General features: G+C 41.0%; 52 protein-coding genes and 1 tRNA gene (2 of these 53 running past the window's edge). 34 read left to right on the forward strand and 19 right to left on the reverse strand.

What is annotated here, in order from left to right:
- A protein-coding gene (locus FTV41_RS04290) for a tRNA-(ms[2]io[6]A)-hydroxylase (protein ID WP_004971715.1) crosses the window boundary here: on the forward strand, positions 1-9 show its 3' end. Its footprint begins 645 nt before the window's first position; the window shows 9 of its 654 coding nt (coding positions 646-654); the start codon falls outside the window, past its left edge; it ends in the stop codon at positions 7-9.
- A gap of 281 nt (positions 10-290) precedes the next feature.
- Here FTV41_RS04290 and FTV41_RS04295 read toward each other — a convergent pair.
- Positions 291-366 (reverse strand) — tRNA-Asn (locus FTV41_RS04295).
- Positions 367-616: 250 nt separating this feature from the next.
- On the opposite strand from FTV41_RS04295, the gene FTV41_RS04300 reads away from it, so the two are divergent.
- Positions 617-1075, forward strand: a complete 459-nt coding sequence (locus FTV41_RS04300; protein WP_004971712.1) for a hypothetical protein — start codon at positions 617-619, stop codon at positions 1073-1075.
- Positions 1076-1199: 124 nt separating this feature from the next.
- Complete coding sequence (locus FTV41_RS04305; RefSeq protein ID WP_179996181.1) at positions 1200-2027, forward strand: DMT family transporter; 828 nt, start codon at positions 1200-1202, stop codon at positions 2025-2027.
- A gap of 196 nt (positions 2028-2223) precedes the next feature.
- Here the strand turns inward: FTV41_RS04305 and FTV41_RS04310 are convergent, their stop codons facing one another.
- The gene (locus tag FTV41_RS04310) at positions 2224-3459 is read right to left on the reverse strand and encodes a pyridoxal phosphate-dependent aminotransferase (protein WP_004971708.1); all 1236 of its coding nucleotides are present in this window, start codon (positions 3457-3459) and stop codon (positions 2224-2226) included.
- A 218-nt stretch (positions 3460-3677) separates the two neighbouring features.
- On the opposite strand from FTV41_RS04310, the gene FTV41_RS04315 reads away from it, so the two are divergent.
- Positions 3678-3857 carry a hypothetical protein gene (locus FTV41_RS04315; protein ID WP_004971707.1) on the forward strand — a complete coding sequence of 60 codons (180 nt, stop codon included), beginning with the start codon at positions 3678-3680 and terminating at the stop codon, positions 3855-3857.
- 57 nt (positions 3858-3914) lie between these two features.
- Here the strand turns inward: FTV41_RS04315 and FTV41_RS04320 are convergent, their stop codons facing one another.
- Positions 3915-4703 carry a hypothetical protein gene (locus FTV41_RS04320; protein WP_004971705.1) on the reverse strand — a complete coding sequence of 263 codons (789 nt, stop codon included), beginning with the start codon at positions 4701-4703 and terminating at the stop codon, positions 3915-3917.
- A gap of 252 nt (positions 4704-4955) precedes the next feature.
- Here FTV41_RS04320 and uvrB point away from each other — a divergent pair, with 252 nt between their 5' ends.
- The 5 genes from uvrB (at position 4956) to FTV41_RS04345 (ending at position 11157) form a co-directional block, all read left to right on the forward strand.
- A complete protein-coding gene (gene uvrB, locus FTV41_RS04325; protein WP_104851763.1) occupies positions 4956-6983 on the forward strand; it encodes an excinuclease ABC subunit UvrB in 2028 nt (675 codons plus the stop codon).
- Between the two features lie 170 nt (positions 6984-7153).
- Positions 7154-7753 carry a lipocalin family protein gene (locus FTV41_RS04330; protein ID WP_179996182.1) on the forward strand — a complete coding sequence of 200 codons (600 nt, stop codon included), beginning with the start codon at positions 7154-7156 and terminating at the stop codon, positions 7751-7753.
- 177 nt (positions 7754-7930) lie between these two features.
- Entirely contained in the window at positions 7931-8854 is a 924-nt protein-coding gene (gene rarD, locus FTV41_RS04335; protein ID WP_154320882.1) for an EamA family transporter RarD, read from the forward strand.
- A 265-nt stretch (positions 8855-9119) separates the two neighbouring features.
- Positions 9120-10577 carry a glyceraldehyde-3-phosphate dehydrogenase gene (locus FTV41_RS04340; protein WP_004971695.1) on the forward strand — a complete coding sequence of 486 codons (1458 nt, stop codon included), beginning with the start codon at positions 9120-9122 and terminating at the stop codon, positions 10575-10577.
- A 217-nt stretch (positions 10578-10794) separates the two neighbouring features.
- Complete coding sequence (locus FTV41_RS04345) at positions 10795-11157, forward strand: helix-turn-helix domain-containing protein (protein WP_004971692.1); 363 nt, start codon at positions 10795-10797, stop codon at positions 11155-11157.
- A gap of 64 nt (positions 11158-11221) precedes the next feature.
- Here the strand turns inward: FTV41_RS04345 and FTV41_RS04350 are convergent, their stop codons facing one another.
- Positions 11222-12412, reverse strand: a complete 1191-nt coding sequence (locus FTV41_RS04350; RefSeq protein ID WP_179996183.1) for an MFS transporter — start codon at positions 12410-12412, stop codon at positions 11222-11224.
- A gap of 217 nt (positions 12413-12629) precedes the next feature.
- Here FTV41_RS04350 and cgtA point away from each other — a divergent pair, with 217 nt between their 5' ends.
- Both cgtA and proB read left to right on the forward strand, forming a co-directional pair.
- Complete coding sequence (gene cgtA, locus FTV41_RS04355) at positions 12630-13844, forward strand: Obg family GTPase CgtA (protein WP_168418173.1); 1215 nt, start codon at positions 12630-12632, stop codon at positions 13842-13844.
- A gap of 27 nt (positions 13845-13871) precedes the next feature.
- Entirely contained in the window at positions 13872-15005 is a 1134-nt protein-coding gene (gene proB / locus FTV41_RS04360; protein ID WP_179996184.1) for a glutamate 5-kinase, read from the forward strand.
- 101 nt (positions 15006-15106) lie between these two features.
- On the opposite strand, the gene FTV41_RS04365 is transcribed toward proB, so the two are convergent.
- Complete coding sequence (locus FTV41_RS04365) at positions 15107-15811, reverse strand: SIMPL domain-containing protein (protein ID WP_004971683.1); 705 nt, start codon at positions 15809-15811, stop codon at positions 15107-15109.
- Between the two features lie 494 nt (positions 15812-16305).
- Between FTV41_RS04365 and FTV41_RS04370 the strand changes: the two genes are divergently transcribed.
- From FTV41_RS04370 to FTV41_RS04405, 8 genes are all read left to right on the forward strand, one after another.
- Positions 16306-17679 carry a diaminobutyrate--2-oxoglutarate transaminase gene (locus FTV41_RS04370; RefSeq protein ID WP_168418176.1) on the forward strand — a complete coding sequence of 458 codons (1374 nt, stop codon included), beginning with the start codon at positions 16306-16308 and terminating at the stop codon, positions 17677-17679.
- A gap of 4 nt (positions 17680-17683) precedes the next feature.
- Entirely contained in the window at positions 17684-19216 is a 1533-nt protein-coding gene (locus FTV41_RS04375; RefSeq protein ID WP_179996185.1) for an aspartate aminotransferase family protein, read from the forward strand.
- Between the two features lie 475 nt (positions 19217-19691).
- Complete coding sequence (locus tag FTV41_RS04380) at positions 19692-20714, forward strand: substrate-binding domain-containing protein (protein ID WP_179996186.1); 1023 nt, start codon at positions 19692-19694, stop codon at positions 20712-20714.
- Between the two features lie 100 nt (positions 20715-20814).
- A complete protein-coding gene (pstC, locus tag FTV41_RS04385) occupies positions 20815-22194 on the forward strand; it encodes a phosphate ABC transporter permease subunit PstC (RefSeq protein WP_004971674.1) in 1380 nt (459 codons plus the stop codon).
- Positions 22194-23582 (forward strand): phosphate ABC transporter permease PstA, encoded by a 1389-nt coding sequence (gene pstA, locus FTV41_RS04390; protein ID WP_167845916.1) that lies wholly within the window; start codon positions 22194-22196, stop codon positions 23580-23582. The genes pstC and pstA overlap by 1 nt, the downstream gene beginning before the upstream one ends.
- 15 nt (positions 23583-23597) lie before the next feature.
- Positions 23598-24524 (forward strand): phosphate ABC transporter ATP-binding protein PstB, encoded by a 927-nt coding sequence (pstB, locus tag FTV41_RS04395; protein WP_218945146.1) that lies wholly within the window; start codon positions 23598-23600, stop codon positions 24522-24524.
- A 216-nt stretch (positions 24525-24740) separates the two neighbouring features.
- Positions 24741-25703 (forward strand): protease SohB, encoded by a 963-nt coding sequence (gene sohB / locus FTV41_RS04400; protein WP_179996187.1) that lies wholly within the window; start codon positions 24741-24743, stop codon positions 25701-25703.
- A 172-nt stretch (positions 25704-25875) separates the two neighbouring features.
- The gene (locus tag FTV41_RS04405; protein ID WP_179996188.1) at positions 25876-26502 is read left to right on the forward strand and encodes a cytochrome b/b6 domain-containing protein; all 627 of its coding nucleotides are present in this window, start codon (positions 25876-25878) and stop codon (positions 26500-26502) included.
- 30 nt (positions 26503-26532) lie between these two features.
- On the opposite strand, the gene FTV41_RS04410 is transcribed toward FTV41_RS04405, so the two are convergent.
- From FTV41_RS04410 to FTV41_RS04430, 5 genes are all read right to left on the reverse strand, one after another.
- Entirely contained in the window at positions 26533-27153 is a 621-nt protein-coding gene (locus FTV41_RS04410) for a DUF2238 domain-containing protein (RefSeq protein ID WP_004971662.1), read from the reverse strand.
- A gap of 91 nt (positions 27154-27244) precedes the next feature.
- Positions 27245-28633 (reverse strand): adenylosuccinate lyase, encoded by a 1389-nt coding sequence (purB, locus tag FTV41_RS04415; protein WP_019837658.1) that lies wholly within the window; start codon positions 28631-28633, stop codon positions 27245-27247.
- 55 nt (positions 28634-28688) lie between these two features.
- Positions 28689-29420, reverse strand: coding sequence for a high frequency lysogenization protein HflD (gene hflD / locus FTV41_RS04420; RefSeq protein WP_004971659.1), 732 nt, complete (start codon positions 29418-29420; stop codon positions 28689-28691).
- 12 nt (positions 29421-29432) lie between these two features.
- Positions 29433-30566, reverse strand: coding sequence for a tRNA 2-thiouridine(34) synthase MnmA (mnmA, locus tag FTV41_RS04425; RefSeq protein ID WP_096901081.1), 1134 nt, complete (start codon positions 30564-30566; stop codon positions 29433-29435).
- Between the two features lie 4 nt (positions 30567-30570).
- Complete coding sequence (locus tag FTV41_RS04430; RefSeq protein WP_004971655.1) at positions 30571-31056, reverse strand: NUDIX hydrolase; 486 nt, start codon at positions 31054-31056, stop codon at positions 30571-30573.
- A 133-nt stretch (positions 31057-31189) separates the two neighbouring features.
- On the opposite strand from FTV41_RS04430, the gene FTV41_RS04435 reads away from it, so the two are divergent.
- On the forward strand, positions 31190-31396 hold the full coding sequence (locus FTV41_RS04435) for a DNA-binding protein (RefSeq protein ID WP_104851773.1): 207 nt from the start codon (positions 31190-31192) through the stop codon (positions 31394-31396).
- Between the two features lie 42 nt (positions 31397-31438).
- Here the strand turns inward: FTV41_RS04435 and FTV41_RS04440 are convergent, their stop codons facing one another.
- The 4 genes from FTV41_RS04440 to FTV41_RS04455 form a co-directional block, all read right to left on the reverse strand.
- The gene (locus tag FTV41_RS04440; protein ID WP_004971648.1) at positions 31439-31969 is read right to left on the reverse strand and encodes a gamma carbonic anhydrase family protein; all 531 of its coding nucleotides are present in this window, start codon (positions 31967-31969) and stop codon (positions 31439-31441) included.
- A 106-nt stretch (positions 31970-32075) separates the two neighbouring features.
- Positions 32076-33224, reverse strand: a complete 1149-nt coding sequence (gene dacC, locus FTV41_RS04445) for a D-alanyl-D-alanine carboxypeptidase PBP5/6 (protein WP_179996189.1) — start codon at positions 33222-33224, stop codon at positions 32076-32078.
- A 117-nt stretch (positions 33225-33341) separates the two neighbouring features.
- Positions 33342-33734: an MCR_0457 family protein gene (locus FTV41_RS04450; RefSeq protein WP_179996190.1), complete on the reverse strand. Its 393-nt coding sequence runs from the start codon at positions 33732-33734 to the stop codon at positions 33342-33344.
- Between the two features lie 317 nt (positions 33735-34051).
- Positions 34052-34423, reverse strand: a complete 372-nt coding sequence (locus FTV41_RS04455; protein WP_026438310.1) for an MCR_0457 family protein — start codon at positions 34421-34423, stop codon at positions 34052-34054.
- Between the two features lie 211 nt (positions 34424-34634).
- Here FTV41_RS04455 and surE point away from each other — a divergent pair, with 211 nt between their 5' ends.
- From surE to FTV41_RS04470, 3 genes are all read left to right on the forward strand, one after another.
- Positions 34635-35411, forward strand: coding sequence for a 5'/3'-nucleotidase SurE (gene surE, locus FTV41_RS04460; RefSeq protein WP_096901077.1), 777 nt, complete (start codon positions 34635-34637; stop codon positions 35409-35411).
- Between the two features lie 106 nt (positions 35412-35517).
- Complete coding sequence (locus FTV41_RS04465) at positions 35518-36345, forward strand: peptidoglycan DD-metalloendopeptidase family protein (protein ID WP_096901076.1); 828 nt, start codon at positions 35518-35520, stop codon at positions 36343-36345.
- A 95-nt stretch (positions 36346-36440) separates the two neighbouring features.
- A complete protein-coding gene (locus FTV41_RS04470; RefSeq protein ID WP_131261144.1) occupies positions 36441-37370 on the forward strand; it encodes a LysR family transcriptional regulator in 930 nt (309 codons plus the stop codon).
- 82 nt (positions 37371-37452) lie between these two features.
- Here FTV41_RS04470 and FTV41_RS04475 read toward each other — a convergent pair whose 3' ends face one another.
- Entirely contained in the window at positions 37453-38664 is a 1212-nt protein-coding gene (locus FTV41_RS04475) for an aspartate aminotransferase family protein (RefSeq protein ID WP_131261143.1), read from the reverse strand.
- Positions 38665-38825: 161 nt separating this feature from the next.
- Between FTV41_RS04475 and grxD the strand changes: the two genes are divergently transcribed.
- Positions 38826-39167 carry a Grx4 family monothiol glutaredoxin gene (gene grxD, locus FTV41_RS04480; RefSeq protein ID WP_019837647.1) on the forward strand — a complete coding sequence of 114 codons (342 nt, stop codon included), beginning with the start codon at positions 38826-38828 and terminating at the stop codon, positions 39165-39167.
- Between the two features lie 123 nt (positions 39168-39290).
- On the opposite strand, the gene FTV41_RS04485 is transcribed toward grxD, so the two are convergent.
- Positions 39291-41984, reverse strand: a complete 2694-nt coding sequence (locus tag FTV41_RS04485; RefSeq protein ID WP_179989877.1) for a Lon protease family protein — start codon at positions 41982-41984, stop codon at positions 39291-39293.
- A gap of 194 nt (positions 41985-42178) precedes the next feature.
- Here FTV41_RS04485 and FTV41_RS04490 point away from each other — a divergent pair, with 194 nt between their 5' ends.
- The 4 genes from FTV41_RS04490 to rpmE all read left to right on the forward strand — a co-directional run bounded on the left by FTV41_RS04490 (position 42179) and on the right by rpmE (position 46397).
- Positions 42179-44377, forward strand: coding sequence for an MFS transporter (locus FTV41_RS04490; RefSeq protein ID WP_096901072.1), 2199 nt, complete (start codon positions 42179-42181; stop codon positions 44375-44377).
- A gap of 1 nt (position 44378) precedes the next feature.
- Entirely contained in the window at positions 44379-44780 is a 402-nt protein-coding gene (gloA, locus tag FTV41_RS04495; protein ID WP_004971627.1) for a lactoylglutathione lyase, read from the forward strand.
- Between the two features lie 190 nt (positions 44781-44970).
- Positions 44971-45969: a bile acid:sodium symporter family protein gene (locus FTV41_RS04500; RefSeq protein WP_171062555.1), complete on the forward strand. Its 999-nt coding sequence runs from the start codon at positions 44971-44973 to the stop codon at positions 45967-45969.
- A gap of 203 nt (positions 45970-46172) precedes the next feature.
- The gene (gene rpmE / locus FTV41_RS04505; RefSeq protein ID WP_004971624.1) at positions 46173-46397 is read left to right on the forward strand and encodes a 50S ribosomal protein L31; all 225 of its coding nucleotides are present in this window, start codon (positions 46173-46175) and stop codon (positions 46395-46397) included.
- A gap of 86 nt (positions 46398-46483) precedes the next feature.
- Here the strand turns inward: rpmE and FTV41_RS04510 are convergent, their stop codons facing one another.
- The 3 genes from FTV41_RS04510 to epmB are packed head-to-tail and all read right to left on the reverse strand — an operon-like array spanning position 46484 to position 51365.
- A complete protein-coding gene (locus tag FTV41_RS04510; protein ID WP_004971622.1) occupies positions 46484-48607 on the reverse strand; it encodes an EAL domain-containing protein in 2124 nt (707 codons plus the stop codon).
- Complete coding sequence (locus FTV41_RS04515) at positions 48589-50334, reverse strand: GTPase (protein ID WP_179996191.1); 1746 nt, start codon at positions 50332-50334, stop codon at positions 48589-48591. The genes FTV41_RS04510 and FTV41_RS04515 overlap by 19 nt, the downstream gene beginning before the upstream one ends.
- 14 nt (positions 50335-50348) lie before the next feature.
- On the reverse strand, positions 50349-51365 hold the full coding sequence (gene epmB, locus FTV41_RS04520) for an EF-P beta-lysylation protein EpmB (RefSeq protein WP_179996192.1): 1017 nt from the start codon (positions 51363-51365) through the stop codon (positions 50349-50351).
- A 310-nt stretch (positions 51366-51675) separates the two neighbouring features.
- Here epmB and efp point away from each other — a divergent pair, with 310 nt between their 5' ends.
- The 6 genes from efp to FTV41_RS04550 all read left to right on the forward strand — a co-directional run.
- Positions 51676-52245 carry an elongation factor P gene (gene efp / locus FTV41_RS04525; protein ID WP_004971615.1) on the forward strand — a complete coding sequence of 190 codons (570 nt, stop codon included), beginning with the start codon at positions 51676-51678 and terminating at the stop codon, positions 52243-52245.
- Positions 52246-52511: 266 nt separating this feature from the next.
- Positions 52512-54611: a carbon starvation CstA family protein gene (locus FTV41_RS04530; protein WP_004971612.1), complete on the forward strand. Its 2100-nt coding sequence runs from the start codon at positions 52512-52514 to the stop codon at positions 54609-54611.
- Between the two features lie 10 nt (positions 54612-54621).
- Positions 54622-54927: a YbdD/YjiX family protein gene (locus FTV41_RS04535; protein ID WP_004971610.1), complete on the forward strand. Its 306-nt coding sequence runs from the start codon at positions 54622-54624 to the stop codon at positions 54925-54927.
- Positions 54928-55084: 157 nt separating this feature from the next.
- On the forward strand, positions 55085-56044 hold the full coding sequence (locus FTV41_RS04540; protein WP_096901148.1) for a MoxR family ATPase: 960 nt from the start codon (positions 55085-55087) through the stop codon (positions 56042-56044).
- Positions 56045-56051: 7 nt separating this feature from the next.
- Complete coding sequence (locus tag FTV41_RS04545; RefSeq protein ID WP_179996193.1) at positions 56052-56960, forward strand: DUF58 domain-containing protein; 909 nt, start codon at positions 56052-56054, stop codon at positions 56958-56960.
- 5 nt (positions 56961-56965) lie between these two features.
- Positions 56966-57671, forward strand: the 5' portion of a protein-coding gene (locus tag FTV41_RS04550; protein WP_179996194.1) for a DUF3488 and transglutaminase-like domain-containing protein. 1322 nt of this gene lie beyond the right edge of the window; the window shows 706 of its 2028 coding nt (coding positions 1-706); the start codon lies at positions 56966-56968; the stop codon falls past the right edge of the window.

Below are 57671 nucleotides of genomic sequence, written 5' to 3' on the forward strand. Positions count from 1 at the left end.
GCCGCTTAAAACTTGTAGATGATCTAAGATAGAAAACGGAACTTCGGTTCCGTTTTTTTATCAATCAAGTTATTGCTTAGGTATTTTGATTGTGGATTGTTGCCTAAGTCACTTAGAAATGATCAAGGCTAAGATTAGGAATTACATTAAGCTGAATTGCCCAAAACAGTTACATTCATCTTTTTGAACGATTAAGGCATGAATCGCTGCTTGGTTATTTACAGACCACATCATCCATAAATTTTAGGCAATAAAAAACCCAAGTCGTTATGCTTGGGCTTTTTAGAATTTGGCTCTCCCACCTGGGCTCGAACCAGGGACCTGCGGATTAACAGTCCGTCGCTCTACCGACTGAGCTATGGGAGAATCTGAATGCGATTATAAGCAGATTTAAGCAAGGGTCAAGCATAAATTGTCATGTTTCTTTCATTTTGACTTTATATGCTTTTTATTTGAACAAAAAACAAAATTTTATTAAAAAATCACCCACAAGACTTGCGTTACACAAAATCGGTTGTTAGTCTGAGTGACAGAACAAAGCGTTTAAGTAGCATCTTAAACAGTGTGGATTTAACCCAACTTGCCAGCACTAAAATGGCTAAATCGGAGTAAGCGAATGAATACGCTCAGCATTTCTGACATTTTTTCTCAATTTTCTTATTATCAAGAACATTATCTTTCTATCTTGTCTACGCCTGAACAATACTACACTGCTGTAGAAGGCGCGTTTATTCATGTCTGGCCTTTGGCACCTCAAGATTTGTATTTGGGCGATTTATTGCAGTTGTGGTTTAGTGAAAAATGGCTCATTCAATCGACCTGCCAATTGCTTTCAGACCATCCAGACAACGGCACAAAAAAACCATTGCAGCGTGATCATGATTTATATTTGTACCAACTGGCGGGCAGCGCGCTTTCGGGGAGTAACCGTTCACGCGTGTGGTCTGTGTCTGAACAAAAACAATTGCGTGTAGAATTAGACTTTGCTTTTCGCTATTTATGTGAATATAAAGGAACATCTCAACCTACAGTGTCTAAATCAGAACTGATTACTGCGTTGAAAAACAGTGTTTAATCTATGATGATTGATCATTGCCAGCCAAATAGATTTGCATTGAATCGAGTTAAATGACTCGCACCAAAATAGTGTTATAAACTGCGATAAAAATTTGCGAACAGCTTGAAAAGGATATTCAGCCGTGTGGATTAAAATATGCATTGCCATGCTCGCATTTGCTGCAAATTCCTTGCTGTGTCGTTTGGCATTGGCTGAACAGCAAATTGACCCTATTAGTTTTAGTTTGCTCAGGGTTGGCAGTGGAGCAGTGTGCTTAGGACTGTTCTATGCTGTTTTGCAGGTTCAACAACCAATTCAATTCCAATGGAAATCTGCACTCAGCCTTGCTGTATATCTGCTCGGTTTTTCGTTAGCATATTTGCATATAGACGCAGGCATAGGCGCATTGATTCTATTTGGCGCAGTGCAAATCACCATGATCAGTTATGCGATTTTGCATGGTGAGCGCATGACTTTGCCGCGCTGGGTCGGGTTAGGTTGTGCTATATTGGGGATGGGTTTGTTGCTATTGCCTGAAGCCAGTACGCCAACGTTCAAATATGCATTGATAATGTTACTGGCAGGTATTGCATGGGGTTTTTACAGTATTGCTGCAAAGACGATGCAGCATGCTTTAACCAATACTCTATCTAATTTCATTCTGGCGACTCCGCTTGTTGCTGTATTTTTTCTTTGGTATTTACCCGAAAGTTTTATCACTTGGCAGGGGGTGGTTTTGGCGGTCTTGTCGGGTGCATTGGCTTCGGCTGGAGCGTATGTGTTGTGGTACAGCATTGTGAAAAAAATTGATCACATTACCGCAAGTACTGTGCAACTTTCTGTGCCGTGTTTGGCGATTTTAGGCGGTGTGATTTTTTTAGGTGAACAACTCACCCTGTTGATGGTCGTGGCAACCTTGATTGTGTTATGTGGTATTTTGATGGTGATTTTAACTAAACCACGTGTATAAAACCGTTTAGATTGCAGCGGGTTTGGTCTTTTATTGAATTTCTTATATCTATCAAGAAATGATTGTGAGGCTTTTTTAAAGCGTTGTTTGTGATCTCTCTCCTCAGAAAGAAGGGGAAATAGTGAGTGAAAAAACGCAATTAAAAACAAAAACCCACGATTCAATCGTGGGTTTTGTTCATCTAAACAGGTTTAGATTATTTTGCAGCTTTTTCAGCTTCGATTGAAGCAATCGCTTCATCTACACCTTCAATTGATTCAGCAGCTTTTTTGATACGTGCAAGCGCATCTACAAGTACTTCGTCTGCAGTTGCATAAGAAATACGCATGAAACCACCTAAACCGAACGCATCACCAGGAACAACGGCAACACCAGTTTCTTCCAATAACCAAGCAGAGAATTCTGTGCAAGATTTTAAGCCTTTCGCACGAATTAATGGTTTGATGTTTGCATACGCATAGAACGCGCCATCTGCAGGTAAGCAAGAAATACCTTTGATGTCATTCAAGCCATTTACAACTAAGTCATGACGGCGTTTGAATGCTTCAACCATTGGCTCAAGTACGTCTTGTGGGCCGTTCAATGCAGCTTCTGCAGCAACTTGTGAAATAGAAGTTGGGTTAGAAGTCGATTGAGATTGAATTTTCTTCATCGCACCAATTAGTTTAGCAGGGCCCGCTGCATAGCCAATACGCCAGCCAGTCATTGCATAAGCTTTAGACACACCGTTTAACACGATTGTGCGGTCATAAAGGTCTGGTGCAACTGTCGCGATGTTATAGAACTCATCATCCCAACGGATTGGTTCGTACATATCGTCAGATGCAATGAATACTTCAGGGTATTTGCGTAGTACAGCAGCCAAAGCTTCTAATTCAGCTTTAGTGTAGATCATACCTGTAGGGTTAGATGGGCTGTTTAACACCACTAAACGTGTTTTGTCAGTGATCGCAGCTTCTAATTGTTCAGGCGTGATTTTGAAACGTTGTTCTTCACCACATTCCACAATAACTGGCACGCCTTCAGCAATAATCACCATATCTGGATAGCTTACCCAGAACGGTGCAGGGATAATCACTTCATCACCCTTGTTTAACAAAGCCAACGCCAAGTTAAAGAATGATTGCTTACCACCACAAGACACCAAAATTTGGTTCGCTTGGTAGTCAAGATTATTGTCACGTTTTAATTTTGCGATAATGGCTTTTTTAAGACCAGGCGTACCGTCAACAGCAGTATATTTTGTAAAACCGTTATTAATTGCTGCAATAGCTGCATCTTTGATGTGTTGTGGTGTATCGAAATCCGGTTCACCTGCACCCAAACCAATAACGTTATGACCCGCAGCTTTAAGTTCAGCGGCTTTATTGGTTACTGCAAGTGTTGGGGACGGTTTGATGGCATTGACACGATCAGAGAGACGTACGTCCACGGCATATTCCTTCTTATAGGGATAAAAAAATAAAAAGCATATTATCTTAGCCTAAATTCGATGTCTGCGTCGTTTAAAATTGCATCAAATTAATAAAAAATCACCAAATTAGACCAATTTCCTATGAAATCGTGATTAAAACTGCTGTGAGGTGGAAGTTTCTCGCATCGGGCGGCAAAAAACTTTAAAATAGTCCAAATTTTATAAGAGTGATGGTCATGAGTAAGCAGCAGCCTACTTCAAAAAAACCATTGGTGAATCTCCCATTCCCAATGCCAAACACAGCGCAGGATAATGATCAGGCGGTACATAATTCGGTGCGTCCTAAACCTGAGCAATATGCGGATAAGACTTGGCCACCGCCACGTGGTACTCGTCGTTCGATGGGTAAGCGCTAAAAAAAATGCCACAATTACGTGGCATTTTTTATTGATGGGGATTTAAAAGTATTGAAATTAACGAACATGCTTACGCGCTTTGTTGGCAGGTTTTGGCGGCGAGATTTCACGTACGCCATGCCATACATCGCTAAAATCTTGCTCGTTGATATTATACAATTCCAATAAAGCCAAAATCGCTGCACCAAATAGCATTGGGCCTTCTGAATTATTTTGGAACTCGAATACCTTACCATTTAAGTTGTGCAAAATATCCTGAATTTCAAAGACCCGATCACGCCCATTGCTGTCAGTTGGGTACATTTGTGTATTCAATATGATTTTAGCCAAGGCTTTTTCATTATCGCTCAATGCCAAGACTTCAATTAATTCATCGGTGGCAGGGGTAAAAATCACAGAATCACGGTAAATGGTGTGTAGTAATTTTTGCGTTAGTTTAGGCAATGCTTTTTCGACAAAAGGACGAAACGACGCAGGAAAAATCACATTATGGGCAATGCCTTTAAACATAGGGGCAATTTCTTCAACCGTATAACCTGCAATACCACAACCAATTGAAGTTAAAAAATACTTCATTTTAGGATGGTTTTTGGCATAGATTTTAAAGTCATCCACATAGTGCTGAATTTGCGATAGTGGCATTTGTTGTAAATGTTCATTCATGGTTGGAATGGCAAAACTTTGTCCTGCCCAACCGCGCCCGACGCCTTCAACGGCACCAAAAAATTCTTTGGCTGTTCGTGCTGCACCACCTGCATGTTGTCCTGCCATGTTACTGCCAAATACGAAAACAGTATCTTCAGGGAGGCTTTTGATAATTGATTCGTCGTGATATTGGTAAGTCATGAATGTGTGCTTTTATGGTTGTCGTCCTGAAATTTCATGTTGCCTTTGAATAGCCAGTGGGTCAAGTCTTAAAGCAGTTTCCCCGTGCTCAATTTAGTCGTAGCACATCTTCGTTCTAACAGCGTCCAATACAGAATTAAAACCGAGCAATGGCTTTGTAGCTACGCAACATCGCCACAACATATTCGGATGTCCTGAGTGTAGGCAAATCTGCTAAAATATTAGGTCGCATCAAACCTGAGAGCTGCATTTGTGAGTGATAAGCAACCTTTCGATTTAGTCACCAACTATCAACCTGCGGGTGACCAACCACAAGCCATTGAAAAATTGGTTCAAGGGATAGAACAGGGCTATCATGATCAGCTATTACTTGGGGTTACAGGCTCAGGTAAGACTTATACCATGGCCAATGTGATTGCCAGAACACAGCGTCCGACCATTGTCATGGCACATAACAAAACGCTGGCAGCGCAGTTGTATGGTGAGTTTAAAGCGTTCTTTCCGAACAACGCAGTCGAATATTTTGTCAGTTATTATGACTATTATCAGCCTGAAGCCTATGTACCATCTTCCGATACTTTTATTGAAAAAGATGCGGCTATTAATGATCATATTGACCAAATGCGACTCTCGGCCACACGTGCTTTGCTAGAGCGTCGTGATGCCATTATTGTCGCATCGGTATCTGCAATTTACGGTTTGGGTGACCCCAATGCTTATATGAGCATGTTGCTGCATGTGGTGCAAGGTGATCGGGTGAATCGTGATGATTTGATCCGTCGTTTGGTGGAAATGCAATATAGCCGTAATGAGCTAGAGTTTTTGCGCGGTACTTACCGTATTCGTGGTGAAATTTTAGATATTTTCCCTGCTGAATCTGATCAGCATGCTATTCGCATAGAATTATTTGATGATGAAGTCGATTCGATTCGTTGGTTTGATCCATTAACAGGCAAATTGGTGCGTAAAGTGCCGCGCGTGACTATTTATCCTAAAAGTCACTATGTTACGCCTAAGGATAATTTGGAACGTGCGATTGGTACCATTAAAGAAGAACTAAAAGAGCGTTTGGTGTTTTTTCGCGAACATGACAAATTGCTAGAAGCGCAGCGCATAGAACAACGTACCCGCTATGATTTAGAAATGATGCAGCAATTGGGCTATACCAACGGCATCGAAAACTATTCACGACATTTGTCTGGACGACCTGCAGGCGAAGCACCGCCCACTTTGTTTGATTATGTACCTGATGATGCCTTGCTGATTATTGATGAATCGCACGTGACCGTTCCGCAAATTGGCGCGATGTATAAAGGTGACCGATCACGTAAAGAAAACTTGGTGAATTATGGTTTCCGTTTACCTAGTGCGTTAGACAACCGTCCAATGAAATTTGAAGAATGGGAGCGCATCGTCCCATCCACAATTTATGTGAGCGCTACACCTGCACAATATGAGTTGGAAAAATCGCAACAAATTGTAGAGCAAGTGGTGCGTCCAACAGGATTGATTGACCCAGAAATTGAAATTCGTCCTGTGTTAACGCAGGTGGATGATGTGCTGTCTGAAATCAATTTGCGTAAAGAATTGAATGAGCGGGTGTTGGTCACCACTTTAACCAAACGCATGGCTGAAGATTTGACCTCGTATTTAAAAGAATACGGCATTCAAGTGGCTTATTTACACTCTGATATTGATACCGTAGAACGCGTCAAAATTATTCACGAATTACGTACAGGCGTGCATGATGTCTTGGTTGGCATTAACCTGTTACGAGAAGGTTTAGACATGCCTGAAGTGTCTTTAGTGGCAATTTTAGATGCCGACAAAGAAGGCTTTTTACGTTCAGAACGTTCGTTGATTCAAACCATTGGACGTGCAGCACGTAACTTGAAAGGTAAAGCAATTTTATATGCAGATCGCATTACCGATTCAATGCAAAAGGCGATAGATGAAACAGAGCGTCGTCGTGCCAAACAAATTGAATTTAATGAATTGCACGGCATTACTCCACGTAGTGCAGTGCGTCAGGTGATTAAAGAAATCGACACAGGTGAAGTGCTGAACGATGAGCAAATTGATGAAAAAATCAATGCACAAAGCCGTGCTTTAAGTGACGATGAACAGCACATTTTGGCTGATCCTAAACTGTATGCCAAACATATTGCCAAACTTGAAAAAGAGATGTTGAAAGCATCTAAAGAACTGCAATTTGAACAAGCGGCTCGTTTACGTGATGAAATTTTGCGTTTAAAAGCGCAAATGTTGCAATCTGGCTAAATTGGGGCGAATTGCACTGTCAGTGTAAGTGCGAGTTTGCATACTAAACTTGCTATGTAAAATTTGAGTTGCAAAAATTACATATCCATACAGTAAATTGAAATGCTTGCGGTTATTTTTGAAGAAGATAAACAAAATTGACTGAACATTAGAGTTTAGAGGTTGGGACAATGGCTAAAAAACTTCCGTTTGCAGGTGCGCGACTTGCCAAAATTGCCCTTGGTGGTGTGGTGCTGATTGGTTTGGGTGCTGCGACTATGGCATATTCCAAAACCAATGAACCGATGAAAACGGTAGAAAAAGTCGAATTAGATAAATATTTAGGCGTTTGGTATGAGGTTGCAAGAAAGCCTTTATATTTCCAAAACAAATGCGGTTCAAATGTAACAGCAGCATATACATTGAATGAAAATGGCAATGTGCAGGTGGATAACCTTTGTATTGCAAAAGATGGCAAACAAATGCGTGCTTTGGGCGAAGCTTTTGTACAAAATGCGCCTTTTAACAGCAAACTCAAAGTTAGCTTTTTACCTGAAGTCATTCGTTGGTTGCCTGTAGGGCGTGGTGATTATTGGGTGTTAAAGCTAGATGATGACTATCAAACTGCCTTGGTGGGTGAACCACGCCGTAAATATTTATGGGTACTTTCACGTACGCCGCATCCTGATCAGGCTGTCGTGACTGAATATCTGAACTATGCCAAATCACTCGGTTATGACTTAAGTGATGTGATTTATACCAGACATACGCAAACTAAAAAGTCAGACTAAGTTGCAGCAGCTCCAGAGCTACTTATAGATATAAGCAGACAAACGTATGCAGACCAATTGACCACGCAAAAGCTGCGTGGTTTTTTATATCCTGTCATTTTAAATTTTGAACATTCGATCAATCTCTAAAACAACGTATATATGAGTATAATGCCGACTGATCTAGGGGAGAGTCGGATGTATAAAGGCATTGCACTATCGGTTTTAGCATCGGTCACTTTTGGGGTGCTGTATTTTTATACCCAATTACTCAAACCTTTAGACAGCGAAGAAACTTTTGCGTGGCGTATGTTGGCAACTTTGCCATTCCTAACTTTGTTTATGTGGTGGTCGGGAGATTTAAAACATATTTCCGCGATTTTTCAGCGGCTCAAACAACAACCACAATTCATACTTTGGCTGATTTTTAGTTCTTTTTTATGCACTACGCAATTGTGGTTATTTTTGTGGGGGCCGATTAACGGGCGTGGTTTGCAGGTTTCTTTGGGTTATTTCTTATTGCCTTTGATCATGGTTTTGCTTGGCTGTGTGCTATATAAAGAAAAGTTATCGACTTGGCAGATGGCAGCAGTTGCCTTAGCCGTGCTAGGTGTCAGTCATGAAATCTGGCGCATTGGCACGGTGGCGTGGGAAACCTTATATGTGGCATTTGCCTATCCTTTATATTTCTTTTTACGTCGGGTCTTTCAAACCGATCACTTGGGCGGGTTTTGGTGGGATTTACTGCTAGTTATTCCTGTCGCGGTATATTTAGGCTTTTATTATAGTGACAGTGTAAATGTCATCGCAGCTTTTCCATATTTAATTTGGTCGGTACTTGGATTGGGCTTTTTAAGTGCATTGGGACTTGGCAGTTATATTTTGGCCAGCCGCCATTTGCCTTTTGTGATTTTTGGTTTACTGAGTTATTTAGAACCTGTGCTGTTGGCTTTTGTGTCTATGTTGTTAGGTGAACGAGTTGAAGCAGGGGAATGGCTGACTTATATCCCAATTTGGTTGGCAGTTGCATTATTGGTGGTTGAAGGGTGTTTGCATTTAAGAAAACAAAAAATGAATCAGCAAGATTTACAGCAGAAGATTCAACAGTCATCTGGACAATAAAAGCCGTCGCTGTGGTGAGATATTCAAATTTCCAAGAGGATAATCGAGTTTGGCATCATCCTCTTTTTCTTCTAAAAAATTGAACTTTTGTTGAAAAAACTAAAATCACAAAAATAATTACAACTATTTTATGAATTTATAGTGAATATATAGGAAAATAGTCGGGTCAGTACCAGCTTTTGATTCAATCTTGACGACAATTCCATTACAATTATCGGGTTTTGAAATTCATGCCTAGATATACAATTAATTAGAGGACGTATCTGTGAGCAAAGAGACTATCATCGCCCTACACGCAGAGCACCAAGGTCGCTGGAAAAACCGTGAAGAAATCGCGGAACGTATGATTGCTTTACTCGGTCAGTTGTACCGTGAAAAAAATATCATGGTTTCAGTTTTTGGTCGTTCTTTAGTTAACCGTTCTGTGATTCAAATTTTGAAAGCACACCGTCGTACTCGTATGATGGACGTAGAACTTTCAGTTGTTCACACTTTCCCATTGCTTGAAGCTTTGGCAAAAGTAGACAACATCGGTTCAGCAGAAATCGACTTAGGTAAACTTGCTGTTGAATATAAAGAAAAAGGCGGCGATGTAAATGCATTTGTTGCAGACGCTGTGAAATCTTTAGCGGGCAATCCAACAACTGTAGAAAGCAAAGATGTTGTACTTTACGGTTTTGGTCGTATTGGTCGTATCCTTGCGCGTTTAATCATTGGTCAATCTGGTCTTGGCCGTGGCTTAAACCTTAAAGCAATTGTGGTACGTAAATCATCTGATGGTGATTTAGAAAAACGTGCGTCTTTATTGCGTCGCGACTCTATTCATGGTCCATTTGCAGGCACTATTTCTGTAGATGAAGAAAATGAAGCAATTATCGCAAATGGTAACTTCATTAAAGTGATCTATGCATCTAACCCATCTGAAGTAGACTATACGGCTTATGGCATCAACAATGCATTAGTGATTGACAACACGGGTAAATGGCGTGATGCAGAAGGTCTTGCACAACACCTTCAATGCCCAGGCGCTGCACGCGTAATTTTAACTGCACCTGGTAAAGGTGACATGAAAAACGTGGTGTACGGTGTTAACCAAGCTGACATTCTTGATGAAGATACCATCATTTCTGCGGCAAGCTGTACAACAAACGCGATTACACCAACTTTAAAAGTGTTGCATGACAAGTACACCGTTGTGAATGGTCACGTTGAAACTGTTCACTCATTCACTAACGACCAAAACTTGATTGATAACTATCACAAGGCAGATCGTCGTGGTCGTGCAGCAACATTAAACATGGTTATTACCGAAACAGGTGCAGCAAAAGCAGTGGCGAAAGCATTGCCTGCATTACAAGGTAAATTAACAGGTAACTCTGTACGTGTTCCAACGCCAAACGTATCACTTGCAATCTTGAACTTAACGCTTGAGAAAGAAGTAGATCGCGAAGAAGTGAACGAATACATTCGTCAAATTTCAATTCACTCTAATCTTCAAGGTCAAATTGGTTATACCAACTCGACTGAAGTGGTTTCAAGTGACTTCATTGGTTCGCGTACTGCAGGTGTATTTGATGCGCAAGCAACCATTACTTCAGGCAACCGTTTAACTGCTTACGTTTGGTATGACAACGAAGTGGGTTATAGCTGCCAAGTATTGCGTATTGCTGAACAAATGGGCGGCGTAAGCTATCCTAAAGTTCCTGCTGAAACAAATGCATAATTTGTAGATACAGAATTTAAAATCAAAAAGAGCTTCAAATGAAGCTCTTTTTTTTGCATTTATTTCATTCTTAAATATAAGGATGAGTGTTGAAATTTCCACCTAATACGCTATCCTAAACTTACCAAAATAAAGTCTATGCTAAAAAGTAAGTAAATTTGATTTTGCTTTCAAGCTTTCAAAGCCTGAACAATAGAAATAACAGAAGGATACCGTTATGCAATATGCAACCAGTCACTTACTCGGGCAAGTCCTTGCTAAAGATTGTCCATCACGGATTCGTTTAGAACATTTAGCCAATAAATGGTCAATGTTGGTGTTGCATTGTTTAAGCGAAGGTTTGCACCGCTTTAGTGAGCTAAGACAGCGCATTGAAGGGGTGAGTGAAAAAATGCTGGCGCAAACCCTGAAAACTCTTGAGCAAGATGGGTTAATTTTACGTACAGTTTACCCAACGGTGCCGCCTAAAGTGGAATATCAACTCACTTTTGAAGGCTCACAAATTGCAGCAAGAGTGAATCAACTGATTGAGTATTTAGAACAGCATTTGCCTGAAACTTCACAGCAATCTTCTCACTAATGGATTACTCATCTTTTAGGGAAGTTGCTGTAGATGTTCCTACTCCAAAGCACATTCTGGATGATTAAATAGTGCGTCGATGTGAAAAATCATAACGATCAATCAGCAAAATCCCGATGGCAAATACCAAAATACTGACAACACAACCCATCCAGCCCCGGTGTTGCCATGCGTAGACCGCCGTCAGTGAACCAAGTGCTGCACCTGAAAAATAAATAGTCATATATACCGCATTAATGCGGGAACGTGCGGTGGCATCAATTCGGTACACCAAGTTTTGATTCAATACGTGAAAAGCAGTTAGACCAAAATAACTCATCAATACGCCAACGGCATAAGCCACAATATTCTGCTGTGCAAAAAAGAGTGGAATGCAAGAAAACAACATCAAACTGATACAGAGCATTGCGACGAAATTTTCGCGGCCTTTGCCCACCGTTTTACCTGACCAGCTTGAAGAAAAAATGCCTATTACACCCAATAAGCCAAAAAGCCCGATTTGAAAATCACTAAAATGATAAGGTGGATTGGCCAAGACAAAAGTCATGGAAGTGAAAACTAAAGATAAAATGGCAAAGCCTAAAGCACCTGCACAGGCTCTGCGAATTAAATGTGGCTGGGTGGTGGCCAATTGTATTAGAGAACGATAAATAGCTACCACGGTCAAATTTTTATTGGCAGTTGTAGAAGGTAGCTTTTTCCACATCAGCCCTGCAAACAGTAGGGTGATTATGCCGCTACTTAAATAAACACCTTCCCAAGACCAAAAGGTCGAAACAAAACCAGCAAAGGTGCGCGATAAAATAATACCCATCACCAAACCACTCATCAGTTTGCCTACAATGGCAGCACTCGATTCGGGTGGACTAATGCTTGATGCAAAAGGAATTAAAACCTGTGCGGAAATCGCACCAAATGTGGCACATACCGTAAAGAAATACAGCATGGTTAAATTGCTGCTAAAGGACAGTAAAATTTGTGAGAGTGCTGCAAAGACCATCAAACTCACAATCAATTTTCTTTTATTGAGTAAATCGCCCAAAGGCACAAGTAACATTAATCCTAAACCATAGCCGATTTGTGCAAGTACTATTGCAAAACCTGCTTGGCTGGTGCTGATGCCTAAACTTTTTTCAATTGAATAAATCAGCGGTTGGTTAAAATAAGCAGAGCCTGCACATAAACCACATGCTGTTGCCATCAGTAAAATAAATTGAGGAGATAAAGCAGTTGTTGTGGTTGCAGAGTCAGACATAAATGCAAGTAAAACAAAAAGGGCGGATGCACTATAAGAATTTAACCTAAGAAGGAGAAATAAGAAAAAACGATCACATGATTGTTAAAATAAATCAGTGATTTTGACGTTCCTGATATAAAAAGCCTGAGTTGATACGATTGCATAAATATAATTCGAGAAATTTTCTAAAATATGGCAGAATATACGGCTTTTAAAGTTTTAGAGGATTGGCAAGATGCGCTTTGTTGATGAAGCAGTCATTACCGTAGAGGCTGGCGACGGTGGCAATGGCGTAGCCAGTTTTCGCCGAGAAAAATTCGTACCATTTGGTGGACCAGATGGTGGTGATGGCGGTCGTGGCGGCAGTATTTATGTGCAAGCCGACGACAACGCAAGCACCCTTGTAGATTATCGTTATACCCGTAAATTTCGCGCTGAACGTGGTAAAAATGGTTCGGGCGCAAACTGTGCTGGCCGTGGCGGTGAATCTGTTGTATTGACTGTACCAGTGGGAACGACCATTGTGGATACTGACTCTGGCGACATCATTGCAGATTTAGTCGAAAGCGGTCAGAAAGTATTGGTTGCACAAGGTGGAGATGGTGGTTTAGGGAATACTCACTTTAAATCATCGACCAACCGTACCCCGCGTAAATTTACGCATGGTACCAAAGGTGAATTCCGCGAAATTCGTCTGGAGTTGAAAGTACTTGCGGATGTTGGCTTATTGGGTATGCCAAATGCGGGTAAGTCAACGTTCATACGTGCTGTTTCTGCGGCAAAACCAAAAGTAGCCGACTATCCATTTACCACCATGGTGCCAAATCTGGGTGTGGTGGATGCAGACCGTCATCGTTCTTTTGTGATGGCCGATATTCCAGGGCTAATTGAAGGTGCGGCTGAAGGTGCAGGTCTTGGTATTCGTTTCTTGAAACACTTGGCACGTACCCGTATTTTGCTACACATTGTAGATGTTCAGCCTATTGATGGCTCTGACCCAGCGTATAATGCCAAAGCCATTATGGAAGAATTGAAAAAATTCTCTCCAACTTTGGCTAAACTGCCAATGGTGTTGGTGTTAAATAAACTGGATCAAATTCCTGAAGATTCACGCGAAGAATGGTGTAAACACATTCTGGAAGAATTGCAGTGGGACGGCCCTGTATTTAAAACTTCAGGTTTAATGTCTGAAGGTACTCAGCAAGTGGTTTATTACCTGATGGATCAAATTGAGCAACAACGCGAACGTGAAGTTGAAGATCCTGACTATGCTGCTGAAATGAAAGCATTCCGTGATCAGCTAGAAGCTGAAACACGTGAACAAACCATCGCCGCGAAAGAAGCGTATCGTGAGATGCGCCGTCAGCAACGTCTTGCAGGTATGTTGGGCGATGACGACGAAGACGATGATGGTGAAGATGGCGATGTAGAAGTGTACTACGTACGCTAAGCGCTACAAAAAGTGACTGAGGACAAGATGATAGAAGTGGTAGATGGGCAACGTCAGCTCAAGGGTTGTAAACGAATCGTTGTTAAAATCGGATCATCTTTACTCACAGCCAATGGGCAAGGTTTAGATTTAGATGCGATCTCGCATTGGGCGGGACAAATTGCAGATCTACACAATGCAGGACACGAAATTATTTTGGTGTCATCGGGAGCTGTGGCTGAAGGTATGGTGCGAATGAAACTAGAGCATCGACCCACTGATCTACCCAGTCTTCAGGCATGCGCTGCCATTGGTCAAATGGGACTAATTCAGACTTGGTCAAGTGTGCTGGAAAAACACCAAATTCAAACGGCACAAGTACTTTTAACGCATGATGATCTGGCAGATCGTCGTCGCTATTTAAACTCATGTGATGCTTTGCAAAACCTGATTGAATGGCGGGTGATTCCTGTCATTAATGAAAATGACACGGTCTCTACCGATGAAATTCGTTTTGGTGATAACGACACCTTGGCTGCAATGGTGGCAGGGCAAGTGCATGCAGACTTACTGATCATTTTGACTGATCAGCAAGGCATGTTTGACTCTGACCCACGTTCTAACCCAAATGCAAAACTATTCCATACCGTACGTGCTTTGGATGAAAGCTTGTTCGATATGGCAGGTGGTGGCGGTAAGTTTGGGCGTGGCGGTATGCTGACTAAAGTTCGTGCGGCACGTTTAGCGGCTAAATCGGGCTGTCCGACGTTGATTGCCAGTGGTGAAAGTGACAACGTACTTGCGCGTTTAATGGCGGGCGAATTGTTGGGTACTTTATTTATTACCGATAATGACCGTATTGCCGCACATCAACAGTGGTTGGCGGCACATTTACAAACGGCAGGACGTTTGGTGATTGATGATGGCGCAGTCAAAGCCATTAAAGAAAATCATCGCAGTTTATTGCCTGTGGGTGTAAAAGCGGTAGAAGGGCATTTTGAACGTGGCGATGTGGTGGAGTGTGTAGATACACAAGGTCATCGTGTCGCTGTGGGACGTGTTAATTTTAGTTCACGTTCTGCAGATTTGGTCAAAGGCTTGGCTTCTGACAAAGTGCATCAGGTGTTAGGCGAGGCACGTTCGTTGGAGATGATCCATCGCAATCACATAGCGATTTATTGATGATGCTGTAAGTTATCATTCAATTGAAGTTATTAAAAAACCCGCTTGGAATATCTAAGCGGGTTTTTTATTACTTAAACAACGCATGTCATGCTTCAAGTTTATTTAAACTGAATCGTTCCATTTGCATTGACTGTAATTTTAGATTCACCTGCTGCCATATCTTGATCAGCTACAGCCGTTTCTGCGACAGCAAATTTAGCCATACTCGCGCGCATAACAGGTTGCGGAAAATAAGAATTGGTGTTTAGGTTCAAATTAACCAAGTTATAGCCCGATTTATTCCAAGCCTGACTTAACATTTGCGCACGTTGTTGAAAGTTTTTAGACGCTTCGACCATCAACTCGTTTTCAACTTTTTTGCGTTGTGCATCCGACACGCTAAAATTAATTGATTGGGTCTGAAAGTTTTGTTGTAGCTCACTCACCAACTGGCTTGCGGCTTTAAAATCGGTGCTTTGCACACGTACTTCTGCACGACCACGCCATTCTTTTAACTTACGACTGTCATTGTCGTAAATTGGATAGGTGGTTTGCGAACCTGTTTCAACTTTCACTTGTGGATACTTACGTGCAGTTGCAATGGCTTGGCTCATTAACTGGTTAATTTGTGATGCAAGTTCAGCAGGCTGTTTGTGACTTTTTTCAATATATAACACAGCGTGCATTTGATCATTTGAAACTTCGCGTGTAGCTTCAGCTTGAACATTGATGATATTGTAATTTAAAGATTCATTTTGTTGGGCAAAAGCAGTGCTTGCAGCACCAACAGCCAACAGGGTAGCAGCGAGAGAAAGTAAGCGCATATTATGACCTATTATTCAGGGGATCAGGATTTATGAAAAGCGTTTGAATTGATTTAAATAGTAACTTTGCTTTGTGAGGATTTTTAGTTGAATTTGTGGTGGCTTTGTAAAATATGCGTTAAAAATTGCAGCAAAAAAGCATTTATAAAATTCAATAAAAATAATGATCTATACTATTTTGAAAATAAATGCTGCATGACTTGAGAGATTGTGCAAAAAAACGTATAAAGGAAGTGGAAAGAGTTAAATTTTCTTTCCTTTGTCACAATGTAAGATGATAATTCAATCGAATCATCTGCAAGATATGTTTTTTCGATGAAATTAGGCAATATTTGGGTTAAACCTGTTTATTTTCTAGAAAAATTAGGTATTATCCCGCTTCCTAGTCTTGAAGAACAAAACTCTATCTCGCTAGATCAAAAAAGCACCGAGTCAAAGGACCGCAAGTCACCAGACTTATTTCTTTCAACCCATATCAGAGATGGTAATTCGATATGAGCGTTACTTCTGTAAACCCTGCCAACCATTCCACAAACGAATACTACTTGACTCGCCAAAGTCAGATGGAATCGAATGTGCGTAGTTATCCTCGTAAATTACCGTTAGCGATAGCGAAAGCACTGGGTTGTTGGGTTACCGATGTTGAAGGTACTGAGTACCTAGATTGTTTGGCTGGGGCAGGGACCTTGGCATTGGGTCATAACCATCCTGCGGTGGTTCAAAGCATCCAAGACACTTTAGCGAGTGGTTTGCCATTACACACCCTAGATTTAACGACACCTTTGAAAGATGCTTTTACTGAAGCGTTGCTTTCACACATGCCTGGCGGCCAAGAAGAGTACTGCTTACAATTCTGTGGTCCTACAGGTGCAGATGGCACTGAGGCTGCAATTAAACTGGCAAAAACCTACACAGGTCGTAGCTCAGTTATTAGTTTCTCAGGTGGCTATCATGGTATGACACATGGCTCATTGGCCATGACAGGTAACCTGTCTGCAAAAAATGCAGTAAATGGTTTAATGCCTGGTGTTCAATTTATGCCGTATCCGCATGAATACCGTTGCCCACTTGGCATTGGTGGCGAAGCGGGTGTAGATGCGTTAACGTATTATTTTGAAAACTTTATTGAAGATGTAGAAAGCGGTGTCACTAAGCCTGCAGCTGTAATTCTTGAAGCAATTCAGGGTGAAGGCGGTGTTGTGACTGCACCAGTAAAATGGTTGAAGAAAATCCGTGAAGTGACTGAAAAGCACAACATCGTTTTAATTCTAGACGAAGTACAAGCGGGCTTTGCACGTTCAGGCAAAATGTTTGCATTTGAACATGCAGGTATTGAGCCAGACGTGATTGTTATGTCTAAAGCTGTTGGTGGTGGCTTGCCATTAGCTGTACTTGCTATTAAACGTAAGTTTGACGCATGGCAGCCTGCAGGTCACACGGGTACTTTCCGTGGTAACCAATTGGCAATGGGTACTGGTCTTGTGGTGCTTAAAACCATTAAAGAACAAAACCTTGCACAAAACGCGCAAGAGCGTGGTGAGTTCTTACAAGCTGAATTGAAAAAATTAGCTGTTGAATTCCCATGTATTGGTAACGTGCGTGGTCGCGGTTTAATGATTGGTATCGAAATTGTAGATGAACGCCAAGAAAAAGACCGTTTAGGTGCTTATCCAGCAGATTCTCAATTGGCTGCTGCTGTTCAAGCTGCATGTTTTGACAACAAATTGTTGCTTGAGAAAGGTGGTCGTGGTGGTACGGTAATCCGTTTACTTTGCCCACTCATCATTACTCAAGAAGAGTGTGTAGAAGTCATCGCTCGCTTCAAGAAAGCAGTTGCTGAAGCGTTAGTCGCAGTTCGAGGCGCATAAGTTTATGGTAGATTTTGCAGAACATCGTAAAGCGTTACTCTGCAATGATGCTCAATCCATTGCTGACTACAGTGAAGCAATGGAACAAGCGACTCAAGCAGTCGCGGCATGGTTGCAAAATGACAAAATGTACACAGGCGGTAGCATTAAAGAATTGCGTGAAGCGATTTCTTTCCAGCCTGCAAAACAAGGTTTGGGTGTACAAAAGTCATTGGAACGCATGGTTGAGCTTTTCTTAAACAAAAGTTTAAAAGTTCATCATCCACATTCTTTGGCACATTTGCATTGTCCAACTATGGTGGCAAGCCAAATTGCAGAAGTTCTCATTAACGCAACCAACCAATCTATGGACTCTTGGGATCAAAGCCCTGCAGGTTCATTGATGGAAGTACAACTAATTGACTGGTTACGTCAAAAAGTTGGCTATGGTGCAGGTCAAGCGGGCGTGTTCACTTCAGGTGGTACGCAGTCTAACTTGATGGGTGTGTTATTGGCGCGTGATGCGTGTATTGCAAAGAACTGGAAAGATGAAAACGGTAATCCGTGGTCTGTTCAGCGCGATGGTATTCCAAGCGATGCAATGCGTAATGTGAAAGTCATTTGTTCTGAAAATGCACACTTCTCTGTGCAAAAGAACATGGCGATGATGGGTATGGGCTTCCAATCGGTTGTTACTGTACCTGTTAATGAAAATGCACAAATGGACGTGGTTGCACTTGAGCAAACCATGGCGCATTTAAAATCTGAAGGTAAGATCGTTGCGTGTGTGGTTGCGACTGCAGGTACAACCGATGCAGGCGCGATTGATCCGCTTAAAAAGATTCGTGACATCACTAATCAATATGGCGCGTGGATGCACATTGACGCAGCTTGGGGTGGTGCATTAATTCTTTCTAACAGTCATCGTGACATGCTTGATGGTATTGAGCTGTCTGATTCTGTGACACTGGATTTCCATAAGCATTACTTCCAAACTATTTCGTGCGGTGCGTTCTTACTGAAAGATGAAGCGAACTATCGTTTCATGCACTATGAAGCAGAATATTTGAACTCTGCTTATGATGAAGAACATGGCGTACCAAACTTGGTGTCTAAGTCATTGCAAACAACGCGTCGTTTTGATGCGTTGAAACTTTGGATGACGATTGAAGCATTAGGTGAAGAGCTTTACGGTTCTATGATTGATCATGGTGTGAAGCTAACCTGTGACGTTGCTGATTATATTAAAGCGACTGCAGGTTTAGAATTGTTGGTTGAACCACAATTTGCTTCAGTGTTGTTCCGTGTTGTGCCTGAAGGTTATCCTGCAGAGTTCTTGGATAGCTTGAACCAAAACGTGGCAGATGAATTATTTGCACGTGGTGAGGCCAATATTGGTGTAACTAAAGTCGGTAATGTTCAATCATTGAAGATGACGACTTTAAGTCCAGTGGCAACACTTGAAAACGTGAAAAACTTGTTAGGCCTAGTATTGGCAGAAGCAGATCGCATTAAAGATGCGATTGTCGCGGGTACTTATACGCCACCAATCGACTAATGCTTTCATTATTCAGATTGTTATGAAATACAACAAAAGAAGTCACTACGGTGGCTTTTTTTGTGTCTGATTAAAAAATATTGCAGTGAAGTGTTGTACCGTTCTTGCTTGAATTTTGTGATGGATTGGGTGTTTTGGGCTCAAATAATGCACTGCGGATGTCATAAAAATTACGCAATTGGCGAATAAACCATCAATTTTGGTAGAAAAAACCATAAATAATGATGACATTGGCATGAATTATTACAATTTGAAATTTAAATACTGAAAAAAATAAGCACTCTAGTGTTTTATTAGTTATTGATTTTAAATCATTTAAAAATTATTTCAGATACGAAAAGCAAATATAACCAAAGCGTAACAAAGCTGTAACATGGTTGTCATATTATAAAACCACAATGCAGTTATCGAAATAAGTACAAAACTTAATAACAAGTGACGTACTCCGAACTTGCATACTATGAGAGAGAACAGAATGCGCTTTACTAACATCGCCATTGCTTTAGCCGTATCTGCAGCAGCTGTAACAACTGCTAACGCAGCTCGTGACACCATCCAAATCGCGGGTTCTTCAACCGTTCTACCATACGCAAGTATTGTAGCAGAAGAATTTGGTAATACTTTCCCACAATTCAAAACTCCAGTTGTTGGTTCAGGCGGTTCTTCAGGTGGTTTGAAGCAGTTCTGTACAGGTGTGGGTGATAACACAATCGACATCGCGAACTCATCTCGTAAAATTAAAGATTCAGAATTAGCTGCTTGTAAAAAAGCAGGCGTAAACCAAGTTTTAGAAATTAAAATTGGTTACGACGGTATCGTATTTGCTTCTAACGCAAACAAAGCGGCTTACAAATTAAAGCCTTACCATGTATATGCAGCAATTGCAGCTCAATTACCATCTAAAGGTAAAATGGTTGCTAACCCATATACAAGTTGGAACCAAATTGACAAAACACTTCCAAACGAGCCTATTACACTTGTAATTCCAGCGTCTAACCACGGTACACGTGAAGTGTTCCAAGAGAAAATGGTTGATGCAGGCTGTGAAGCTTATGCTGCAATCAAAGCATTAGACAAAGATGCGCAAAAGAAAGTGTGTACTACTTTCCGTAAGGATGGTCGTGTAATCGAAATCGCGGGTGACTACACAGAAACACTGGCACGTTTGAAAACTTCTCCAAGCGCAGTAGGTGTATTCGGCTTAGGTTTCTATGACCAAAACCGTGACCGTTTACGTGTTGCAACTGTAAACAACGTAGCGCCATCTGAAAACACAATTTTAAATGGTTCTTACCCTGTATCACGTCCATTGTTCTTCTACGTGAAAGGTGAGCACCTTAAATCAATCAAAGGTTTACCGCAATTTACTGAATACTTCTTGAGCAAGAAAGTATCTGGTAAAGGTTCTAAATTAGACAAAGTAGGTTTGATCTCTATGTCTGACAAAGAGCGTGCACAAGTTCTTGCTAACTTCAAAGCTGGTAAAGCGGTTAAGTAATTTGAGTTAAAGCAGCTGATGGCAGGGAACAACCTGCCATCGGCTTTTTGCTAAGAAATGTTTTTTCAAAAACACAAATTGAAAAAACAGTGGAGAATACATGAATCTGCTACTCATAGGTGTGTTATTGGCGATTATCGCCGTAGCCTATCAAATCGGGTTAAGCAAGAGCCGTAACCTAGCAGGTAAGGGAAATAACTCTGCAATGTTACATTCACGCCCAGGATATTATGGCGCGTTGGTAGCATTATGGTGTGGTATTCCTGCTTTTTTAATTTTGATTGTTTGGAACTTGGTTGAACCAAGTATTCTAGAGCAAGTGGTAATTAATAATGTGCCAGCGCACATTGCTGCAAGCCTAGACCCTGCAAGTACAAGTGTTTTGGTTGATCGCGTACAAGCCATTGCATCTGGTTTTGGTGTAAGTGATACACCTGCTGCATACGAAGTTGCAGCGGCAGAGCAATTAGCGAAAATTGAAACCATTGGTTCTTATGCCAAACTTGCGGTGGTGATCTGTGCGGCCTTATTTGGTTTGCTGTGGGCAAAGAAACGTGTTTCACAACAATTCCGCGCACGTAACCAAGTTGAAAAAATCATCAACATTTCTTTGGCATTATGTTCTGGTGTTGCGATTCTAACTACGGTTGGTATTGTGATGTCCATGTTCAGTGAAGCGATGCGATTCTTTAGTTTCGTTAGCCCACTGGATTTCTTCTTTGGTACAGTCTGGAACCCTGGTTTTAGCACCTCGGGTAGTGCAGATGGCAGTTATGGTTTACTTCCATTACTGTGGGGCACATTGATGGTGAGTGGTATTGCTTTATTAGTTGCAGTACCTATTGGTTTAATGATCGCCATTTACCTTGCAGAATATGCATCGCCTAAATTCCGTGCATGGGCAAAGCCGACCATTGAAGTTTTAGCAGGTATTCCGACCATTGTGTACGGTGTATTTGCCATGATGATCATTGGTCCGTTCCTTAAAACAGCGGGTGCAATCATTGGACTAGATATTAATGCCACGAGTGCATTAACCGCTGGTTTAGTGATGGGTATTATGATCATTCCTTTTGTATCTTCATTGTCTGATGACATTATTACGCAAGTGCCGCGTGCGCTACGTGATGGTTCTTTAGGCTTAGGTGCAACCAAATCTGAAACCATTCGTCGCGTGGTGATGCCAGCTGCATTACCAGGGGTGATTGGTGCATTCTTACTTGCTGCGTCACGTGCAATTGGTGAAACCATGATTGTGGTGTTGGCTGCAGGTAATAGTCCTTTACTACACGCAAACCCATTAGAAGCGGTATCTACGGTTACGATTACGATTGTGAACCAATTAACAGGTGATACAGATTTCGCAAGTCCGCAGGCATTGGTTGCTTTCGCACTTGGTTTGACCCTGTTCGTGATTACCTTAGGTTTGAACATTGTTGCACTATACATTGTGCGTAAATATCGTGAGCAATACGACTAATGAGTACTTCAAATACATCGTCTTTGGATCAGTTAGATCCACAAGCTGCTGCCGAATTACGTGAACAACGTAAAAAAACCATCGCCAGTTCATTGGGTAAGCGTCATCGTAAGGAAAAAACCTTCCGTTTGATGGGGTTCTCGGCAGTTATTGCAGGTTTATTCTTTGTCGTATTGTTATTCGGCAGTATCTTATCTAAAGGTTTGCCTGCGTTCTGGCAAAGCAGCATGAGCCTTCCAATTTACTTCGATCCAGCGATTGTCAATGCAGGTCCAAAACCTAAGGCGATTGCAGGCGAGTCACCAGCACAATACGAAGACCGTATGATTGCGTGGCAAACCGAAATGGGTATGGTCGATTGGGATGCTTTAATTGTGAATGGTATTGTAGCGAAAGACAAAGCGCTAGAAGCTAAGCGTGATGATCTTGGTTACTTATATACCAGTTCTGAAGCATACCGTCTTCGTGACATGGTCTTGGCAGATCCTTCTTTAATTGGCCAAACCAAAGAAGTGAAAGTGCTTGCAGATGCCAACGTCGATGTATGGCTAGAAGGCAAGATTGACCGCAGCTTACCAGATGAGCAGCAACAATTAAGCCCTGAAGTACGTCAATTGGCAGATCAGCTCGAATCACAAGGTATTATTGAAAGTACTTTCAATACCAATATTTTTGTTAGCCCAGACTCACGTAGTTCTCCAGCGACTTCTGGTTTGGCAGGTGCATTCATGGGTTCATTATTCATGATGCTGATTGTGATCTTTATTTCGATTCCAATTGGTGTTGCATCAGCAATTTACTTAGAAGAATTTGCGCCAAAAAATGCGATTACTGATATTATTGAAGTGAACATCAATAACTTGGCCGCTGTACCTTCTATTGTATTTGGTTTGTTGGGTGCTGCGATCTTTATTGGTTGGATGCATTTACCATTGTCTGCACCATTGGTCGGTGGTTTGGTACTGAGTTTAATGACTTTACCAACCGTGATTATTACCACGCGTGCATCATTAAAAGCAGTGCCACCGTCTATTCGTCAAGCTGCTTTAGGTTTGGGTGCTTCTCGTTTACAAACTGTGTTCCACCACGTACTCCCACTTGCATTGCCGGGTATTTTAACGGGTGCAATTATTGGTGTCGCACAAGCTTTAGGTGAAACCGCACCATTGTTATTAATTGGTATGAGTGCTTTCGTTGCCAGTGTACCAGCAACTCCACTTGATCAATCTACTGCGTTACCTGTGCAAATTTTCTTATGGCAGGGTAATGAATTGCGTAACTTCTTCGAGGGACGTACCGCTGCAGCCATTATCGTACTACTTGCGCTAATGATTGGCTTAAACAGCCTTGCAATTTGGTTACGTAAGAAGTTTGAAGTACGCTGGTAATTGAGGGCAGAGAATATGAATACTGTAGTAAGCCCAGAAAAACCGAATTCCTTAGAACAGGATAAGCAAGTGAATCCACAACAAAGCCAATTTACATCTACCCATGTAGAACAGAAGCAATCATCGACTTCGTTTGTTTCACAATTTGATACGCAAACTTCAAGCAAAAAAGAAGCGAAATCTTCAAATGTAAAGTTAAGCACCAATGACGTGCATGTGTATTATGGTGAATCTGAAGCGATTAAAGGTATTGATTTAAATATCTATGAAAATGAAGTGATTGCCTTCATTGGTCCATCAGGTTGTGGTAAATCTACGTTCTTGCGTACTTTAAACCGTATGAACGACACGATTGATAGCTGTCGTGTAACGGGTAAAGTAATGTTGGATAACCAAGACATTTATGACCCGAACCTTGACGTGGTGTTATTACGTGCGCAAGTGGGCATGGTGTTCCAGAAGCCAAACCCATTCCCTAAATCAATTTTTGAAAACGTGGCTTATGGCCCTAAACTACATGGTTTAGCACGTGATAAGTACGATTTAGAAGAAATTGTTGAAAACAGCTTACGTAAAGCAGGTTTGTGGGATGAAGTGAAAGATCGTTTGAATCAACCAGGCACAGGTCTTTCTGGTGGTCAGCAACAACGTCTTTGTATTGCGCGTACCATTGCGGTAAGTCCAGAAGTAATTTTGATGGATGAACCATGTTCGGCACTTGACCCAATTGCAACGGCAAAAGTAGAAGAATTAATTTCTGAACTTTCTACTCAATATACAATTGCAATTGTAACGCACTCTATGCAACAGGCAGCACGTGTATCTGACCGTACTGCATACTTCCATTTGGGTGATTTGATTGAAGTGAATGCAACTGAAAAAGTATTTACTCAGCCAGACCATCAATTAACAGAAGCATATATTACAGGTCGTTTTGGTTAATTTTCAAAATCTGTATAAAAGGACCGCAAATCAAACCGATTTGCGGTTTTTTTATGACGAATGTTTAGTACCTAGCATGATTTTGCTTTTGCACAAATTAAACGGTAATGAGATTTAAAATCGATTAAATTAAGCAAATCAACAAGGTGATATTGAATTTTTAAGTTCAGCCCTCATCTTAAGCTAAGCACAAATAAAATTGAGAATTGCGGATCTATGTTATTTCATTTACCTAAATTACCTGCCGAAATTCGTATTAGCCATTTAAATGCGCGAATTAACGAACAACGAAAAAAAATTGCGCAAACTACGGCATCTAAACTTGAGTTGTTGCAACTTAGCCAACAAATGGCACGTGAAGCACGAGCCCGTAAAAAGAACAATCAAAAAATTTATGTACTTGACTTTAAAGGCGATACAGCCGCATCAGCAGTAGAGCAATTACGTGAAGAAATCACTTTGGTTTTGGCAACAGCAAAAGCAGGTCGTGACCGTGTGGTGGTGCGCCTAGAAAGCCCTGGTGGCATGGTACATGGCTATGGACTTGCTGCTGCTCAATTGGTGCGTTTACGTGATGCAGGATTTCATTTAACCATTTGTGTCGATAAAGTTGCGGCAAGTGGTGGCTATATGATGGCATGCATTGGTTCAGAAATTGTGTCAGCGCCATTTGCGATTTTGGGTTCTATTGGGGTAGTGGCACAAGTACCGAACTTTAATCGCTTGCTGAAAGAAAAAAATATAGATTTTGAGATGTACACCGCAGGTGAATATAAACGCACCGTGACCATGTTTGGTGAAAATACCGCAGAAGGCAAAGCAAAATTTGAACAAGAGTTGCAGCAAACCCATATTCTGTTTAAGCACTTTGTTGAAAAGTACCGCCCACAACTGAATGTTGAAAAAGTCGCAACAGGTGAGCATTGGTATGGTCAGGATGCTTTAGATTTAAATTTGGTGGATAAACTACAAACCTCAGATGAATACTTACTGAGCTTATTGCCACAGCATGATATTTATGTGATTCAAACTCGTAAAAAGCCAACTTTGGGTGAAAAACTGGGTTTGCAAGCTGCACAAATGGCAGACAGCCTGATTCCTGCGGTGATGAATAAACTGGTTGATAGTCTAAGCAAAGCCAACAGCAGTTTGCTACAAATTCGTGATCCTAAACTGTAATAGAGATTATCTAACTTCTAAAATTTATCTAAAAATTGCGCTCAATTGAGCGCAATTTTTTTATTCACTTTTATTCAAAAATATAGGGTCTTTGATTTAAGCATCTTAATTTTCAATTCAGCTTGATGTTATATCTTTGTGATAAGAACAAAACTACCTTGATAGGTTGAATATGCAAACAAATATTGTGCCCGCGAAGCAATCAACATCTACAGATTTAATGATTCGTTTTTTGCATGTGGTGATGCTGCTAAGTTTTACAGGGGCTTATTTAACAGGTGATGCGGAAGAATGGCATCAGTTACATATGGCTTTTGGCTATACGTTGGGGATTAGTTTAGCTTTACGAATTGTATGGCAGGTGTTGAGTATGTTGAACAGCACACAGCCGACAGGAATTTCTAAACGTTTAGGCATGATTCAACAATTTGTAAAACGCTATTGGAAACAGCCACAGCAGTTTTTTTCATTGCAGTTTTTAAAGTCAGGCAGTTCCAGTGCGTTTCAATTCAGTATTTTGTTGATTTGGCTGGCTTTGCCTTTAACCGTGTTGGCTGGGTTTTTCACCGATTATACCCAAAGTCATACCTTAAAAGAGGTGCATGAATTTGCTGCAAATTTATTCTTAGCTGCAGTGTTGATGCATTTAGCAAGCTTAACTTTAAGCAGCGTATTGTTTAAAAAATGGCTTGCCAAAACCATGTTTTGGGGTTCAGGTAAACCTGCAGTATTAACGGTGTTGATCTGGATGATTTCAGTCGCAAGTTTAGCTGGCTTCTGGTGGTGGTATTGGCAATAAATTTGGATTTAGTACGAAAGAGGCATCCTGTTAGGGTTTCTTGATCAAGTAGAAGCATCCCATCAGCATTGCTCCTATCGTTGCTAAAAGCATATCCATGTGTGCATCCCAAATATCACCTTGCTGACCATTATAATTTTCAGCATCTTCTGGCGATAAGCCAAGCGCAATGAGCCATTCCACCCATTCATAAATTAAACTGCTTGCCATGATAAATTGAATGACCAAAAGATATAAAACGATAGGTTTGTTTTTTGGAAACCAGACTTCAAACAAGCGCAATAAAACAGGATAGAGCAAAATACCATAAGCCAAATGCACAAAACGGTCATACATATTGCGTGACCAACCCATGCTCTGATCTAAATTGAAGCCAAAGCTGTGCAAAATCCAATCATTATAGGGCACATAAGAATACAGATAATGTGCTCCGACAATATGAATCAGTAAAAATATTAAATACAGCACAAAGCTAGAAAAACTCAGTCCTACTTTTTTAAACGCAATCAATAAAGCCGCGAGCATAAAAACTGTGCCTGCCTGATGCAGTAGATACGATTCAAATTCCAGTGGTTGAATACTGGCAGCAAGCATGGCGAGTATAACCAAGCCTAAAGCACAGTAATGTTGAATGCGGAATTGATTTTGCATGTGATGTTTAAGTTGGAAGATTTGTTTTATTCTAATAAAAATGCGAAGCCGAAGCTTCGCATTTTTGTATTGTGATGAATGCTTTTACAAATTAGATTTTAGCAATTAAATCTTGAATTTGTTTTGCTTGTTCAGCTGCATTACCTGTGTAAGTTGCAGGCGTCATTGTCGCTAAACGTGCGCGATCTGCTGCAGGAACGCCTTCCAACTCATTACCATTCACGAAATCTACCATCATGTCACGTGTCATAGCTTGACCACGTGTAAGAGCTTTTAATTTTTCGTATGGTTTTTCGATGTTATAACGACGCATCACAGTTTGAATTGGCTCAGCCAATACTTCTTGAGCATTGTCTAAATCTTCAAGAATACGTTGTGCGTTCAATTCAAGTTTGCCAATACCTTTAGAGCAAGCTTCAAATGCGATCAAGCTTTGTGCAAAACCAACACCCATATTACGCAATACAGTCGAGTCAGTTAAGTCACGTTGCCAGCGAGAGATTGGTAATTTTTCGCCTAAGTGAGCCAAGACTGCATTGGCGATACCCAAGTTACCTTCAGAGTTTTCAAAGTCAATTGGGTTTACTTTGTGCGGCATGGTTGAAGAACCAACTTCACCTTCTTTCAGTTTTTGCTTGAAGAAACCAAGTGAGATGTAGCCCCAAACGTCACGGTTGAAGTCGATTAGAATGGTGTTGAAACGACGTAGCGCATCAAACAATTCTGCCATATAGTCGTGTGGCTCAATTTGAGTCGTGTATGGGTTAAAGCTTAAACCTAAAGATTCTACAAATGCTTGAGAATGTGCAGGCCAGTTGATTTCTGGGTATGCAGAAAGGTGAGCGTTGTAGTTACCTACTGCACCATTGATTTTGCCCAAAAGCTCAACTTGCTTGAACTGTTTGATTTGACGTGCAAGACGATATGCCACGTTTGCCATTTCTTTACCCAAAGTTGTTGGGCTTGCAGTTTGACCGTGAGTACGTGACAACATTGGTTGATCTGCGTGTTTTTCTGCCAATGCAACAATCGAATCAATGATTTGCTGCATCGCTGCAACCAATACTTCACGACCATTTTTAAGCATTAAAGCATGTGACAAGTTGTTGATGTCTTCTGAAGTACAAGCAAAGTGAATGAACTCACCTGCATTTTTTAACTCATCAATGTTGGCAATTTTTTCTTTTAAGAAATATTCAACTGCTTTTACGTCATGGTTGGTGGTGCGTTCAATTTCTTTAATGCGGTTGGCATCATCTTCAGAGAAATCTGCAACAATTGCATCTAATGCAGCATTCGTTGCAGCACTGAAAGCAGGTACTTCGGTAATTTCAGGACGATTGGCAAGCGCTTGTAACCAACGCACTTCAACAGTCACACGAGCATGGATTAAACCAAACTCAGAGAGGAAAGGGCGGAGAGCATCACATTTGCTTGCATAGCGCCCATCTAATGGAGAAAGTGCGGTTAAAGCGTTCATATCGATTCCTTAAACTTTGGAATTAAACCTAAAACAAAAGCGTGTTCAGCATGGTTTAAACCACCTGATACTGTAAACGCGCCAGATCTTGAATATCACGTAATAATTTACGTTTGCTAAATACCATGCCCCATGAACTGCCACCAAGTTGACGCCAAAGGTGTGCCATTTGTAAGCCTGTAAAAAGCGAAGCTCGAATTCGGTTGGTATGTGCAGAATCCTTAAATGCTTCTGCATTGCCACGTACCATAATGCGCGGGTTAATTTGTCCCGCAGTATCGACATAGGTTTGGGCTAAATTGGCAATAATACTGGGATGCAAATAGTTATGATCAAAAAATGAAAGTTGTTTTAAGATTTTTTGCTGTGACTGCTCAATAATTTCGACGTATTTAGGATTGCTATACACTTTCTTTTCTAATTGTAAGAGTGCCATCGCATACGACATGGGTAGTTTGGTATTGGATAGTTTAGGTAAACGCGATTTAGGAGCAGTATTAAAAGGTTGGTTGATGCTGCTTTCTAGCGTTTTTAAACCCAAAGAAATATCGGCCAAATGATTAAAAAAATCCAAAGTTTGCGAACTGTGATTGCTACTTGGACGGATATTTAAACTGGCTTTAATTAATTGCTCAAAATAAAAGTTACCGCTTTCACCAATACTTTGTCTGCCTGTGAGTGCAGTCATGTGCGTGAGCTGGGTGGCTTGAAACACACCCGCTAACGCCAAGGCACGATTTTGGCGAACATTCAGAGTTGGTGACTGTTGAAACGGTAACTCTGTCATCCAAAACAATCCTTAAATAAAATCGGGTTTAGGTGCATTGGTATGGTGAATCACACCACCGCCTAAACACATTTCGCCTGAATAGAATACGACACTTTGACCAGGAGTGACTGCACGTTGTGGTTCATCAAATTCCACACGTACACCGCCAGGCATGCTGTCATCATTGAAAATTACACAGTCCTGATCATCTTGGCGATAGCGAGTGCGACAAGTACAACGGAAGCCTGACGCTGGAATTTCTTGTTCACCTGCCACCCAATCAATTGCTTCGCTCCATAAAATAGTGCTTTGCATGAGTGGATGTTCATGACCTTGACCAATCACTAAACGATTGTTTTCAATATCTTTATGCAGGACAAACCATGCACCTTCAGCAACACCTTTTAAGCCGCCAATACCAATCCCGCCACGCTGACCGAGCGTATAGTACATTAAGCCGTGATGTTCACCAACCTCTTTGCCATCGTCTAAAACAATTTTTCCAGCTTGAGCAGGCAAATATTGTTTTAAGAAATCATTAAAGCGACGTTCACCAATAAAGCAAATCCCTGTCGAGTCTTTTTTCTTGGCAGTGACTAAATCTAGTTCTTCGGCAATTTTTCGGACTTGCGGCTTTTCAATTTCGCCCACAGGGAACAAGGTTTTATTGATTTCACGACCATGCACTGCATGTAAGAAATAGGTTTGATCTTTATTTTTATCTAAACCACGTAACAGTGGAGCGTATGCTTCACCTTTGGAGTTGTACTGCGTTCCACCACGACGAGCGTAGTGACCTGTGGCGATAAAATCTGCGCCTAAATTCATGGCGTGATCTAAAAAAGCACGGAACTTAATTTCTTTATTACATAAAATATCTGGGTTTGGCGTGCGTCCTGCGGCATATTCGGCAAGAAAATGCTCAAAAACTCGATCCCAATATTCCATCGCAAAGTTGGCTGTATGCAATTTAATGCCTAGCTTGTCGCACACCGCTTGCGCATCGGCAAGATCTTCCATTGCGGTGCAATATTCGGTGCCGTCATCTTCTTCCCAGTTTTTCATGAAAAGCCCTTCAACTTGATAACCTTGTTGAAGTAGAAGTGCAGCAGAAACAGATGAATCTACACCACCTGACATACCGACGATGACACGTTGTTGCATAGGATTAGGCATCCAAACTAGAAATAAGGGGAGAATTTTGGTGCTCGTAAATGAGCGATAAAGGATAAGATTGACCACTGAGCGCATCTTGAACCGCTTTCAGTACCAACGGACTTCGGGCACGTGCTGATTCAGCCAGTTCATCTGCAGACATCCACACAGTACCGATAATATCGGAATCGAGCTGGGCTTGCGCATCATGTTGCAGCGATTCGGCTAGAAAGCAGAAGCGATAATAGGTGCGGTCAGGAAACATAGGCGGAGTATAGCTATAAATACCGAGTAAGGCATTAATTTTCACCCGATGCCCAGTTTCTTCCATGGTTTCACGTATTGCTGCTTCAATTAAGCTTTCGCCAGCTTCAACATGCCCTGCAGGCTGATTAAACACGCTATGCGTCACACCTTCTGTATGTTCTTCAACAAACAGGAATTTTCCGTTTTTTTCGATAACGGTGGCGACAGTAACGTGAGCAGTCCAAGCGGTCATTGAAAAGCACCATGGGGTAAAACGCATATTCTACAAAATTTAGGGGGATGTGGCTATGTTGAAAGGGGATTTCTTTAAAACTGTAAATGTAGGTTTGTGTAGTTGTGGGAAGATGTGAGGGGTACTTTGTTCTTTGATTCATTTGGTGATGCTGGATGTGATCTCATTTGCGCTAGGTGTTGTTGCCAAAGTCAAAGCTATTGCACAAATAGAAAAAGAGGCAGATATTGACCGTAAAGCTTTGTATAAAACTCTAAGTCAAGATTCAGCCTCTCGATTTGATAAGATTAATCATGTCATTCATACACTGAGTTTAAAATTAACGGTGCAGAACGTGTAATCCCTCAAATTACAACAATCAAAAAGAACTTTGAGGGGTGGATTATTGATAATTCCCCGCCACTTTTACATAGTGCCGTGCAGAATAAGGCAAAAACTCTTTTTCCTTGTCGGTTAAAGGACGAACTTTTTGCACAGGGCTACCCACGTACAAATAGCCACTTTCCAAACGCTTACGCGGTGGCACTAAAGACCCTGCGCCAATCATTACATCATCTTCAATAATGACATCATCCAAAACAATTGTGTTGATGCCCAATAACACCCGATTGCCAATGGTGCAGCCGTGTAAGGTCACACCATGTCCAACTGTGACATCTTCGCCAATAATCAGCGGTGAACCTTCAGGTTTGTCGGCTTTTTTATGGCTAACATGCAGCATGGCATGATCTTGCACATTGGAATTTTGACCAATCCGAATATGGTTAACATCACCACGAATCACGGCAAATGGCCAAACCGATACATTTGCGGCCAAATGCACATCACCAATCACCACCGACAATTCATCTACATAACAGCTTGCGTCAATTTTTGGGGTTTGCTCTAAATAAGCACGCACATTTTTTTTCATAATGGACAAATCTTTAGCTTATAAATTTAGGATTGAGGACAGTATAAAATAAAAAAGCACACATGCGGGCATGTGTGCTTTGCGCTTTAGTCTAAGCTTATGAATCTTAGAATAAGTTGCTAAAGAATTGTTTGATATGGTCTAGCATACGTGCAAAGAAACCCGCTTCTTCCACTTCCTGCAACGCCACCAATGGTTTTTCAGCAATCACTTTACCATCTAAGGTTGCGACATATTTACCAATCACTTGACCTTTTTTCAAAGGAGCAGTCAATTTAGGTTGAACCACCAATTGAGTTTTAATTTGGTTGGCTTTGCCTTTTGGCATGGTCACGTTAAAGTTTTCTGGCAAACCAATTTGTGCTTCTTTGCTTTTACCGTACCATACTTTTGCTTTAGCTAAGACTTGGTTGGCAGGCTGTACACGTACAGTTTCGTAGTTTGCATAACCCCAAGCTAACAATTCACGAGTTTGAGTTGCACGAGCTTGCATGGTTGGCGCACCAAAAATCACCGAAATTAAACGCATTGGGCCACGTTTAGATGAAGTGGTTAAGCAGTAACCCGCTTCGTTGGTATGACCTGTTTTTAAACCATCCACGCTTGGGTCGGTATATAACAGGGCATTACGGTTGCCTTGTTTAATTCCATTAAAAGAAAACTCTTTTTCAGAATAAATTGGGTAGTATTTTGAGCTGTCATGGATGATGTGCTGCGCTAAAGTCGCCATATCTTTTGCGGTAGAAAAGTGACCTTCAGCAGGCATACCCGTAGAGTTCATAAACTGGGTATTGCTCATGCCAATACGTTTGGCTTCTTCATTCATCATGTGAACGAATGTGCCTTCATTACCTGCAATGTGCTCTGCCATGGCTTTAGATGCATCGTTGCCCGATTGCACGATAATTCCGCGTAGCATTTCAAGTACGGTTGCTGTGCCATTTAAAGGAACATACATACATGATTCTGTGTTGCTGCCACGACACCATGCAGACTCATTCATGCGGACTTGTTCATCTTCCGTGAGTTCGCCTTTTAATAACTTTTGTTCAATGATGAAACTAGTCATCATTTTGGTCATTGAGGCAGGGGCGAGTTTTTCGTTTTCATTTTTTGAAGCTAAAATTTGTCCCGTCTCATAATCCATCAAAACGTATGATTTGTTATTGAGTTCTGGTGGTGTAGCTAAGACAGTTGCTGCATAAGAAAAGCTTGGTAATAGTAATAATGCAGCAAGGGCGCTTTTTGGGGTCATTCTAAGAGGTTCCAATACTTGAGGTATGCACAAAAGAGCTAGCATTTTAGGGCAAAGCTCAGCCGACTTCTATGGGAGAAATCGGCTTATTGATAAAAGTATTGTAACCAAATTGTATTATCTGCTATATGCTGTCAATTCTTGGCAAATTGCTTGGTTTTTGGCTGTTCCAGCAGCTTTGGCATCGGCACGGGCTTCTTTTAAAATTGGCTGGAAGCTTTTTTGTTTGCTGAGTTTACTTAAGGCAGTAACAGCGTCTTTTTCTTTAGGCATATATTCTTGGGCAAGTTTTGTATAACCCTGATGAAATTGATCTTGTTCTTTGACTAGTGAAGGGCAAACTTCAGATAACACATAAATAGCGGCTAATTCTTGCTGAGTCACTTGTTGTAATGGCGTCACTTCAATATTTTCTTCTTGCGCAATTACGGCTTGACTTAAACCCAAACTGAGCGCAACTGCGCCAAAAAAATGAACTGCACGTGAATTTTTTAAGCCAGAAAATTGCATATCAAGTACCTTAAATATTGTTTGAACTGAATCTACCGATTCATTTAAGTGCTTATAAGATGAATCATTTATTTGCGAATTGAAAGAGTGAAAATGTATTAAAGCTGTGTGATCTGAGCGCAAATCATGTATAAAAAGTGAAGATTAAAGTCTGAAATTTGAAAATCAGTGGCTTGATATAAAGCGTAAAATAATAGTGGAAAAATACCAGATATAAAAACTAAGCATAAAATTTAAGGCAAACTTTGAAAGTTTGCCTTAAAGGGTGAGTATGCAAAATTATTTACAGGCTCAAAATAGTATTTAAATCATGTGATTTAAAGTGCTAATTCTAAAGCTTCCTGACACACTACTTTTTGCTCTTCTTTGGCTGTATCTTTTGCTGCTTCACGCGCTTCAGCTAAAACGGATTGATATTCTGCGTCGGCTTGTAGTTTGGCAAGCGTCATGTTCGATTCTGAATAATCTTGTAGATAAGTTTGAATCAGTGCTTGAATATTGGCATCTAATTTTGCATTTTTTCCAATCAGTGCAGGGCACATTTCAGTCATGACTTGTGCCGCTGCAACATCTTCTTTCACAATCGTATTGGCTTCTGCTGCAGTCAAATCTTCTGCAATTACAGACTGCGTTAATACAGCAGCAAAACCTAGACCCAATAAACGACGAAATGACAAAGCTAAAATCATGAGAATCACATATATTTTTGGATGGATGTTAAGCGCTAAATATATATAATCTTTTGTATATTTCAATGAAATGTGCTGATCAGTCATTTTGTTGTCGTGTGCTTATTAAATGTGCTTAGGCATGAATCAGGCACAAACAAGTTTAAGATTGAACCGACGTTGCTATATTTTAGTATATAACCTTTATATTTGTTTTATCTGAGATTTTTCTGTGAATATTTTGATAGCCAATGATGATGGCGTGTTTGCACCTGGTATCCAAGCTTTGGCGAAAGCCTTAAAACCTTTGGGTCGCGTGGTGATTGTTGCACCCGAAAGTGAACGCAGTGGTTTTTCGAGTGCGCTGACTTTAGACCGACCATTACGTCCTGTGCAAATTGCTGAAGATGTCTGGGCAGTGAATGGTACACCTGCAGACTGTGTCTATTTGTCGATGAATGGATTGTTCGATTTCGAATTTGATTTGGTGGTCAGCGGCATTAACAGCGGTGCAAATCTAGGGGATGATGTACTGTACTCAGGCACAGTCGGTGCGGCATTTGAAGGACGTTTGATGAAACAGCCTGCGATTGCGGTATCACTTGCAGGGCATAATGTACGTGCTTATCAGCATCCGCAAGATTATATGCAGGCAGCGCAGTGGGTACATGACTTTATTGCTCAAGGTTTACCAAGTTTACCTGCACGACATATTTTTAATGTGAATATTCCAGATGTGCCAGTGTTGCAGGGCACAAAAATTACCTATCAAGGACAGCGTACCCAATCTAAGCCAATTACTAGTCAGGTCGATCCACGAGGGCGTCAAGTGTATTGGATTGGTTTGTCGGGCGAGGCAGTGGCTGCACCGAAAAAAGGCTTAACTGAAATTGAGTCTGATTTTTTTGCGGTAGCAAATGGCTATGTCAGCGTGACACCAATTCAGATGGATGCCACCAATTATGACGTTTTGCAATCATTGCACAGTCAATTTTCCCAAATTGGCTAACTAATGTTATAACTTTGTGAAAAAGTAGCTTGTAAGCCTCATTACAAGGACTTTTTTGCTACTCTTAGCGCAATAGAAAATATTTAGAATTTGTAGAGAGGAAAGAATGCCTGTGGTGTTTCAGTATCGTTTATTTAGCACACCAACAGCATTGTTGAAAACCTTAGTGTTATCAAGTGCTGTTGTGGCTACCGTCGTGTTGAGTGGTTGTGCCTCTAAACCTCAAGTGAATAATTCTGCGCGTTATGCAACAGCGCCGAATTTTTATACTGTGCGTTCGGGTGATACTTTAAGTGGTATCGCTGCACGTTATGGTTTGAGCTATCTCAGCATTGCAGAAATGAATGATATTGCACCGCCGTATCGTATTTATGTCGGGCAGTCGATTCGTTTGAAAGCGGGCAATGCACCACGTACAACAAGCACTCGCCCTGTAACACAGGCTGCACCAATTCAACGTCAAACAGTCACATTACCAACGACACCTGTGACACCTGCACCGGTAACATCGACTACAACCACGACCACTAGCTCAACCACACCAAGTACACCTGTGCGTAGCAGCACATTGCGCTGGGTGAAACCATCACAAGGTGCTGTGATTGCACAGTTTAATTTGGCAAGTAATATCAAAGGAATTCGTTACGGTGGCAATGTGGGCGATCCAATTTATGCCGCAGCAGATGGGCAGGTGGTTTATGCTGCAGATGGATTAAAAGAATATGGGAACTTGATTTTAATCAAGCACATTGATGGTTATATCACCGCCTATGCACATAACAGTAAGATGAATGTGAGCAGTGGTCAAAATGTCACAGCGGGTCAAAAGATTGCTGAAATGGGTTCTTCTGGTGCAACACGTACCATGTTGGAGTTTCAGGTACGTCTAGATGGCAAGCCAATCAATCCAACTAATGTTTTACCAATAAATTAAATATCACGAATACAAAGCATAAATTTCACCGTATAATACAATAAGTTGCTTTTATCGATAGATGAGGGCAACGATTATAATTTCAGAGGGAATTTATGTTAGATCAACTTCGAGCAATGGGTGTATTTGCTTGTGTTGTTGAAAAAAGCTCGTTTAGCGGTGCAGCACGTGATTTAGGGATCACCACCAGCGCCGTCAGTCAGCAAATCCGTTCACTAGAACAAGATATGGAAGTCACGCTTCTGCATCGTTCTACTAGAAAACTGAGTTTGACTGAAGCAGGACAAGCTTTTTTCCACAGTTGTCAAGAAATGCTCGCCGCTGCTGAGCGTGGTAAAATACGCATTAATGAGTTAAGAGATGATTTGGTCGGTGATTTAAGAATTGCCACCACTCCAGAATTAGCCGCGAACCATGTGATTCCCGCACTTTCTCATTGGCTGTCTGCCCATCGTGGCTTGTCTGTACATCTAGAAACCGACAATCAATACATTGACCTGATTGATGGTCGTATTGATATTGCGCTGCGTATGAGTCCAATAATTGAAGATCAAAACCAGCATGTGATTCCTATTGCACTTATTGACCAAGTTTTAGTCGCATCACCTAGTTATTTAAATCAAACCGCGCCCATTTCACGTCCTGAAGATTTAAAACATCACGAGTTAATTCCATTAACCATTATGAAGAATTTTCAGCAACTCAATTTTAAGCATATCAGCACTGCTGAAAATGTGGATGTAGAGTTGGGCTCGCGTCTATCGACCAATAATGTGTTGGTGTCTAAATCTTTGTGTATGCAAGGGCATGGGCTTGCGCGAATTTTGCATTTGGATATTCAAAAAGATTTGCTTAATGGCAGTTTGGTTGAAATTTTGCCTGAGTGGAAATTACCCGCATTTACCTTGTATGCAATCATTTCCAAACATGAGCAACAACCGATGAAAGTACATCGTTGTTTGGAAGCCTTAAAACAATATTTTTCTCAATTGCCGGGTGGGCGAGTGTTTCAAGAAGCATCTTAATTGAATGTTGATAATATACTGATCGACCATTTAGTTAGCAAAAAGCCGCAGTTCAAACTGCGGCTTTTTGTTAGGGATTTATTTAAGCCAAGAATTTTTTAATCATTGCTACAAGGCGTTCAATCAATTGATCTGCCTGGGCTTGAGTAATATTTAATGTTGGCAATAAACGCACTACAGAACCTGCAGTTACGTTAATAATCATTTTGTATTCATCGCGGGCAATATCGACCAACTCTGCACATGGTTTTGGTAATTCAATACCAATCATCAAGCCAAAACCACGCACGCTTACATTTTGGTCTGCGAGTTGTTGACGCAATTGTTCCACAATGTAGCCACCCATTTTTGCTGCATTTTCTACCAAGTTTTCTTTCTGGATGGTGTCAATAACAGTGTAAACCACGCGTGAACCTAACGCAGTACCACTGTAGGTTGAGCCATGATTACCAGCAGTAAGAACGCCCACACCACGACCTTGAGTCATGACTGCACCAATTGGGAAGCCATTGCCCAAACCTTTCGCTGTAGTCAATACATCAGGCACAATATTGGTGTGCTGATAAGCAAAGAATTTACCTGTACGACCATTTCCTGTTTGTACTTCATCCAGCATCATCAGCCAGTTGTGTTGATTACAAATACGGCGGATGTCTTCTAGGTAGCTAAAGCCTTGTGGTGCAGTATTCACACCGCCTTCACCCTGAATCGGCTCGACTAAAATAGCCACAATATCAGGATGCTGAATCGCAGCTTCTTCAATGGCTTCGACATCACCAAAAGGCACACGAATAAAGCCTTCAACCAAAGGTGCAAAACCTTCCTGAACTTTTTTATTGCCAGTTGCAGACAGGGTAGCCAAAGTACGACCGTGGAAAGAGTGATCTGCAACAATAATTTTAGGATTGGCTACGCCTTGCATATGACCGAATTTACGTGCAATTTTAATTGCACCTTCGTTAGACTCTGCGCCACTGTTTGAAAAAAACACTTCTTCCATGCCAGCAACTTGCGCCAATTTTTGTGCAGCAGCAGTCTGCCACGGCACTTCAAACAAGTTACTGGTGTGAATTAAGGTAGCCGCCTGATCTGCAATGGCTTCGGTAATTGCAGGGTGTGCGTGACCTAAACCACATACGGCAATGCCTGTAAGTGCATCTAAATATTCTGTGCCATCTTCAGTATAAAGATAAGAACCTCGACCGCGGACAAAGCTGATCGGCTGACGGCCAAATACAGGCATCAAATGTGATGGTTGATCAGTTTGCACAGGAGCAAGGGTAATGTTATTCATGACTAACTCTTATCTGTTAGGTTGGAGGGAAAAACTTATATAAGCAAAATCTACTGCAGATGAAAAGCCTAATTGTAAATAAAATTGGATTTATTGCTTTAGACGTACTGTTTTGCTCGGTTTTGGGTATAATGCCACACAGATGAGTTGAGGATTTACCAATGACTGAACAAGTACGCGATACCGAAGCGTTAATTCGTGAACAAATTGCTAAACATGCTGTTCTTCTTTACATGAAAGGCACACCACAATTTCCACAATGCGGTTTTTCTGCGCGCGCAGTAGAAGCACTCAGTCAAATTGGTCGTCCTTTTGCTTATGTGAATATTTTAGAAAATCAGGATATTCGTACCACTTTGCCAAAAATTGCCAACTGGCCAACTTTCCCACAATTGTGGATTAACGGTGAGTTGATTGGTGGTAGCGATATTATGTTGGATATGTTCCAGAAAGGTGAGTTAAAGCCTTTAGTTGAGCAATACAGCCCAGCACCTGAAGCTTAAAGTATTGGACTTGGGTCACACTAGACCAAAGTCATCCATACAAAAAAGTTGATATAAAAAAAGCGCCTTGGCGCTTTTTTTATATCTGGAATTCACTTGAATAGCTGATTTGAATCACTGCACTTAGTTTACCGCAGTACTTTCAGTTGCAAGTTCAGCAGTTTCAGCCGACTCAGCAGTGACTTCATCAGAAGTTGCCGCATCAGATGGTTCAGCCGATTTCTGTTTTTTCTTGGCTTTTTGCGCTTTTTCCTTTTTCTCTGGGTCTTTTTTGTCCTTTTCTTTCTTGGACTTTTTCTTTTTCTTTGGCTCTTCTTCAATTTCAGCACCATCTTCAATGGCTTGCCAATACTCAAGTTGTTCCATCACTGCAGCGTAAATTGAACCTTTACTGTAACGTCCTTTTTTAGTGAGTTTACCCACAGGACGCGCCATTAAAATTTCTAAGGCTTGGTCAATGGTATCAATGGCGTGAATGTGGAACTGACCTTGTTCTACCGCTTCAATCACATCTTTACGCAACATAAGGTGCTGCATATTTTGACGTGGAATAATCACGCCTTGCTTGCCAGTTAAACCTTGCAGTTTGCAGGCATCAAAGAAACCTTCAATTTTTGCATTCACGCCACCAATTGGCTGTACTTGACCAAGTTGGTTCATGGAGCCTGTAATGGCCCAAGATTGGTCAATAGGTAGTTGGCTGATTGCAGAAATCAAAGCAGAAAGCTCTGCCACTGTTGCACTGTCACCATCAACCTGACCATAACTTTGCTCAAAGGCAAGGGCAGCAGAAAAATGTAAAATTTGCTCACGGCCAAAATGTGCTTTGAGGAAACTGGCCATCAACAACACGCCTTTGGCATGTAAAGAACCGCCAAGTTCAACACTGCGTTCAATATCTAAAATATCGCCGCCGCCTTGATAGACTGAGGCGGTTAAGCGCGAAGGTAAGCCAAACTCGACATCGGCATAGTGAATGACCGACAGGGCATTAATTTGCCCTAAACGATGTCCGCGAGTTTCTATTAACTGCGTACCGCGTGATAAATCTTGCCAGTACAGTTCTCTTAAATAGCCTAAGCGATATTTGCGATGATCCAGTGCGGTATTGATATGCTGTTCGGAAACCGTTTTATCGCCCGCCTGTGCCGCATGGTGATGCGATTCACGAATTAAATCCCCCAAGGTGAGGGCATGTAAGGAGAGTGAGCTTTGATCTTCAGCTTGACGACTTGAGTCAGTAAGTAAAGCTGCCAAAGCAGAACGGTCAAATGGTAATAATTTGTCAGATTGCACATAGTCGGCAATCAGCTGCATATATGCCTGCTCGTTTTCGTCATTACGTTGTAATGTATCGGTAAAGTCGGCACGGATTTTAAACACGCTGCCAAGTTCGGGTTCTAGCTCTAAAATTTCATAATAAATTTCAGGCTCTGCCAGTAAAATCACTTTAATATTTAGTGGAATGGCTTGTGGTTCAATTGAAATGCTGCCTGTTAAAGTTAGCATGTGTTCCAAAGATGAAAGTTTCAATTGCCCCGATTTTAAAGCGCGTTTCAGTCCTTGCCATGCATAAGGCTGTTCCAGTAACTGCTCTGCTTCGAGCATCAAAAAGCCGCCATTGGCTTTATGTAAGCTACCTGCACGAATTAAGGTGAAGTCAGTGGTAATGGTGCCGTTTTGCGTGAGTTGTTCTACATGCCCCAATAAATTGTAATGGGTTGGAAAATCTTCAAAAATAACAGGTACACCGCTGTTGGGTTTGTGCGTCACAATAATATTGGCTTGGTAGCGCGCAGGAATACGGCTAAAGGTGCCAGGACGGAAATCATCTTCTTCCTGTTCTAAAACAAACTCGACATTATTAATAATATCTTCGGCATAGTATTGTAAATATTCAGTCAAACCTTCGACACTAGGATATTTATTGTGAATAATATCAATGCGTGGCATTACCACTTGTTTGGCAATATCACGGTTCAGGTCTTGTACTTTGTCACGTGCGTCATCTTCTAAATCGCCTAAATGCAAACCCAAACGCTCCAGTTTTTTATTCATATAACGAATATTGGACGCAATTTCTGCACGGGTTTTGCTGTCCAAGGCGTTAATATCTTCCTTAGACATTTCCTGCATTTTGTCATTTTTCAGATGCACGGGTACAAAGCAATGTTCATCTTCCTGCGCAATCAGTTTTAAATCGAGTTCTTCACCTTCACTGGTCAGCTCAATTAAGGCTTGTTGCTGTTCATCACCCGCTTGCTGACGAATCATTTCAATGCGGTTGTGATAGGTTTCTGCGGTAAAGCGACGTTCGAGTTGCTTTAAAATAGTTTGCCAAGTTTGATGTAACAAACTTTGAAATTTAGGCGCTTGACCTGCAGGCAGTTGCAAGGCAATCGGTTGGCGCGGGTGTTTGAAATTATTGACATAAACCCAGTCATTCGGTGTGGGCATGCTCTTGGCATGTTGCTGCAGCAAACGCTTGACCATGGTACGTTTGCCCAATCCCGCCGTACCCACTGCAAAAATATTGTAGCCAGAATATGGCAGGGAAATACCTGCTTCCACCGAAGCGCGTGCCCGATCTTGTCCTAAAAAATTATTCAGCGGTTTAATGCGTCGGGTCGAAGCGGGAATGTTATCGTAATTTGGAATATGGGTTAGTTGTGTTGCTTTGAGTCGTGTATTTTCTAAAGTCGTTTGTATTTCGCTTTGTTCAAAGGCAGAGCTGAGAAGCGGTTGTTGTTCATCTTGCGCTGCTGTTGTTGTGTTGGTTGTCATTGATGGGGTGATTTGATCAAGTCTTTGGGTCACTGTAGAAATCCAAAACGAAATATTGCAGTTAGAAGTTTAAAGGTATACAGGTTTAAGCGGAAAATTCAAGCTAAGCCGTAATTTTTACTACAAAATGACAAGGCTGTTGTGGATAATTTCATAAATACTGTTGAAACAGAAGCTATTCCGCGATTGAATAACAACAATTTGACTTGATAGAAAATAATAATCGAATGACCACACAACAGACTGGGCAAACTTCAGCACAAAATACAGGGTGGAAAGCAGCATTTACGGCATTTTTAGACCGTCGTGCGCTGATCATGCTGTTTTTGGGCTTCTCTGCAGGTATTCCAATTTTACTGATTTTTTCCAGTCTATCTTTGTGGTTGGGCGAAGCAGGCATTGATAAAAGTGCGGTCACTTTCTTTAGTTGGGCTGCTCTAGGTTATTCCTTTAAATTTGTTTGGGCACCATTGATTGATGAATTACCCGTACCCTATTTAACCAAAAAACTAGGGCGACGTCGGGCATGGCTGCTCATTGCTCAATGTTTAATAGTCTGTGCAATTGCAGTCATGGCATTTTCTGACCCAGCTTTGGGGCAGGCACATTTATATCAAATGGCATTGGGTGCAGTATTACTAGGCTTTTCTGCAGCCACGCAAGACATTGTGATTGATGCTTACCGTATCGAATTGGCTGAAACTCAAATGCAAACCGTGTTGGCATCGACTTATAACGCGGGCTATCGCATTGGGATGATTGTTGCAGGGGCAGGTGCTTTATTTTTGGCTGCATCTTTAGGTACTGCTAAAGGCAACTATATTTATAGTGCATGGAAAATTACTTATTTGGCGATGGCTGCGGTGATGCTGATTGGCATTATCACGACTTTGGTGATTCGTGAACCGCAAGTGAATCGGGTCAGCAAACATTATCAACGACGCGACTATTTTCGTCTGGTGACAGTATTTTTTGTTGCGGTATTCAGTTTTGTATTGTGCTACGTCTTTTCGGGTAATTTTACCGAAGCCTTAAAACAACAATTCCAACTCAAAGATGCATTTTTATTATTTTCTATAGAAGCTTTACGTTTTATTGCATCGGGTGCGGCTGCTGTAGGTATGGGCACAATTTTGGTCAAATTGGGCGCAGTCAATAAACAGATGGCATTTGAAACATGGGTGCATCCTGTTGCAGATTTCTTTAAACGCTACGGCATGAAACTGGCACTGGTGTTATTACTCTTGATTGGTTTTTATCGAGTTTCAGACATTATTGCAGGTGTAATTTCCAATGTGTTCTATCAGGATTTGAACTTTAGCAAAGAACAAATTGCCGAAGCGGTTAAGGTTTATGGGGTTATTTTCAGTTTAGTGGGTGGCTTCTTGGGTGGTTTACTGGCACAGCGTATGAACATTATGAAATTAATGTTTGTTGGCGCGGTGTTGGCATCATCTACCAATCTTATTTTTATTGGTCTGGTGAAGTCAGGACAGCAACTGAGCGATGTGCAAGTTTCTGTGGGGCAGCAACAATATCAAACCCAGGCCGATGAAGTTGGATATTGGAAAGTGGCTGTGCCTAGTCAGGTTTTAGCAACACAGGATGAAATTCAGGTACGTGCGCAATACCAAACGGGCGATACGCCGTCACGTTTAGTGTCGATGCCGTATTTGCACCAAACTGAGATTGAAACTGCACAACTCCAGTTTTTACCACTGACTTCGGATAATCGTATTAGCGAAAATGAAGCCAGCAACAGTATTGTCGTACGTGGGCAATATGCAGGGCCTGCCTTAACCGAACAGCAAAAAATTGTACTGCAGCTAGATGGTCAAAATTTTGATGCAAAACTAGATGCACAAGGAATTTTTACGGCAGCGATTGCAGGGCAGCTTTTGGCAGACTCACCAAGTAAACAACTGCAAGCCGTATTATTAAATGGACAGCAAACAGTACAACAACACAGCCAAACCTATCAGGTCGATTTAAACACACATGAAGGCAATGCTTTGGATGTAGATATACAACCTTTGCCGATCGTTCAATCATCTTCAAACAATATGGTTGAAATTCAGGGCAAGGTGATTAAGCCATATAGCACAGCATGGTTATATTTTGCGATTATTGTCGATAACTTGGCTTCAGGTTTAGCGGGCGCGGCTTTTATCGCATTTTTATCCAGTTTAACCAGTGTGTCATTTACTGCTGTGCAATATGCAATTTTTAGCTCACTCATGACCTTGACTCCTAAGATTTTAGGTGGTTATTCAGGTACTATAGTGACCAATATTGGTTATCCAAACTTTTTCCTCATGACCACATTAATTGGAATCCCTATTTTAATTTTAGTGGTGTGGGTGGCGAAATTGTTACGTGACCATCAACACATACAAGCAAAACCGATTGAACAAAAGGATGAATGACATGCGCATGCTTCATACCATGTTACGTGTAGGTAATTTAGAGCAATCATTAAAATTTTATACAGAAGTTTTAGGCATGACTTTGCTGCGTAAGCGTGATTATGAAGAAGGTCGTTTTACCCTTGCTTTTGTAGGCTATGGCGATGAAGAAAATCACACCGTTTTGGAGTTGACGCATAACTGGGATACAGACAGCTATGATTTGGGCAATGGTTATGGTCATATTGCAATTGCGGTAGACGATGCCTACAAAGCATGTGAAGAAATTAAAGCGCGCGGCGGCAATGTGGTACGTGAAGCAGGGCCAATGAAAGGTGGTGTAACTGTCATTGCTTTTGTTGAAGACCCAGATGGTTATAAAGTTGAATTGATTCAGCAAGATCAGAACGCACGTAATAACTAAGTCTTCATCAGTGAAGCAGTAAAAACCAAACCTTTATGGCGCAATAAACTGAATGTTGTTCAGTATTCATTTTGAAAATATTGAACATCGCCTGAAAATGCTCGCTTTTTGAATATTGCTCAGTAATATACCTTTATCGAAAGGTAAAAATTGCTGGGCTTTTTTGCAACAGTAAAAGAATATACAGGATGTGTTTATGTTGAAGTTATTGGCATTGGATCGCTTTACCATTCTTTTGTTTGTGATGGTCATCCTCGCCAGTGTCGTGCCTGTGTCAGGGCAAGCAGCCGAAGTTTTTAGTGTGATTACGACAGTTGCCATTGCAATCTTATTCTTTTTGCATGGGGCGAAATTATCACGTGAAGCTGTCATTCAGGGCATGATGCATTGGAAATTGCATGCGTTGGTATTTACTTTTACCTTTGCGTTATTCCCAATTTTAGGTTTGCTGGCAAAGCCAATTCTAGTGCCAATGCTCGGGCAGGAGCTGTATTGGGGCTTTTTGTTCATGTGCTTTTTGCCTTCAACCGTGCAATCTTCAATTGCCTTTACGTCAGTGGCAAAAGGCAATGTTGCCAGCGCAGTCTGCAGTGCGTCATTCTCTAATTTAATTGGGATGTTTATTACCCCAGTTTTAGTAGGCATCTTTATTTTAGGGCAGTCTGAACACGGTTTTGACCCGACAAATTCGATTATTCAAATTACTTTATTGTTATTGGTGCCATTTATTTTGGGGCAGTTATTACGTCCTTATGTTTTTCCTCAGATGTTGAAATTACCAAAGCTGGTCAAGGTATTTGATCAGGGTTCGATTTTGATGGTGGTTTATGGTGCATTTAGTGGGGCAGTGGTAGCAGGATTGTGGCATCAAGTTAGTGGTATGACTTTATTGCTGTTGATTATTGCTTGTTCCGTGTTATTGACCCTTGTGATGTGGTTGGCGTGGGTTGTGCCGCAATGGTTGGGTTTTGCACGTGAAGACCAAATTGCCGCATTTTTTTGTAGCTCCAAAAAAACCTTAGCCAGTGGTGTACCGATGGCGCAAATTTTATTTATTGGGCAGCCGTTGGGGATGATTGTTTTACCGATCATGATTTTCCATCAAATTCAGTTGATGGTGTGCGGTGTGATAGCCAATTATCTCGAAAAGCAGCCCGATTCGACTGAACCTCAGGAATTAAATTCCTAAGAATAATTAGCTTTAAAATATTTTATTCCGTATAATATTGCCCAACTTGTTGTGCTTAGCTCTGACGGTATCCGTCTCGGTGGGCCAAAAGAATGGTCTGTTGTGGTGTTGGTCTGCTTTTAAAGCATGTCCTCATTTTTTTAATGAGAGTGACCAATTGCGATGACAGCTTAAGCCTTCTTAAATCTTAGGAGTAATCGACGATGCGCGCCGATATTCACCCAAAATATGAAAAATTAGTTGCAACTTGTTCTTGCGGTAACGTAATCGAAACTCGTTCAGCAGTTGGTAAAGAAACTCTTTATCTTGACGTATGTTCTGCATGCCACCCGTTCTACACTGGTAAGCAAAAGAACGTTGACACTGGCGGTCGTATCGACAAGTTCAAACAACGTTTTGCTGGTATGTCACGTTCTATCAAACGTTAATATCCAGTACGAAAAAAACGGGCAATTGCCCGTTTTTTTGTGCCTTAAATTTTAGGGTCTACAAATAGACCCTAATGCACAAGACCTTATTGGTCTTGCACATCAATTAAATGATCGAGTTTTTTCTGGAAATAATCACCCTGAATAAAGCGCGCATCGACATTCCACGCATTCGCAAACAGGTTCATATCATTTAAGTCACGCAATAACACTTCTACAGGTTTAATTTCACTATAAATGCTCAATTGTTCCTGTAATTCTTGCGTCGAGTCATCAGCAGCCAGTTTTTCAGTCAGAGCACTGTGTAAGGTCAAGTAGTGAATATCGACTTGCTTCAAGATGGATTCACTATAAATCGAATGACCAAAATCACGCAGAGAAATTTCAGCGCCGTGCTGACGTAATAAACTGATTTGTTTCTGCGCATCACCTAAGTTTTGGCTGATGTCTTCTTCAGAGAATTGCAAAATTAATGGATGGCTGAGGCGGCTACCAATAATCGTTATCAGTTTAGACACAAACTCAGGGAAGCTGCGGTCTTGTAATAAAACAAATTTGTTTAAATTGATAATCAGCTTCGCTTCAGGATATTGGGTGATGAAGTTGTGCAATTGTTTACAAGCTTCGACCAAAATCCAACGATCCAGTTTAATGGATAATTCTGGGTCTTCAGCCAAATCTATTAAGCCTGTCAGTGATTTCCATTCACTATTGAAAATAAAGCCACTAGTTACTTCATAGGTATATAAATTGGTGTCTTGCTTATCATAAAGTTGTTGATACTTCAGATGAATTTCACCACGATCAAGACTTTGACGTATCGCTGCAATAATCGCAGATTCACTATACGATTGTGGTACAGCTGCAGCAGATTCAATTACATTTAAGTTAGATTCACCAAAGGACAAGTCTAAGGTTAAACCTGAGTTATGTTGTTCTTGCTGTTGTGGTAATGCGTTGGCAAAACCTTGGCTAATCAGTTGCTCAAAACTGCTTTCATTTTGAATGTCTGGAGTGAATGGCACATAACCAATACGCAAATTAAGTGGGTAAGTATGTTGATCTACCGTAAGTAATTGCGGTTTCGTGAGTGAATTTAAGCCAATCAGTTTCGATTCTAAAATTGCAGGCGATTCTGCTTGGAACAAACCAACCACTAAACCATTACTCACATTAAATAATGGTACATTGGTCTGTTCTTTTAAAAAATTTTGAATGTTGGTAAAGTAATTTTTTGTGGTTTGCCAGTCGGCTTGGAAAATTGATTCAGGACAGTTCGCCAAAGAAAACACCACCAAAGCATTGGCACTAGAAGGCTGTTTGGCTAAAGTGCGATTTACCAATTGGTATGTGCTTGGTTTTGCCGCTGCTTTGTCTGCTGTCGTTTGAGCAGGGACAGTATTTTGCGCCGTATTTTCAATATCTATGGTGATTTGTATGGCGTCGTCAGCTGCTCCAACAAATTCAATTTTGAGTGGGTTTTGTTTTGCCAGAAGCGGGTTTTGGCTATGAATATCAAAACGGCCGTGTTCAAATTGTCCTTGACTGACTTTCTTAAAGCGGAATTTAAAATCTGTAATATCTTGCGGTTGCAATAAATCCAATAATGGCAAGCCAATAAGGTCATCTTCACTTTTTAAACCAAATAGCTGTAAATATTCAGCATTGGCTTGTGCATGAATTCCTTCCTGAATAATGGCTACTGCTTTGCTACTGTCTTCGACCAACGCCTGAGCTTGTGATTGTGCATTTTCCAGTTCAGTCATAAGTTGTTCTTGTGACTGCTGTAAGCGACTAAAAGACAGTGCGCGAATTAAGCCAAAATAGAAGCGTTCGGGGTAATCTAAATTGATAATGTCATAGATGCCTTTGCGCACATAACTGGTGTATTGCGTGGCATCGTAATCGTCTGGTTTGAGCAAAAGTAGCGGTAAATTTGGTTGCTGTGATGCACGAATTAAAGTGAGTGCCTGATCGACTTTTAGGTCATAAGCACGACCAAAGATCACCAAATCCCAAGTTAAATGTAATTGTTTTTCAAAGTTTTTAATGTCATCTAATAGATAAGCCTGAACACGGTGCTCATTTGCAGTGAGTTGTTCACAAATTTGATTAAAACGTATTTGGTTGTCATCGATTATGAGTAAACGTGTTTCGGTACGTTTGAGCTTTTTAGACAATAATGGATTTCTCACTTTAATGCTTCCCATAAATCGTGATTTTTAACTTCATTCACTTGTTTCTGAATAAAACCATCAAGTAAAGGCTGTTGTTGGTCATTCAACAACTCAAAATCAAAGCGCATAAAGCTTTGGGTAATCAATAACGGCTTAATTAAGAACACTTTTAGTTCTTCTTCACCTAAACGTAGCTGTACGGTTTGTTTGTCACGTAATAATTGCAGACTTGGCAAAATCAATGAGGTATTGACTTCATTGACCTGCGTACTTTGTACCAATAATGCTGGATGATAATGTCCTGTATGCCGATCTGTTTTAACAAAAACAGCACAAGGGTAAATATCTTGGGTTAAAATTTCCAAGCCAAGTTCTAAACTTTTTTCGGCAGATTGTTTAATCCAACGAATTACACCGCCACGCCATGGACTCTGATTATTTTCCTGAACTAAAATGAATTCACCTGTTTTTAAATTTTTTGGTGTTTCGCCAGTCCATTTGATTCGGTAACCATTCACGCTAATGTCCAAAACATCGGCATTGTAAATTTGTTTGGTTTCGCGATCTAAAGTTTTGACTGAGCTAATGTCTACCGATGAATTGGTGTGCATAGCATTGACAAAATGGCTTTCATTTTGGAATTGGTAGTTATCACCCAATACCAGTGTTTCGTTAAAGTTCTTACCATTAGACAAATAAAAATGTGCAACGGTTAAACCAAAACAAATTTTAATCTGTGCAGAATATTCATAACGCTCATGCACACGCTCTGCGGTATTGGTCAAAATATTGTGCAGATGGAAATGTAAAGCTGGGGTCAGGAACAACCTCTCATTGCGTGAAAAATGTTCGCCTTTACGTCCCTGATTTTCATTTAAATGATCAAGCAAGGCTTGGGTAGAGATATAAATATCAGCGTTAAAACCATTGTTTTGGTGGCTGTTGTATATTGGTGGATGATCTTTGCTTGAATCCACCACATAACGCGAAAGCGTGGTTTCTTTGGGTAAAATCTGAACCAATTTGGCCCAATCAAAACTGCATAAATACAAGCCTTGAATTTCTGCCGGACGAATTTGATGTGTATTAAAAATTTCCAACAAAATCAGTTGGGCATAGGCCTGAGCAATACTTATGAGTTGGTGCTGTGTACCTTGTAATTGATTAATATTATTTAAATAATAATGTTGTTGAATTGCAGTATCTAAAAGTTGATGTGCAATAATCCATTGATTAGGCAATGAGGGGCTATACAACATGTGTTGTTGGTAGCGTAGCAAAGCCAATTGTTGCAGTGCATAGTAGGTTGCTAAAATCCGAGCCGTTTGTAAGTTTTTCTTTAAGTTAAAGGCGAATAATGAAAATTTTTGCTGAGTGAGTTGTTGATGGCTGCGTCGCGCAATATCAATATACACTTTGGAAAAATGGCTACGTAATAACAAGGCCAATTCAATAATATGATCATTACGATCACTACTAATCAATGCTTGATTAAAAAAGTGTTTTTCCAAGCTGGTCAGCACATTTTCAAGTGTCGGATGAATAGCTTGAATTAAATCAAAACGCAAAGTTTCCTGACATTTCAGTTCAGAAATTTCTAAAAGGGCATTGAACAGGGCTTGAGAAGAATCCCCCAATTGTAAAATGGATAGGTCTGCTGCCCACGCCTGAATGCTTTTAACCGTATTTTGACAAAAACTCAATTGCTCCAGCTTTAGTTCGCTGGGAACCTGAAAAAGATCTGAAGTACTCATGTTCATGGTTGTTATTTAACTCAATAAGTTGAAACCCCAAAAAGCGGTGTCTTGTTTTTTTCGCCCGCAATTTCCCTAACGAGTTTAGGAACGAGATAGCCTGGCAAGTTCGCTAAAAGCTCTTTATAAATATGATCAATGTCAGATGGCATTAGATCAAAATGATGCGCTCCTTTTACTTTATCTAACACGTGTAAATAGTAAGGCATCACCCCTGCATCAAAAAGACGATAGCTTAAATCGACCAAGACCTGAGCAGAATTATTGACCCCATTTAATAAGACTGCTTGATTCAGAACGGTGATGTTTTGTTCGACTAACTTGGCAAGTTGCGAACAGGTAAAGTCATCTAATTCTGATGCGTGGTTCGAGTGTACCACTAGAATAATACGCAGCCTACTATTTTTTAGTAAGGAAATCAGCGATTCATCGACACGGTTGGGAATAACAATCGGAACTCGTGAATGAATTCTCAAAAATTTTATTTGCGGAATAGACGCCAATCGCTCAATCCAGATATTTAATTTACGATTTGACAAAGTGAGCGGGTCGCCACCACTTAAAATCACTTCATTAATATCGGGCTGACTTTCAATGTAATTACGGATATTGTCCCAGTCTTCAGTTTTTGGCAGATTTTCCTGATAAGGAAAGTGCCTGCGGAAACAATAACGACAATGTACTGCGCAAGCACCAGTCAAGGTCAGTAAAAAGCGGGATTTGTATTTGTGTAATACCCCAGGTTGTTGATTAGCTTGTTCTTCACCTAAAGGATCGGTCACAAAGCCAGGATGATCTTCAAGTTCTAAATGATGTGGTAAAACCTGTAGTAGCAAAGGGTCGAGCGGATTGCCTTTTTGTATTTTTTGTACAAAAGCGCGTGGTACACGCAATTTAAACTGCTCAGATGCCAAGAGTGCGCCAGAAAGTAATTGCTGTTCGGACAGCTCCAAAATATTTAACAATTCGTGTGGGTCGGTGATCAAGTCACTGAGTTGAGATTGCCAGTTTTGCTCTTGGTACAGGTAATTGATCATGCCAAAAAATTTAAATATAAGAAAAAAGCGGAACAGAAAATACTCAGAAAAAGGAGAGTCGTTTTCTAAATTTAAGGGTTGAATTACTGTGTAAAATAAATTTTTAAGATTTAAATCACAGTAAAGCAGTCGATTTTACCGATATCTTGAAGTGATCGGTAGTGGATTTTCATTGCTTCATTATGGCTTGCTCATTTACAATACGTCCGATGAAAAAAGATGTTGCAAGATGGCGAGCATCGCAAAGCTGCGTTGGTCATTTGCTTTGTAACATAAATAGTTAAGTTAGTCAGTTTGGAGTGTGCCAGTCATGGCCTATTATTCTACGAATGATTTCAAGTCAGGCCTTAAGGTTATGCTTGATGGTAACCCATGTTCAATCATGGAAAATGAATATGTAAAGCCAGGTAAAGGTCAAGCGTTTAACCGCGTAAAACTTCGTAACCTTCGTTCTGGTAAAGTTTTAGAAAAAACATTTAAGTCTGGTGATTCATTAGAAGCCGCTGACATTGTAGAAGTAGAAATGGAATACCTCTACAACGATGGCGAAATGTGGAACTTCATGGATCCTGTATCTTTTGAGCAAATTGCTGCTGACAAAACCGCAATGGGCGATGCTGCAAAATGGTTAAAAGATGATTCAAACGAAAAATGTACCATTATGTTGTTTAACGGTGTGCCTTTAACTGTAAACGCACCAAACTTCGTGGTATTAAAAATTGTCGAAACTGATCCGGGTGTACGTGGCGATACTTCTGGTGGTGGCGGTAAACCAGCGAAATTAGAAACAGGTGCAGTGGTACGTGTTCCTTTATTCGTACAGCAAGAAGAAAGCGTTCGTGTAGATACACGTACAGGTGAATACCTAGAACGCGCATAATGATTTATTGATAAATCATAAGTAAAAGAGGGGGATGATTCGCGTCATCCCCCTTTTTTGTTGATTTGATTATGTGGTAAAAGAATAGGTGAAAAGTATAGGAAACTGTTGGTGCTCCATTTAAGTGTACGGTAGCGCACACTATGGATGTAAGGGCAGCAGACATCAAAATAAAAGGAGCAGGATCAACCAAGGATTTAGGAAATAAAGCTACATCTCGACAATAAAAGTAACGCTTAAAAAATGTAACAAGAAGAGAGATTGACATGGAAACAGTTCAACCGAAGTCAGGTCTGACTTCAAAAATTATATGGCTTTTGGTCGCTATATTGGGTGCAGTATCTTTTGGGATATTGGCAGTCAGTAGAGGCGAACACGTCAATGCAGTCTGGTTAGTTTTAGCTGCGGTCTGTGTCTATAGCATTGCATACCGCTTCTACAGTTTATTTATTGCCACCAAAGTATTTGAGTTAAATGAGCGACGCTTAACGCCCGCACATCGTTTGGCTGACGGTTTAGATTATGTGCCCACCAATAAAAGTGTGTTATTTGGTCACCACTTTGCCGCGATTGCAGGTGCAGGCCCTTTAGTTGGGCCTATTCTTGCAGCACAAATGGGTTATTTACCCGGCACGATCTGGCTTTTAGTCGGGGTGGTGTTGGCAGGTGCAGTCCAAGACTTTTTGGTTTTGTTTATTTCTACACGTCGTGATGGGCGTTCTTTGGGAGAAATGGCAAAACAAGAGTTGGGTTCATTTGCTGGTGTGATTGTCATGCTGGGTGCGCTGGGCGTGATGGTGATTATTCTTGCCGTACTCGCTTTGGTTGTCGTGAAAGCTTTAACCAATAGTCCGTGGGGCGTATTTAGTATTGCAGCCACCATCCCAATTGCGATTTTCATGGGCATTTATATGCGTTTTATTCGCCCGGGGAAAATTGCTGAGGTTTCCATTATTGGTTTTGTCCTGATGATGATGGGTATTATTTATGGTGAAAATGTTGCACAGCATCCATTCTGGGGGCCTTTATTTACTTTAAGTGGCACAGAATTAACGTGGTGTTTAATTGCCTACGGTTTTATTGCTTCAGTTTTGCCAGTGTGGTTGTTATTGGCGCCACGTGATTATTTATCGACGTTCTTAAAAATTGGTGTTATAGCGGGTTTGGCTGTCGGGATTGTGTTTGCAATGCCTGAAATGAAGATGCCTGCGGTGACCCATTTTATTGATGGTACAGGGCCAGTATTTGCGGGTTCATTGTTCCCATTCTTATTTATTACCATTGCCTGCGGTGCGATTTCAGGTTTCCACGCCTTAGTGTCTTCAGGTACGACGCCAAAACTAGTCAATAACGAAAAAGACATTCGGATGATTGGTTATGGCGGCATGTTGATGGAGTCTTTCGTGGCAATCATGGCAATGATTTGTGCCACGGTGCTAGACCCAGGCGTGTACTTTGCCATTAATGCACCCACTGCAGTTTTAGGTACAACGGTGGAAAGTGCAGCAGAAGCGGTACGAAATTTAGGCTTTGTAGTGACTCCTGAGGCTTTAACCATTTTGGCAAAAGAAGTCGGTGAAAGCTCGATTCTGTCACGTACGGGTGGTGCGCCAACGTTTGCAATTGGTATGGCACATATCATCACCGAGATTTTTAATAACCGCTCAATGATGGCATTCTGGTATCACTTTGCCATTTTATTTGAAGCCTTATTTATTTTAACTGCAGTAGATGCAGGCACACGTGCTTGCCGTTTTATGGTGCAAGATACTGTAGGTATTGTTATTCCTGCAGTGAAAAACTCACATAACTTCTTTGGTAACTTGCTTGGCACAGCAGTTGCGGTGGCTGGTTGGGGCTTCTTCGTCTATCAAGGCGTGGTCGATCCTTTAGGCGGTATTAATAGCTTATGGCCTCTATTTGGTATTGGTAACCAAATTTTGGCAGCGATGGCGCTCATTTTAGGTACAGTGATTCTGTTTAAAATGAAAAAAGAAAAATATGTTTGGGTGACGATTATCCCTACAGTTTTCTTGTTCATTACTTCAATGACTGCAGGTTGGCAAAAGATTTTCCACGACAATCCCAAAATTGGTTTCTTGGCGCAAGCAGATCGTTTCAATGCTGCAATTCAACGCAATGAAATTTTAGCACCTGCAAAAACAGTGACTGAAATGCAAACCATTGTCATGTCCAATCAAATTAATGCCGTGTTATGTGGTTTCTTTATGATTGTGGCATTTGTGATGTTGTTCGCTGCCATTGGGGTGATTCGTCGTGCCTTGGCAAGTCCAACACCAACTGTACATGAAGCTGAAGCGATTTATCGTGATCCTGAAACGATTCAGCCGAATAGTGGTCATTAGGAGTGAGCACATGATTAAGCTTAAATTTGCCCAACAGAGTAAAACGGTGATTTACAACATCATTAAAATGACCATCATGTCGCAAAAGGATTTGATTCTGAATCCGAAAAACTGGTCGCGTATCGCTACTTTATGGCAGCGTTTGCAACAAAGTTTTCGTTTAATGGTCGGTGTACCCGATTATCAGAATTATTTGGAACACATGCGTAAGCATCATCCAGATTTAGAAGCCATGGATCCGAAGACTTTTTATCGCTACTGTGTCGATGCGCGTTATCCATCGGCAAAAGGTGGTTTGAAAAAGTGTCCGTGTTAATCCCGTATCACGATGGAAACGTATAGAGATACGAGCTGTTTAAAACTTACTTTTTTAGGCAGTTTAGAATATCTCGAGGATTTCTTTGGAAATTTAGCAAAACGGTGTATGTTTAAACATGCGCCGTTTTTTATTGGGGATAAGGGGATTTACTGTGATTTGGGGTACAGAAAAAGTTCAAAAACAACAACTGACGCAAGCGCAGCAACAGCTCAATGCACAGATTGAATCTTATGCTGGAAAAATTCAGGCTTTTTTGACTGAAATTAATACCATTATTTTAGATAAAGAACAGCAGACCAAATTGGCGTTAAGTTGTTTGTTGGCGGGCGGGCATGTGCTTTTTGAAGATTTACCCGGATTAGGTAAAACGACTTTATCGAGTGCCTTATCGCACTTGGCGGGTCTGCAATTTCAGCGTATTCAGTTTACCAATGACATGCTGGCCAGTGATGTGATTGGCGTGAATATGTTTAATCAAAAAGAACATCAATTTGAGTTTAAGCAAGGCCCTATTTTTACCCAAATTTTATTGGCAGATGAAATTAACCGTTGTTCGCCTAAAACCCAAAGTGCCTTGTTGGAAGCGATGGAAGAAGGCGCGGTTACGGTGGATGGTGTGCGTTATAGCTTGCCGCAACCTTTTTGGGTGATTGCCACACAAAATCCACTGTTTCAAAGTGGTACTTATGCGCTGCCAGAATCACAGCTTGATCGTTTTTTAATGCGTCTGTCTTTGGGTTATCCATCGCGTTTTGCTGAAAAAATGTTGCTGCAACAAAACTCCAGACATGCGCTGATTGCCAGTTTGGCCCATATTTTTACTGAAACAGAAATTTTAAATTTACAGCAATTGGTCACGGAAATTTATGTGTCAGATACCGCGCTAGATTACTTACTCGACTTAGCCACAGAAACCCGTAAAGCGCGTCACGGATTATCTACCCGTGGTGTTTTGGCATTGAAAAAAGCAGCACAAGCACATGCTCTAATTGAGCAACGTAGTTTTGTCACTGCCGATGATATTCAAGCGGTATTTGTGGCAGTTGCTGCACATCGTATTGGATTGAGTGAGGCAGAAACTTTGTATGTGATGCAACAGGTTAAAGTGAGTTAGTACACGCATGTTTAAGCAGGCATGGCAAAACTGGATCAAGACACGTTTTAAATTTGATCGACACAAGGCCTTAAAACAAAAAGATATTTTGGTTTTTATTTACCAACAGGGCTATCTGTATTTAGTGCTGATTTTGATCACGTTTATTGCAGGCGTGAATTATGGCAATAACCTGATTTTAGGCTTTTGCTTTTTGATCAGTGCCATTTTATGTATCAGCTTTTATTTGACCTTTAAGCAGTTGCATGAATTAGAGATAGAAATTGTGACTACTGAAGTTGGGCAAGTGGGCGAAGTATTGCAATTACAATTGCATTTCAAACAAGAGGTCGCGCAGGCACGCTATTTATGGATTAAAGCCAATCATCAATTAGAAAAGGTTCTTATTCAAGACACCCAGCAGCAGTATGTATTGACATTTTTTGCGGAGCGACGTGGGCAGTTTAATTTCCCTCATTTACACATTTATTCGGTTTATCCTTTTGGCTTGGTACGTGCGTGGACTTATTTGAATTTGACACGTACCGCGTGGGTTGCGCCCAAAGCCGCCATGTATAGCGCAGAGAATAAACAGCATCAACACAGCTTTCAACCTGATTTAGACGAGTTTCGTGAGCTGCGTGATTTTCAATTGGGCGATTCTTTGCAAGCTGTGTCGTGGAAGCAAGCGGCACGAGGGCAAGGCTTATATGTCAAAGTTTTTGAACAATATCAGGATCAACAGAGTATCGACATTCACTATGAACACATGCCTGCACCGACCCACGAAGAAAAATTAAGTTTGATGATGGGTTTGGCCGAGCAATGTGAACAACAACAGTTGAATTATGCGATGTTTTTGCCACATGCGACCCTTGAAAAAGGCGTAGGCGAGCGGCAGTTGAAACAGGCAAAAATTCTTTTGGCACAGGCTTGATGATCATGCACAATTCGATTCAGCAATCTATTCTGCTTAGCCTGATCTTAATTTTGGCTGCTCACATGCTGTTTAGCCCTGTGGCATTGAGTGTCATTTTCGGACTCATGTTGTTGCTGTTGTATCTTCACTATAAAAACAAGACAGCGCGTATTTCTAAAGTTTGGACTTATGGATTGACCTGTTGTGCCTTAGCCAGCATTTATTTGAGTTATAAAAGCCTGATTGGTGTAGAGGCAGGGGTTGCCTTATTAAGCACCTTTTTGTTTGCCAAAGCTTTAGAAAGTCATACTCAGCGCGACCTGATTATTTTATTTAATTTTGCGCTTTTTGTGAGCGCCAGTTCATTTTTATACAGCCAAAGCATGTGGATGACCGTGTTGGTCATTCTATGTTTAATCAGTTGTTTAATTGGGTTATATCGGATTCAAAAAAGTGCATTTTCAGATTATGCGTCGCGTCATTCGAGCAGCCAAGATGCAAAGCATGACCTTAAAAATGTCGCCAAGTTTATCGCATACGCTTTGCCATTCTTTTTATTATTGTTTTTATTCTTTCCACGTTTACCGCCATTGTGGCATGTACCTATTCCTGATGCCAAAGGCGTGACAGGTATTAGTGACACGATGTCACCGGGCGATATTGCCGAATTATCACAATCTTCTGCTTTGGCATTTCGTATTGTGGGGAATATGCAGCAACTGCCGCCAC

Source organism: Acinetobacter sp. YH16051, from assembly GCF_013417135.1.
Taxonomy (GTDB): Bacteria; Pseudomonadota; Gammaproteobacteria; order Pseudomonadales; family Moraxellaceae; genus Acinetobacter; species Acinetobacter towneri.

What these genes read in the sequence shown, in the direction of transcription:
- FTV41_RS04490 (WP_096901072.1), top strand. Translation starts at nt 42,179, where the DNA reads ATGACCACACAACAGACTGGGCAAACTTCAGCACAAAATACAGGGTGG.
- epmB (WP_179996192.1), bottom strand. Translation starts at nt 51,365, where the DNA reads ATGATCAATTACCTGTACCAAGAGCAAAACTGGCAATCTCAACTCAGT.
- FTV41_RS04350 (WP_179996183.1), bottom strand. Translation starts at nt 12,412, where the DNA reads ATGTCTGACTCTGCAACCACAACAACTGCTTTATCTCCTCAATTTATT.
- rpmE (WP_004971624.1), top strand. Translation starts at nt 46,173, where the DNA reads ATGCGCGCCGATATTCACCCAAAATATGAAAAATTAGTTGCAACTTGT.
- FTV41_RS04510 (WP_004971622.1), bottom strand. Translation starts at nt 48,607, where the DNA reads ATGGGAAGCATTAAAGTGAGAAATCCATTATTGTCTAAAAAGCTCAAA.
- FTV41_RS04330 (WP_179996182.1), top strand. Translation starts at nt 7,154, where the DNA reads ATGGCTAAAAAACTTCCGTTTGCAGGTGCGCGACTTGCCAAAATTGCC.
- pstB (WP_218945146.1), top strand. Translation starts at nt 23,598, where the DNA reads ATGAATACTGTAGTAAGCCCAGAAAAACCGAATTCCTTAGAACAGGAT.
- FTV41_RS04345 (WP_004971692.1), top strand. Translation starts at nt 10,795, where the DNA reads ATGCAATATGCAACCAGTCACTTACTCGGGCAAGTCCTTGCTAAAGAT.
- FTV41_RS04535 (WP_004971610.1), top strand. Translation starts at nt 54,622, where the DNA reads ATGATTAAGCTTAAATTTGCCCAACAGAGTAAAACGGTGATTTACAAC.
- sohB (WP_179996187.1), top strand. Translation starts at nt 24,741, where the DNA reads ATGTTATTTCATTTACCTAAATTACCTGCCGAAATTCGTATTAGCCAT.
- mnmA (WP_096901081.1), bottom strand. Translation starts at nt 30,566, where the DNA reads ATGCAACAACGTGTCATCGTCGGTATGTCAGGTGGTGTAGATTCATCT.
- FTV41_RS04405 (WP_179996188.1), top strand. Translation starts at nt 25,876, where the DNA reads ATGCAAACAAATATTGTGCCCGCGAAGCAATCAACATCTACAGATTTA.
- gloA (WP_004971627.1), top strand. Translation starts at nt 44,379, where the DNA reads ATGCGCATGCTTCATACCATGTTACGTGTAGGTAATTTAGAGCAATCA.
- FTV41_RS04380 (WP_179996186.1), top strand. Translation starts at nt 19,692, where the DNA reads ATGCGCTTTACTAACATCGCCATTGCTTTAGCCGTATCTGCAGCAGCT.
- FTV41_RS04300 (WP_004971712.1), top strand. Translation starts at nt 617, where the DNA reads ATGAATACGCTCAGCATTTCTGACATTTTTTCTCAATTTTCTTATTAT.
- FTV41_RS04475 (WP_131261143.1), bottom strand. Translation starts at nt 38,664, where the DNA reads ATGAATAACATTACCCTTGCTCCTGTGCAAACTGATCAACCATCACAT.
- pstA (WP_167845916.1), top strand. Translation starts at nt 22,194, where the DNA reads ATGAGTACTTCAAATACATCGTCTTTGGATCAGTTAGATCCACAAGCT.
- pstC (WP_004971674.1), top strand. Translation starts at nt 20,815, where the DNA reads ATGAATCTGCTACTCATAGGTGTGTTATTGGCGATTATCGCCGTAGCC.
- FTV41_RS04470 (WP_131261144.1), top strand. Translation starts at nt 36,441, where the DNA reads ATGTTAGATCAACTTCGAGCAATGGGTGTATTTGCTTGTGTTGTTGAA.
- FTV41_RS04410 (WP_004971662.1), bottom strand. Translation starts at nt 27,153, where the DNA reads ATGCAAAATCAATTCCGCATTCAACATTACTGTGCTTTAGGCTTGGTT.
- FTV41_RS04465 (WP_096901076.1), top strand. Translation starts at nt 35,518, where the DNA reads ATGCCTGTGGTGTTTCAGTATCGTTTATTTAGCACACCAACAGCATTG.
- hflD (WP_004971659.1), bottom strand. Translation starts at nt 29,420, where the DNA reads ATGACAGAGTTACCGTTTCAACAGTCACCAACTCTGAATGTTCGCCAA.
- grxD (WP_019837647.1), top strand. Translation starts at nt 38,826, where the DNA reads ATGACTGAACAAGTACGCGATACCGAAGCGTTAATTCGTGAACAAATT.
- FTV41_RS04430 (WP_004971655.1), bottom strand. Translation starts at nt 31,056, where the DNA reads ATGACCGCTTGGACTGCTCACGTTACTGTCGCCACCGTTATCGAAAAA.
- FTV41_RS04545 (WP_179996193.1), top strand. Translation starts at nt 56,052, where the DNA reads ATGTTTAAGCAGGCATGGCAAAACTGGATCAAGACACGTTTTAAATTT.
- FTV41_RS04315 (WP_004971707.1), top strand. Translation starts at nt 3,678, where the DNA reads ATGAGTAAGCAGCAGCCTACTTCAAAAAAACCATTGGTGAATCTCCCA.
- FTV41_RS04515 (WP_179996191.1), bottom strand. Translation starts at nt 50,334, where the DNA reads ATGAACATGAGTACTTCAGATCTTTTTCAGGTTCCCAGCGAACTAAAG.
- FTV41_RS04320 (WP_004971705.1), bottom strand. Translation starts at nt 4,703, where the DNA reads ATGACTTACCAATATCACGACGAATCAATTATCAAAAGCCTCCCTGAA.
- dacC (WP_179996189.1), bottom strand. Translation starts at nt 33,224, where the DNA reads ATGACCCCAAAAAGCGCCCTTGCTGCATTATTACTATTACCAAGCTTT.
- rarD (WP_154320882.1), top strand. Translation starts at nt 7,931, where the DNA reads ATGTATAAAGGCATTGCACTATCGGTTTTAGCATCGGTCACTTTTGGG.
- FTV41_RS04530 (WP_004971612.1), top strand. Translation starts at nt 52,512, where the DNA reads ATGGAAACAGTTCAACCGAAGTCAGGTCTGACTTCAAAAATTATATGG.
- cgtA (WP_168418173.1), top strand. Translation starts at nt 12,630, where the DNA reads ATGCGCTTTGTTGATGAAGCAGTCATTACCGTAGAGGCTGGCGACGGT.
- proB (WP_179996184.1), top strand. Translation starts at nt 13,872, where the DNA reads ATGATAGAAGTGGTAGATGGGCAACGTCAGCTCAAGGGTTGTAAACGA.
- FTV41_RS04440 (WP_004971648.1), bottom strand. Translation starts at nt 31,969, where the DNA reads ATGAAAAAAAATGTGCGTGCTTATTTAGAGCAAACCCCAAAAATTGAC.
- FTV41_RS04455 (WP_026438310.1), bottom strand. Translation starts at nt 34,423, where the DNA reads ATGATTTTAGCTTTGTCATTTCGTCGTTTATTGGGTCTAGGTTTTGCT.
- FTV41_RS04365 (WP_004971683.1), bottom strand. Translation starts at nt 15,811, where the DNA reads ATGCGCTTACTTTCTCTCGCTGCTACCCTGTTGGCTGTTGGTGCTGCA.
- FTV41_RS04450 (WP_179996190.1), bottom strand. Translation starts at nt 33,734, where the DNA reads ATGCAATTTTCTGGCTTAAAAAATTCACGTGCAGTTCATTTTTTTGGC.
- purB (WP_019837658.1), bottom strand. Translation starts at nt 28,633, where the DNA reads ATGAACGCTTTAACCGCACTTTCTCCATTAGATGGGCGCTATGCAAGC.
- FTV41_RS04370 (WP_168418176.1), top strand. Translation starts at nt 16,306, where the DNA reads ATGAGCGTTACTTCTGTAAACCCTGCCAACCATTCCACAAACGAATAC.
- efp (WP_004971615.1), top strand. Translation starts at nt 51,676, where the DNA reads ATGGCCTATTATTCTACGAATGATTTCAAGTCAGGCCTTAAGGTTATG.
- FTV41_RS04375 (WP_179996185.1), top strand. Translation starts at nt 17,684, where the DNA reads ATGGTAGATTTTGCAGAACATCGTAAAGCGTTACTCTGCAATGATGCT.